Genomic DNA, 46,626 nt, shown 5'->3' with positions numbered 1-46,626 from the left:
TCGACAATCATCTGTCGCCCAAAACCAGAAACACCTGATGCCAACAAGCATGCACCGTTATGTGCCCAGCCTTGCCTCAGAAGCCATTGATAGAGCTACCGATCTTGACTTCGGGGCACATAAGAAAACGGGGCACAAAAGGTCCATTATGTGGCGCGCCACATAATGCACCAGGATCAGGGCAGACGCGTTCAGGTCCAGCGCGCGCCGGACCACTTCGCGCGGATAGACCGGCACATGGTCGACCGTGCCGATACCGAGCCGCTCGTCAGAGATCAGGCGGTTCTTGCGGTCGAGGTACAGTACGTGGAACCGTTCAACCTCTCCGCGAACCGCGAGCGCGCAATAGTCAATGAGCGCAGCCCAGGAGGACAGCACCGGATTGCGGTTGATGTAGCGAGCAAGGATCTCGCGGGCAGCAAGAACGGTGGCCTGCTCCTGTGCGGTCAGTTCGACGTGACCAGTGCGGCGAGAGGTGAATGCGGCTGGGTGTTCTGCAGATCGGATCATGTTCAAGCTCATTGGCTGATACCAGCCGAAATCGTCCGAACAGCATCTTGCTGCCCGGGCGAGGCGGCCGGAAATGAAATAGGGAACGAAGCGGGGATACGGGGCAGAGAGCTTCAGAGCCCCCTACCCCGGCGCGAAGGTCAGCCGACCCGATCGAGGAGTTTCTTGGCGCGCCCCTCCATGTCGAGACGGGCATCCTGCTGGGTCTTGTCGCGCGCAAGCCGAGTGATCCCTTGCACGAAATCGAAGATGCTTTCGGGCGGGCGGCCCTCTTCCATCAGCACCTTCTCGATGATCTTGCCGGATTCGGCCCTCGAGAAGCCGCGCTTCCGCAGGAAGTCATCCCGGTCCTCATCCGTCCGCGCCACGATCTGTTGCCGCGCGGCCTTGATGCCATTCACGAAACCCTGCGGCGAGGAATTGGCAAACCGCGTCAGCGCCGGAGCCGCTTCATGCGCAAAGCGCGAGGCCGCGTACTTCGAATGCCGGATCTTGATCTCTTGAAAATCCTCGACGCCCCAGAGGTTGCGGTTCTGGCACACAGCCCGCAGGTAAAAGCTGGCCATCCCGAGCGGCTTCGCCCCCACCTCGGAGTTCCAGCAATAGAATCCCCGGAAATAAAGGTCCGGCGATCCATCGGCCAGCCGCCCGGCCTCTATCGGATTGTGATCATCAACCAGGAACAGGAAGACATCGCGGTCCGAGGCATAAAGCGTGGTCGTGTCGCGGCTGATCTCGACATCGGGGTTGTAAACCCCGGTCGACCAGTCGAGCACACCCGGCACCTTCCAGCGCGTGTCACCCGTGCCATTGCCCGCGATGCGCTGTACCGCCTCGACCAGCTCGAAGTCATGGATACGGCCATAGTCGGGGCCGGTCACGGCGCGCAGTTCAGTGTGGCCGTCTTCCGTCTCGAAGGTTTTCACCTGCTCGGCGCGGTGGTTGGCGAGGCCATACTGAAGGTTGATCCCTGCCAGCGGCGCGGGCAGCTGCCGCAGGTAGGATGCCGGCGCGCCGACGATGCTTGCAAGCTGGCCGAACGCCCAATGCGTCGGCGCGACCGACTCCTGAGCCTTCGGCAGGACCAGATGCAGCCGTTCGGCGCTGTCGCGCGCGGCCTCAACCCGGATATCCGCCGTCTGCACCACACGGCTGCGACTGCGCTCCGACCTGCCCTTCACATTGGCCCAAAGATCGTCGAGCGACAGATACCGCTCATCATCGGGTCGGTTAAACCACTCGGACGACACCCGCCCGTTCCGCTCGCCTCGACTGACATCCACCTTCCAGCTGGGCGCCCGAACCGGCCGAACGGGGTCCAGAATATCTACATTGTTCATAGCAGTGTCTCCGTGACGGCCGCCGGGAGCCACTCTCTCGGCCTTGGCACGCCACCAGAAACCGACCACGCCTCTCACTCTCAGCAACACGAAGGGCGGCAAGACTAAGCCGCTCACGCGGCAACGGCGCGTGTTGCTGACGTTTGGCCTATGATCGAACGTTGGACTTTGTGTGAAGCCTTTTCGGGCTGACGATTGTGGTCTTCCCACCCGTCAGACAGGAGGCTTCGATGCAGAAGGAGAAAACTACCCCGCTGGCGGTCAGTGGGATGTCAGATGACAACATGCACGAAATCGAAACTCAGCATTCTTGACAGATCACTGTCTATCCCAGTATTTGAGCCCATGGGGTCTGCGACCGCCCCACGAGGCGACAGCCGAAGTTCGCGTTCCAGCACATCCCTATTTGGAGGAACGCACATGCCTGCGCCCAATGCCATTTCATCTGACAAACTTGCCCGTCTCGTCGGGACTCCCCGCACACCGATCCTGCTCGATGTCAGGTCAGAGGAGGACTATGCCGCCGATCCACGGCTTCTGCCTGGTGCGATCCGAGCAGATGATCGCGCGCTTCCCGCCCTTGCGGGGCGGCTCTCCGGCCAGACTTCAATTGCCATTTGCCAAGCCGGTCACCGTCGCAGTCAAGGTGCTGCCGCGTGGCTCAGGGCTGAAGGGTGCCAGTCGGAATATCTTGACGGTGGTTTAGAGGCTTGGCGCGAAGCAGGTCTGCCGCTCATTGATCCCGCCAAGCTGCCAGCCCGTGATGCACAAGGACGCACGGTCTGGGTCACCCGGTCCCGTCCCAAGATTGACCGCATCGCCTGTCCGTGGCTCATACGCCGCTTCCTTGATCCGCGCGCGGTGATCCTGTTCGTGGCTCCTGCCGAGGTGATGGGCGTGGCCGAGCGCTACAGTGCTGCCCCCTTCGACATTGAAGGCGTGTTCTGGAGCCACCGGGACGAACTTTGCACCTTCGATGTCATGCTCACCGAATTTGGTTTGACCATCCCGGCGCTTGATCGGCTGGCGACCATCGTCCGAGGGGCAGACACGGCGCGGCTCGACCTTGCACCCGAAGCCGCCGGGTTGCTGGCCGCATCCCTTGGTCTGTCGCGGATGTATTCCGACGATCTTGAACAACTCGATGCCGCGATGCCGCTCTACGACGCGTTCTACCGCTGGGCGCGCGATGCCACTGACGAAACGCACAACTGGCCCACCAATAAGCCGAAGGCAGTCTGATGCAGAATGCTCCCTTTCCCACACTGGCCCAAGCCACCCGGATCTGGGTCCGGATCGGACTGCTCAGTTTCGGCGGGCCTGCCGGTCAGATCGCATTGATGCACCGCATTCTAGTCGAGGAACAGAAATGGCTGGGCGAGAAGCGGTTTCTGCACGCCCTGAACTACTGCATGCTACTACCCGGACCTGAGGCCATGCAGCTGGCAGTCTACATCGGCTGGCTGATGCACCGCACCATCGGAGGCATCATTGCCGGGTTGCTGTTCGTGCTGCCCGGTGTGGTCGCCATCATGGCCCTCAGCTGGGTCTACGCACTTTACGGCAATGTCGGCGCTGTTGAGGCGCTGTTCTTCGGGCTGAAAGCCGCTGTGCTGGCCATCGTGGTGCAGGCTGTCCTTCGCATCGGGTCGCGCGCCTTGAAAAACGGCGCAATGGTTGCGATTGCCGCCGCCTCTTTCGTGGCGATCTTTGGTTTTGCGGTGCCATTTCCATTGATCATTCTGATCGCTGGTTTGATCGGGTTCTTTGGTGCCCGCGCCGGCCTGCCCGCGTTTCAGGGTGGTGGCGGCCATGGCAAGTTGGGCAAGGTGCAGGTCGATGACGCCGACACCCTGTTGGGCGAGGAGTCGCCCGAACATACCCAGGTCAACCGGGCTTGGGCATTTCGCGTGTCTGCGATCTTCCTTGCGCTCTGGCTGGTCCCGGTCGCTGCTTTGTTCGGCGTTCTAGGGCCCGCCAATGTCTTCGCACAGATCGCAGGGTTCTTCAGTGTCATGGCGGTGGTGACCTTCGGGGGTGCCTATGCTGTGTTGGCCTATGTCGCGCAAGAGGCGGTGCAGAACTTCGGCTGGCTTGCACCCGGGGAAATGCTGGACGGGCTTGGCATGGCGGAAACCACGCCGGGGCCCCTGATCATGGTCACCCAATTCGTGGGTTTCATGGGTGCTTTTCGCGATGCGGGCGGGTTGTCACCACTTATGGCTGGAACGCTGGGTGGACTTCTGACGACATGGGTCACCTTCACACCCTGCTTTTTGTGGATTTTCCTCGGCGCCCCCTTCATCGAGCGGCTGCGCGACAATCAGGTGCTGACGGCGGCACTGACGGCGATCACGGCTGCAGTGGTTGGGGTGATCCTAAACCTCGCGGTCTGGTTCGGACTGCATGTCATTTTCGAGGAGATCCAAACAATTACATCCTTCGGCCTCGATCTGGATATGCCCGTCTGGTCTACACTGAACTTATCCGCAGCAGGGTTGGTGGTTGCAGCCGTGATTGCAGTGTTCCACTTCCGGCTCGGAACGGTGACGGTTCTGGCCGCCAGCGCCGTGGCTGGCGTCGCGCTTGGGTTTGCCGGACTCGCCTGACATGACACCAACGTGCTGTCTTTGTCAGAATGTAGGAAAACAGCCATCCGCGGGCATCACCCGCGGATGGCTGTTCTGATCTCAGTAGGTCTCGACGATTGCGCTGTATTTGCCGCGCAGCTGGATTATCATCGTGATTGCCGTGCTGTCCCGGTTGCGCCAGAACCAGCCGTGATCACCGGAAAAGGGGGCTTCGATGCTGCCCTCTCCCGACGTCTGACCGCTGCCGCGTTCATAATTGACCGATTCACCGCCGCTATGGGCATGCAGATCAAAGTTGACCCGGCCGCCTGTGGCGGTCCATGCGAATTCGGCGATATTTCCCGCTTCCATCGTCATCTTGATTTCTGCCGTGCCCCCGGGTTCCAGGATGAAGGTCACTTCGTCCTGCCAAGTTTCCTGCGCGTCTTGCGCGTGCGCAGTGCCGACAAACACGTCGAAGACTGCGTCGAGAACGCTTGAGGACTGATCCCGCGCACGCTGCTCGTCCAGCAGGCGATCCGCCTCGGCCTCTGCGGCCAACTGAACCTTGATCTCGCCCATCTCGGTCAGCCCGATGACACGGCCGATCCCGGTCGGGTCGATGGCGTATTCGGCGGGCAGATAGACGGTGACCATGATCACCGCCGCACCGATACCTGCGATGACGCTGGAGCGGAACAGTTGTGCCCTGGTCGGCAGATCTTCGAGTTTGGGTTTGGGCGCGTTGTTCATTCTTCTCTCCAATTTCCAGTTCTTCAGGCTGAGGCGAAGTAGCCAGCGATTTGTTGCGCGGTCAGCCAGACGCCAAGAACCATCATGATCAGGTTCGCGGTGGTCGCCTGCCGCATGAAATTCGGACTGCGCCGCCAGTAACCCATCACGATCAGGATCACGGCGAGAGCAAGGATCTGCCCGACCTCGACACCCACGTTGAATGCCAGCAGATTGGCCAGAAGTCCGTCTTCGGCGATCTGATATTCGAGGATCTTGGTGGCCAGACCCGTGCCATGGAACAGGCCAAAGATCAGCGTGGCTGCCTTTGTATTGGGCTGGAACCCGAACCACTTCTGATAAGCCCCGAGGTTGTCGAGTGCTTTGTAGACCACGGACAGGCCGATGATCGCGTCGATCACGTAGGCGTTGATACCCCAGCCATACCAGACACCGAGAAGCATGGTGACCGAATGGCCGATGGCAAACAGGCTGACATAGATGGCGACATCCTTCATTTTGTAGAGAAAGAAAACGACGCCGAGCAGGAACAGAATGTGATCGTATCCGGTCACCATGTGTTTGGCACCGAGGTAGATGAAGGGGATGATCTTTATCCCCCAGATTTCCTGAATATAGCCCGCGTCACCTGCGGTGACATTGTGCGCTAGGGCTTGGGCTGCGCTGAACAGCAAGATTGCCAGCAGAAGAAGGGCCAACGTGACGCATTGGCGGAGTGCCAATGCTTGCCGGACCCGAAAAGTCGAGGTCATGGACAGATCTCCAGAGTGCAGTTGAGTGATGGGAAATACCGCAGAACGCGGTTCCGATCAGCCGCGAGGAGGTTTTTCGATCCGGAACACGCGGTGCGGGCCAGTCAGAGACAATTGCAGATGCCACACATCGCGGGGGTCTTTCATCATGCTGGCCCGGTCTGAATGCACTACAAGTGCCGGGCTGTGATCATGAGCATCGGCATCATGGCTGTGCCCGTGTAACGCCCAGAGCAGATCTTCCGGCAACCCGTGCGAATGCCCGTGTTCTGCAACACTCTGCGCGTGCTCTGCCAGCAGATCAGCAATCTTCGGAACATGCGAAACAGTGGGTAAAAACGACCAGACCATCACGGACAGGCACAGAAGTGCTGCCATGATCTGCCGTCTGTTGCTCCAAAGTCTTTGCATCAGGGTTGCCTGTCTGCCTGTTACTGCCGCCGCACGCCGGAAGTGCCGCCTTGTCCTATCCCCCCAGGGAGGATATCATCCTTTTATGATAAAGCCCCATGCCCATGCAACCCACCCTGCTTTGATCGCCCGGCTGAAACGCGCCGATGGCCATTTGCGGGCCGTGATCGAAATGATCGAGGCGGGAAAGCCCTGCCTTGAGATCGCACAACAGCTTCATGCAGTCGAAAAGGCTGTGGTCAACGCCAAGCGCGCGCTGATCCATGACCATATAGATCATTGCCTTGATGTCGATCATTCGCCGGAGGATCGCGCCGATCTGAAGTCCATCGCCCGTTATCTCTGAGGTCACCTCATGCTGGAAATTCTCTCTGACCGCACCTATCGGAACCTGTTCGCGGCTCAGGTTGTCGCCCTGCTTGGCACCGGGCTTGCGACGGTCGCCCTAGGGCTTCTGGCCTATGATCTGGCCGAAGAGAATGCGTCGATGGTTCTTGGCACGGTGTTTGCCATCAAGATGGTGGCCTATGTCGGGATCGCGCCGGTTGCGGCGGCGCTGGCGGACCGGGTCAACCGCAGGGCGTTGCTGGTGACCCTCGATCTGGTGCGCGCTGCTGTGGCCCTGTGCCTGCCCTTTGTCAGCGAGGTCTGGCAGGTCTATGTCTTGATCTTTCTGCTGCAATCAGCATCCGCCGCGTTTACACCGATGTTTCAGGCCACGATCCCTGATGTCTTGCCAGAGGAGGCTCGATATACCCGTGCGCTGTCCTTGTCGCGGTTGGCCTATGATCTGGAGAACATCGCCAGTCCGACGCTCGCGGCGCTTTTGCTGACCGTCGTAAGCTATAACTCGCTGTTTCTGGGCACGGTTGTCGGCTTTGCCGCCTCGGCAGCACTGCTTGTCTCGGTTTCTCTGCCCAGCCCGAAACCCGCAGCAGCGCGCGGTATCTATGATCGCACCACGCGGGGCATCCGCATCTATCTTGCGACGCCGCGTCTGCGCGGGCTGCTGGCCCTGAACGTCGCGGCGGCCTCTGCCGGGGCGATGGTGCTGGTCAACTCCGTGCTATTGGTCCGCGGCACACTGGGGTTGGATGAGGCTGCCCTTGCGTGGACGATCTTTGCTTTCGGTGCGGGATCCATGATCGCAGCACTTGCCCTGCCGCGCCTTTTGGACCGCGTGGCGGATCGCCCGGTCATGGTTGGCGGCACCGTGCTGATGGTGACCACGCTGGTGAGTCTGGCGGCGATGATCACCTTTGCCGGCCTCTCCTGGCCGACCCTGCTTGTTGCCTGGTTGCTGATCGGATTGGGCTTTTCTGCAGTTCTCACACCATCTGGCCGGTTGCTGCGCAGGTCGGCACATGCCGAAGACCGGCCCGCCCTGTTCGCCGCACAGTTCGCCCTGAGCCATGCCTGCTGGCTGGTGACCTATCCGCTGTCCGGCTGGCTGATGACACAGTTCGGTGCTGTCATCACCCTTGCCGTGCTGGCGACGATTGCCAGTACCGGCATCGCGTTTGCACTTCGGGTCTGGCCACAACACGACCCGGAGATCATCGAGCATAGCCACGAGACCCTCTCCCTCGACCACCCGCATATCCACGGCAAAAGGCGGCACGCTCATGCATATGTCATCGACGAGAACCATGCCCGATGGGCGTCGTGAGGTTCGGCACGGCGGCGGCCTGCCTGAAAGCTACGGCTATTGGGAGACAATGCATCGGCGTTTCAGCCGCTGGTACCATGCCGGTGTTTGAAAGCGTGTGTTCGAGGCGCACTTGGCGGATCGGGACAGCCAGTATCTCCTGATTGACAGCACCATCGTTCGCGCGCACCAGCGGGCTGCGGCCGGAAAAGAGGGGCAGGGATCAGACGCTGGGGCGTTCCCGAGGCGGACTGACGACCAAGATCCACTTGCTCGCCGACACCTTGGGGCGGCCCTTGCGGTTCCGCATCACGCCCGGTCAGGCCAGCGATATCGCCTGCGCCCATGAGCTGTTAGGCGGTCAGAATGCCGCTATGGCGCTGCCCCCTCTCATGGTTTGAAAACAAACCATTGCCGGGGAACGGACAAGGCCTATGACAGCAACGCCTTGCGCGCGCAGACTGCGGCCATGAGCGCCCAAGGGGTGATTTCCGCTAAGCACAATCACAAGGTCCCAATCCCGCACGCTGCCACCACCTACAGGCATCGCAACCGGATCGAGCAACGCTTCGGGCGCTTCAAGCACTTCCGCCGCTTCGCCACCCGCTAAGATCATAATGCCATTTACACAAATTTTTATCCATCAAGAGTATTGGAGATGGGCCTTCCGGCTGGTGGAAGGTCAAGGGATCTGCTTGCGTGATCGATGTCAGATTGCTCCATCTTCCGTGTACCGGTGGCAAGACGCAGAGCCCGGCCATTCCGGGCCGATCAATACGCGTCCTGCTTTAATCCATCCAAAGAACAAAACCTTCCTCACGCCAAGAGACGATATGGCGACACCCCTGCAGGCAGGGGCATCGCCAAGTCCGTGTTCAACCAACCGGAACATCCGTTGCTGCGGTCTGTCCACGGATCAGGAGCAACGATGCAAGTGCCGCTATAGTCGCGACAACTGCCGCACCGAGGAACGCCGCCTGGTATCCGGCGAGAAGCGGCGCAGCTTCAGTGCCCCCGCTCTGCCCCGCCGAGGCGGCCAGCGACACCATCACGGCAAGACCCAGTGCCGATCCGACCTGATAGGTCGTGTTGATCAGGCCCGAGGCAAGACCGGTATCTGCAGGCTCGGCTCCGCCCATACCCGTCATTGTCACTGGAATGTAGGCCAGCGACATCCCGACGGCCGCCAACAGCGAGACCGGCAGCACATTGCCAAGGAATGTGCCATCCGCCGGAAGCCCTGCCAACAGCGCCAGTGACACCGAAAGCGCGATCAGGCCGGTGACCAGAACCGGCTTCACACCAAACCGCCCGATCAGCGGGCCGGTAAAGCGCACCATCATCAGCATGATCATGAGCGTCATTGGCAGCAGCGCGAGGCCGGAACCAAGCGCCGACAGGTTCAACACGCTTTGCAGGTACAGGTTGAGGAAGAACCACAGCGGAATCCATGCCGCCCCCAGCAAGGCCATTATCATATTGCCCGCTGCAAGGCCCGGTGCGCGGAAGATGCGCAGCGGTAGAAGTGGGGTTCTGGAAGTGGCTTGCAGGATCAGAAATGCGGCCATAAGACCGGCCGCCAGGCCAAGAAGCCCAAGTGTCTGTGGCACGAACCACCCGACGTGTTCACCCGTCACGATGGCATAGACCGCTGCAACCACGGAACCCGTGATCAGCGCCGAGTCGATCAGGCCGATCTTGCCCCGGTTGCCGGGGATTGCGCGCAGCACTGCGGGGCCTGCGAACAACACCGCAAGGCCAAGTGGCAGGTTGATCAGGAAGGTCCAGGACCAGCTCATCCATTCGGTGATGACCCCGCCAAGGAACACGCCAGCCGTGCCTCCCGCAGCTGCGGACGCGCCCCAGAAGCCGAAGGCCTTGCCCAGCTCTGCAGGCTGGCCGCCGAACAGCCGCATCAGGATGGTCAGGGCTGCAGGTGCGATAAGCGCCGCGCCCACCCCTTGCAAAGTACGCCCGGCCAGCAGCACGGTCTGGCTTTCTGCCAGACCGGCAACAACCGAAGCCGCTGTCAGGATCGCAAAGCCGGACAGAAAGATACGCCGGGCGCCAAAGACGTCGGCGAGCTTGCCGCCCAGCAGCAAAAGCCCGCCAAAGGCGATAACATAGGCGTTGAAGATCCAGCTCAGCCCCTCGTCCGAAAAGCCGAGGTCAGACTGGATGGCGGGCAGGGCCACGCCGATAATGGAGGTATCAAGGATCACGATGAACTGCGCTGCGCACAACAGTGCCAGCGCCTTCCACCGCTTTGGATCAATGGTTGAGAGTGCCATAGGGATTTCCTTCAGACAGGGTTGTGCCGCGGCGAATCGCCCGGCCCTTCTCGTCGTCGGGCCTCCAAGGCTGTCAGGGTCAAGCCGCAATTCTGCGAATTTCTGATACGACCCCTCTTGACCCTGTCACGCTGGGAAGCCCCAGATCAGGCAAACGGCACTTCCGCCGACCCTTCTGAAAGGATCCGATTATGATCGAACTGACCCTTCCCGGCATGACCTGTGGCGGCTGCGCGCGGGGCGTGACAGCCGCCATCAAGGCAATCGACCCAACCGCCGAAGTCGTCACCGACGTGGCCAATCGTAATGTGCAGGTCACAACTACGGTCGACAGCGAGGCGGTGAAGGATGCCGTCAAGATTGCAGGCTATTTGCCTGCATGACCTGAAGGCACCATGTGCTGCCGAGACCGGGCCGGGGAAAATCCCCGGCCTTTGGCATTTCACCCGCGCAATTTCGTTCCCGCGGCACCCATTCAGAAAGCCCTTGACCCTAACATCGTTGGAACCCGGACAACGTGATTCGAAGCACATCACACCTGAAGGGAAACGCATCATGAAGGACTTCACCTCCACGCCACCGAACGGCGCCATAGACAGCATTTCTATCCTTGGCATGACCTGCGCGTCCTGCGTCGGCCGCGTCGAGCGGGCCATTGCAAAAGTTCCGGGGGTCTTCTCGGCCTCCGTCAATCTGGCCACCGAACGCGCCGAGGTCCGCTATGCCGCCAAACCTGTCCGCACGGCTGTTATCGCGGCCATTCGCGATACCGGCTACGACGTCGAAGCCGCAACGATGGAAGTCGGCATCGAAGGCATGACCTGCGCCTCTTGCGTCGGCCGGGTTGAAAAGGCCATCGCGGCTGTTTCGGGGGTGCTGTCTGCATCGGTGAACCTTGCTACCGAACGCGCGACGATCAAGGTTCTTGATGCTGGCCCCAAGATGGCTGCAGCCGTTGAAGCGGCGATCCGTGGCGCAGGCTATGCGCCCCATGCGGCGCAGGTTGATGCCACCGACAAGGCCGCCGCACGAGAAGAGGAGCAGGGGCGTCTGAAGCGTGATCTGCTGATTGCAGGCGGCCTGACCCTGCCGATCTTCGTTCTGGAAATGGGCGGCCACCTTATCCCGGCCTTGCATCACTGGCTGGCAATGACGATCGGGCAGACGCCGCTTTACATCTTTTACTTCGTGCTGGCGACGATCGTGCAGTTCGGGCCCGGCCTTCGGTTCTACAAGAAGGGCTTGCCCGCACTGGCGCGACTTACGCCCGACATGAATTCGCTTGTCGTTCTGGGATCGACTGCGGCCTGGGCCTATTCCGTCGTCGCGACATTTGCCCCCAGATTGCTGCCGCAGGGCACGGCGAATGTGTATTTCGAGGCATCCGCTGTGATCGTGACGCTGATCCTGCTGGGCCGGTTCCTTGAGGCCAAGGCCAAGGGCCGCACGTCCGAGGCGATCAGCCGTCTGATGGGCCTGCAGGCCAAGACCGCCCGTGTCCTGCGCGGCGCGGACTTTGTGGAAGTGGCGCTGGACACTGTAGAGCCTGGCGACGTGGTGCAGGTCCGCCCCGGCGACCGCATTCCGGTCGATGGCCGCGTGTTGACCGGCTCATCCTTTGTGGACGAGGCGATGATCACGGGCGAGCCTGTGCCGGTGACAAAGTCGGAAGGCTCTGGTGTGACCGGCGGCACGATCAACAAGACCGGCTCCTTCACCTATCGGGCTGAAAAGGTTGGCGCGGACATGATGCTGTCCCAGATCATCCGCATGGTCGAAAGTGCGCAGGGGGCAAAGCTACCGATCCAGGCGCTGGTGGACCGGGTGACAGCCTGGTTCGTGCCCGCCGTCATGGCAGCAGCTGCGTTGACCTTCGGCGTCTGGTGGATCTGGGGGCCGGATCCGGCGATGACCTTCGCATTGGTCAATGCCGTCGCGGTCCTCATCATCGCCTGCCCCTGCGCCATGGGACTGGCCACGCCCACATCGATCATGGTCGGCACTGGGCGGGCGGCAGAGCTTGGTGTGCTGTTCCGCAACGGGGAAGCCCTGCAAAGCCTGACGTCGGTCGGCGTGGTTGCGCTCGACAAGACCGGCACCCTGACCGAAGGACGCCCGTTGCTCACCGATCTGGTTGTGTCGGCTGGCTTCACACGGTCTGACATTCTGACGCTGGTTGCGGCCGCCGAAGCCTCGTCCGAGCACCCCGTCGCGACCGCGATTGTTGAAGCGGCGCGGGCTGAAGGCCTTGTCGTTCCAGAGGCCGACACGTTCGAGGCAATCCCCGGCTACGGCATCCGGGCCATGGTCAACGACTGGCGCATCGAAGTAGGGGCCGACCGCTTCATGGCGAGCCTTGGTCTGGACATAGCGCAGTTTGCCGATATGGCCGCTGATCTCGGCACCAAAGCGCGCACCCCGCTTTATGTTGCGGTCGAAGGTCGGCTGGTAGCCCTGATCGCCGTGGCTGACCCGATCAAGGCGTCAACGCCAGCGGCGATTGCCGCCCTGCACCAACTCGGCCTGAGGGTCGCCATGATCACCGGCGACAACCGCCGCACGGCCGAAGCCATTGCAGCCGAGTTGGGCATTGATGAGGTCGTGGCCGAGGTGTTACCCGAGGGCAAGGTTGCCGCCATCAAGGCGCTGCGTGCGGGGGGCCGTTCCGTCGCCTTCGTTGGCGATGGCATCAACGACGCGCCCGCACTCGCCGAGGCAGATGTCGGGCTGGCCGTTGGTACGGGAACGGACGTTGCCATCGAAAGCGCCGATGTGGTGCTGATGGGTGGCGATCTAACCGGGGTTTCCAAAGCCATCGGGCTGTCGCGGGCCACCATGCGCAACATCCGGCAGAACCTGTTCTGGGCTTTTGCCTACAACGCGGCCCTGATCCCGGTGGCGGCGGGGGTTCTGTATCCGGTCAGCGGGACGCTGCTGTCGCCGATGCTGGCCGCGGGAGCAATGGCCCTGTCGTCTGTGTTTGTCCTGGGAAATGCGTTGCGATTGAAGCGCTTTTCCCCTGCCGTCGGCTCCCACACGCGCACCGCAGTGAGGCACACCGCCGCGCAGCGCACGTCAGCAACAGTCTGAGGAAGGGACTTGCATCATGTCGCACAACCAGATTGAGCTGTTCACGACGCCGACATGCCCTGACTGCGCCATCCTCAAGCGATGGCTCGATGCGCAAGGGCTCATCTACATCGAGCGAGATCTTCGCAACCCACGGATCGCCGAAGAGGCCCGCCGCCGGACCGGCCTTCGCATCGCGCCGATCACGATCATTGACGGAAAGGCGCTGTGGGGCCCGGCGGCAGATCAGATCACGCGTCTGCGCAGCCTGATCGGCCTTGCCCAAGCCCATTGAGTCCGACCGGAAAAAGACGCTTGACCTTCCAACGATGGAAAGGTTCAGGATGTCCCAATCCGGTCACCCCATGCACCACAGGGAGAACCACCATGAACATCGGTGACGTTGCCAAGGCCACAGGCATCTCTGCCAAGATGATCCGCTATTACGAAGACACCGGCCTGATCCGCGCCGCCTTGCGCACCTATTCGGGCTATCGTGTCTATACTGAGAATGACATCCAGACGCTGCGCTTTGTCCGTCGCGCCCGCGATCTGGGCTTCACCGTCAAGCAGATCAACGATCTGTTGACCCTGTGGCGGGATCGCGACCGCGCCAGCGCCGATGTAAAGCAGATCGCGATGGGACATGTCACAGAACTTGAAAAAAAGATGCGGGAACTGCAGGAGATGACGGAAACCCTGCGTCACCTGGCCTCGAACTGTCAGGGCGACGGCAGGCCGGATTGCCCGATCCTGATGTCGCTGGGCAATGCAGCACCGGATACGCCCGTTCCCCCACAGCGTGACCGCAAGAAGACCCGCGGTTTCGAGCGGGTGTGACAGGCCACTTGGTTCACTTGCAGCGAAGATGCCCCCTCGGGGTGGCAACCACCCAAAATTTCACAGGAGCTTTTCACATGACTCATGTGACACGTCGCCACTTTCTGACCGCAGCCGCCGTCCTCGCCACATCCCCTGGCCTGAGCCGGACTGCGTTCGCGCAGGACGCCCAAGGAATGACTTTGCGCGCCACCACAAGAACGCTCGATATCAATGGGCGCCCGGCCAGCGTTTACGGGCTCGAGAACGCCGCAGGCGGACAAGGGCTGATCCTTGATCCCGGCCAACGGTTCACCGTGGATCTGACCAATGATCTCGACGTCGAAACCATCATCCACTGGCACGGCCAGATCCCGCCAAATGCGCAGGACGGCGTGCCCGGCCTGCCGATGCCGTTACTAGCTCCCGGCGAACGGCGGCCTTACGACTTCGCGCCATTGCCAGGCACGCACTGGATGCACAGCCACGTGCCGGTGCAGGAAATGCAACTGCTGGCCGCCCCGCTGATCGTGCGCAGCCCCGCCGATCTGGCCGCCGACCGGCAGGAGGTGGTGATGCTCCTGCATGACTTCTCGTTCAAACCCGCCGAGGACGTGCTGGCCGAAATCACCGGCGGCACCGGGCACGACATGGCAGGGATGGATCATGGTACCCATGCACCCGCCGGAGCCATGGACGGTATGGCAGGCATGGACCATGGCAGCATGGGCGGTATGGCAATGGATCTGAACGACTACAATTTCGACGCCTATCTCGCCAATGACCGCACCCTGAACGACCCCGACGTGATCCGCGTTGAGTCAGGCGGGCGGGTCCGTCTGCGCATCATCAATGCGGCGGCAGCGACAGTGTTCTGGATCGATACCGGTGCAGTTCAGGGGCGGCTGGTGGCGGTTGATGGCCATGACGTGTCGCCCGTCACCGGCACCCGGTTTGGCATCGCGATGGCGCAGCGGCTGGATATCGAGCTTGACCTTCCTGCCGGAACTGGTGCCTTCCCGATCCTCGGGCTGCGCGAAGGCGCCCGCGAGCAGACCGGGATCGTGCTGGCCACTTTGGGCGCAAAGGTGCCGCGCATCGACGGTCTCGCCGAAACCGCGGCCCCGGCCTTTGACACCGGGCTTGCGCAGGAATTGTTGCTGCGGGCGGCCAATCCGCTGGCGGCGCGCGCGGCATCGAAAACCCACATGATGATGCTGGGCGGATCGATGCAGCCCTATCTCTGGACCATCGACGGCAACACCTGGGGCGAGCATGTCCCCGTGACGGCAACCAGCGGAGAGCGGGTCGAGATCATGTTCCACAACATGTCGATGATGGGACACCCGATGCACCTGCACGGCCACGCGTTTCAGGTGGTGGGCATCGGCAATCAACGCTTTGCGGGCGCGGTGCGCGATACGGTCTATGTGCCGCCAATGGCTATGCTCACAATCGCCATTGATGCAGGCGAAGCCGCCCGCTGGATGCTGCATTGCCACCACATGCCACACCTTGCCACCGGCATGATGACCGAATTCGCCGTTAGAGCCTGAGAGTGACAGTCCGGGGCCTCCAAAAGTGACGCCCCGGCCCCTCAACCAAGAAAGGACATCTAAGAAAATGATCCCGTGCAAGACCTTGCCTGCGGCCCTGCTGATAGCGGTCCTGCCCTTTTCAGCCTCCGCGTTCTTTCATTCCGGCACCGCAGACGTGGAGACGGGACGCGTGCTCTATATCGAGCACTGCGCGGTCTGCCACGGCGCGAACCTTGAAGGTCAGCCAGACTGGCGCAGCTCAGATGAAAACGGCCTCTATCCGGCGCCACCGCATGACGGGACCGGCCACACCTGGCACCATGATGATGCGATGCTGACCGACTACATCACCCGCGGCGGGCAGGCAGTTCTGGACGACATGGGGGTTGCGTTCACGTCGGGCATGCCGGGATTCGGGGCGGTGCTGGAGGAAGGTGAGATCGAGGCGATCCTCGACTACATCAAATCGACATGGCCTGAACCCGTTCGCAGGGCTCAGGCCGACCGGTCACGCGCGGTGTCGGGCGATTGAAGGTCGATCCCGCTCAGTTGCCCAATGCGGTAAAGACCCGGATCAGTTGCAGGATCTTGTAGCTTTCGGGGTCGATCACCACGATCTGGTCGTCAACGACCGCGTAGCGTTGCCCATAAGGCAGCGCCGGCAGATCATAGAGTGCAAAGTCATCCAGATAGACCAGATCACTGCTCTGAACCACATCCCCGGTCCGGTCGCGGTTCAACCATTGATCGGTGGTGACACCCTTCTTGGCCTGCCCCGGTGGCACGCAAGGCGGGTTCTTCTTGGCCAGTCCCGGCGGGCAACCTTTTGCCTCTGCAAAAGAAGCGCCTGCGGTCATCGCTGGCGCAAATGCCATAAGGGCAACGGCGAGCAGTCTGGGGGCAAGTTTCATGGTCATGGTCCTGTTTGAGGCAGCAGAAACATAACGCCCGGACCGCAACTTGGTTCCCGCACATGATTGGAGAAAAGCCTTTGGACAGGCCGCCCCTGGCCGAGGATCATACTTTGCGGAACAATCCGAAGTGGAACCTTTGCACACTGCCCCAAGGTGTTGTGTGGTCGTGAGTCAGCGACCGGACCAGATGGTAGCCCTTGCCCAACCGCTCAGACAACCGCGCGGCATCATATCGGGCAACTGGCAGGCCGCTGCACTTGTCTGGCCCGTCCAGCGCGAAGGTGCCGATGATCGCGTGGCCACCGGGCAGCAAAGCGCGGTCCATCACCCGCAGATAAGCATCCTGATCGGCGGTTTCGGTTAGGAAATGGAACGCGGCCCGGTCATGCCAGAGGTCAAAGCGCCGCAAGGGGTGCCAGTCCAGAATATTCCCCGCCAACCACTCGACCGGTGCCGCTTCAGGCAGACGCGCACGGGCCTGTGCAAGCGCCGTTTCCGACAGGTCAAGCAGCGTGATCCGGTGGAACCCCTGTTCCAGCAGGCAATCCACCAGACGCGAGGCCCCTGCCCCGACATCGACGATCGCCGCATCCGTGCCGATGCCGGTCGCGGCGATCAGGTCGAGCGAGACTTGCGGGCGATCCTCAAACCAACTCGTCTCGGCCTCTTCTTTGGTCTGATAGACGCCTTCCCAGCGGTTTGGGTCTTGGGTCATGCCCCCTCACAGATCCACCCGCCGCAACCGCAGCGCGTTGGTGATGACCGAGACGGATGACAGGCTCATCGCCGCCGCTGCGATCATTGGTGACAGCAACATCCCCGTGACCGGATAAAGCAAGCCTGCTGCAATGGGCACGCCAAGCGCGTTGTAAGCGAAGGCGAAGAACAGGTTCTGCTTGATGTTGCGCAGCGTGGCGCGGGCCAGTTTTCGCGCCCGCACGATGCCCATCAGATCGCCGCCCAGCAAGGTGATGCCCGCGCTTTCCATCGCGACATCCGCGCCGGTTCCCATGGCGATACCCACGTCTGCGGCGGCCAGTGCGGGCGCGTCATTCACCCCGTCGCCTGCCATTGCAATCTTGTGGCCATCGCGGCGCAACTGATCGATCAGATCCTTTTTTGCCTCGGGCAGAACTCCCGCGCGCACCTCGTCAATACCAAGCTTGCCCGCCACTGCCTGCGCCGTGCGTTCGTTGTCGCCCGTCGCCATGATCACCCGTAGGCCCTGTGCATGCAGTTCGCGAATGGCCTGCGCGGTCGAATCCTTGATCGGGTCGGCCACCGCCACGATGCCCGCAAGCGCGCCATCGACCGCAACGAACATCGCTGTCTTTCCCTCGGCGCGCAGGGTGTCGGCCTTTGCCTCGGCGGTGCCCGTGTCCAGCCCCATCTCCCGCATCATCGCCGCATTGCCGAGCGCCACCGCGCGTCCGCCAACCGTGCCGCGCACGCCCTTGCCGGTGACGGCTTCGAAGTCCGTGGCCTCCTGACGCGGCGCACCCTGCGCCTCGGCGCCCTCGACGATCGCTTCGGCCAGCGGGTGTTCCGAGCCGCGCTCCAGCGCCGCGGCCAGCGACAGCAGGTCCGCTTCCGGCAGGTCCCCGAGCGCCACCGTGTCGGTCAGCTTCGGCTTGCCCATGGTCAGCGTCCCGGTCTTGTCCACGATCAGCGTATCAACCCCCGCCATCCGCTCCAGCGCCTCGGCATCCTTGATCAGCACACCGGCCTGCGCGCCGCGCCCCGCAGCCGTGGTGATCGAAATCGGCGTGGCAAGGCCAAGCGCGCAGGGACAGGCGATGATCAGCACCGACACCGCCGAGGCGATCGCAAAGACCAGCGCGGGTTCCGGGCCAAAGATCAGCCAGACCACGAAGGCGAAGATGGCGATGGCCACCACTGCCGGCACAAACACCGCCGACACCCGATCTGCCATGCCCTGAATGGGCGCGCGGGACCGTCGCGCGTTCGACACCATCGCCACGATCTGCGCCAGAACGGTATCGGCACCGACCTTGCCCGCCTCGATCACAAGGCTGCCGTTCTTGTTGATCGTCGCCCCGGTCACATCATCGCCCGGACCCTTTTCCACCGGCATCGACTCGCCGGTCAGCATGCTTTCATCCAGAGACGAGCGGCCTTCGATCACCGTCCCATCCACCGGCACGGCGTCGCCGGGGCGCACGCGCAACCGGTCGCCCTCCATGACGTTCTCGAGCGGCGCGTCATACTCCGACCCATCGGGCAGGATGCGCCGCGCCGTCTTGGGCGCGAGGTCGAGAAGCGCCCGGATCGCGTCGCCGGTCCGCTCGCGTGCCCGCAGTTCAAGCACCTGACCCACGAACACCAGCGTCACGATCACCACGGCCGCCTCAAAATAGGTGCCGACGCCATGGCCCATCCGGTATTGTTCGGGAAAGACGCCCGGCAAGAAGGTGGCAACGATCGAATAAAGATAGGCCGCCGCCACGCCGAGGCTGATCAGCGTCCACATGTTGGGGCTGCGGTTCACCACCGACTCCCAGCCGCGCCGGAAGAACGGCAAGGCGGCCCAGAGGATGATCGGTGTCGCCAGCACAAATTCCAGATAACTCGCGGTCTGGTGCCCGATCCAGTCGCGCACTGGCAGCGCCACCAGCTCGCCCATCGTCAGGATGACAAGCGGCACCGCCGCCGCGGCGGAAATCCACATCCGGCGCGTGAAGTCGGTCAGCTCCTCGCTGGGCTCGTCAGACGGCACCATCGGCTCCAGCGCCATGCCGCAGATCGGACAGGCCCCCGGCGCATCACGGACGATTTCGGGATGCATCGGGCAAGTGTACTGAACGTTGGCCGGAGCGGCCTTCTTCCGGCCTGCGGCACGGCCCGAAGCGTAGAACCAAGGATCCGCCTTGAACTTGATCTGGCACTTTTCAGAGCAGAAATGGAAGGTCTCACTGCCAAAGCTCTCGGTCCGCGTATCGGGCTTCAGGCTCACGGTCATGCCGCAGACTGGGTCACGGGCGGTCGGCTCATCAGGCACTGCCGACCCCGCTTGGCCCGCAGGCATTTCGGGGTCTGCATGGGGATGGCCTACGTGTGGATCTGTCCTGGACATGGCGTTCTCCTTTTCGCGGTCAATGTCGCGTGAAGACCGATGCGTGGCCCTCCGGTTCGAAAGTGCTCCGTGCCAGTGTTGGAAGGTCAAGCGCGAAGTGTCGCCGCAGCCTGATCATATCTCTGCAACGGCTTTGGCCAGCATGTCCCGCACCTTCCCCGCTACGCTGTGCAACGAGGAATTGTCGATGGCCTGCATCGAGGCAACCGGGTCAACCGCGCTCACCTCCACTCCGCCCGCGACCTCGCGCAGGATTACGTTGCAGGGCAGCATCGCACCGACGCGTGGTTCCATGCCGATAGCTTCCAGCGCCATCTTCGGGTTACAGGCGCCCAGAATACGGTAGGGCGCCATCTCCGCATCCAGCTTCTTCTTCATCGTCGCCTTGACGTCGATCTCTGTCAGAATGCCAAAACCATGTGCGGCCAGCGCAGCACGGGTCCGCGCATCTACTGCGTCAAAATCCTCGCCTGTGATCAGGCGGTTGATCGTATAATCCATCGGGTTTCCCTCCGTCTATTTGCGCAGGTATTTGACCAGCGCCGCAATCGCGAGGCCGACCAGCACAAGGATGACAATCATCCAGAGCCAGCCAAATCCCATTCCCAAACCCATACCATAGCCGTTCATCTTCATAGCCTCCTGATCTGTGTTGGGCTTTCTCCCGCCAACCGGACCTTCGCCCGGTTGGCGGAAAGCCGCGTGTCAGTTGTTGCCCATCATACCATGACCCATGCCCGGCATGCCGCCCTGCTGCCCGCCCATATGGCTTTGCATCATCTCTGCCATGGCAGCCATTTCAGCATCGGTCACCTGCCCGTCACCATCGGCGTCGTGCATCTGGAAGGCGCGCACGGTCATCGGCCGGGTGTGGGCCGCATGCATCACCGCGAACTCCTCCAGCGACAGCGTGCCGTTGCCGTCGGTGTCATAGGTCTTGAGTTCCGCCTGAATGCCAGCCGACATTTCCTCGGGGCTGAGCGTGCCGTCCTTGTTGGTGTCGAACGTGGCCATGGCATAGCTTTGGCCGCCGCCCATCATGCCGCCACCCATCATACCCATTCCCCCCCCCATCATGCCACCATGCTGCATGTTGCCATGCTGCATCTGGCCCTGTTGGGCGACGACCGGCACAGCGACAGCGGCCACGCCAAGGGCGGCAACGGCTGCGAGGGCGAATTTTGTCGAGCGATTCATTTTGTCTCTCCTGGACTGGATTGCGATAATTCCAATCTGGGGGTCAGGTGTCCCACAGGTTTGTCAGGGGGACGCCTGTTTTGTATCAAACTGTCGCAGGCACGGGCGCTGAGAGAGGTTTGCGACAAACTTCTGTCCGCAGAACCAACAGGTTCGGCTAGGGTCGGCATCAGGAGACAAGAAAATGACCCAACCGCCGCATATCCTGATCGTTGATGACCACCGCGAGATCCGCGATGCGCTGGTGAAGTATCTGGAGAAGAACGGGATGCGCGCGACCTCTGCCGCCGATGCCGTCGCGATGGATGCGGCGATGAAGGTGGGGCAGTTCGATCTGATCGTGCTGGATGTGATGATGCCGGGTGAGGATGGCCTGTCGGTCTGCCGTCGCCTGCGCGCGCAAGGCGACATTCCGATCCTGATGCTGACCGCCCTGGGAGACGAGACCGACCGCATCGTCGGGCTGGAGGTCGGCGCGGATGACTATCTGCCCAAACCCTTCAACCCGCGCGAGCTGCTGGCCAGGATCAAGGCGATCCTGCGCCGGGCCGACCGGGCGGAAGTGGTCGGCGGCAGTCTTGCCGGGCATAGGCTGGCCTTTGATCGCTGGGTTCTGGACACTGATCGCCGGACCCTGACCGACACAGATGGCGCCAAGGTGGCGCTGACCACTGCCGAATTCCGCCTGCTGACAGTGTTTCTGGAACGGCCGCGCTTTGTGCTCAGCCGCGAACAATTGCTGGATCTGACATCGGGTCGCGCTGCACAGGTATTCGACCGCACCATCGACAACCAGATCAGCCGTCTGCGCCGCAAGATCGAGGCCGATCCCGCGAAACCCGCGCTGATCGCCACGGTCTGGGGCGGCGGATACAGCCTTGCCGCCGATGTGAGGGAAGTGCCGTGAGCCCGCGCTTACCTTTCCTGCAAAAGCTATTCCCACAATCCCTCGGCGGGCAGTTGCTGGTTATGCTCCTCTTGGCGCTGGCCGTCACGCAAGGTCTTGGCCTTGTGCTTTTAACCGACGAGAGGAACCGCGCGATCCGCGCGGCTTTGGGGCTGGAGGCAGCCGGGCGCGCGGCGAACGTGGTTTTGCTGCTGGACAGCGCACCCAGTGATCTGCGCCCCTCGATCCTGCGGGCGGCGGACTCGCCGCTGGTCAGGTTTGAAGTCGACCCCGAGCCAGACGCACTGCATGACAGCGCCGAAGCCGACATGGTCCTGCGCCAGATCCGCCAGATCCTCGGTGAACCAGCGCGCGAGGTCCGCGCCGATGTTCACACCCTGCCGGTCGTGTCCTTGCCGATGCCGGATGGCGTGCCCGCCGCCATGCGGCCCATGCACGAGGCGATGATGGCCGGACGGACCGACCCCATCGAGCTGACTCTGTCGATCCGGCTTGCGGGGGGCGACTGGCTGAATGTGCGCACGATGTTTCACCGCCCCAGCCTGCAACTGACGCCGCAGGCCCTGTTGCCGCTGCTATTGATGGCGCTGGCGGTCGCACTGGTGGCATGGTGGACCGCGCGGCGTGTGGTTGGTCCGATGCGCGCCCTCGCCATTGGTGCCGACCGATTGGGTCGCGGTCTTGAGGCAGACCCTCTACCATTGGCTGGCCCATTCGAGGTGCAGGAAACCACGCAGGCCTTCAACCGGATGAAAGACCGGCTGACCCGGTTCGTGAACGAGCGCACGCATATGCTCGCCGCCCTCAGCCACGACCTGCGCTCGCCGCTGACCGCGATGCGCTTGCGGATCGAAATGCTCGATGAAACCGAAGACAGCCTCCGGCTGAAAGCGCTGGTCGAGGAAATGCAGGCCATGGTCGAAGCCACGCTGGAATTCGCGCGTGGTGTGGCAAAGGCGGAACCCGCAACCGTGGTCGATCTTGCCGCGCTGCTGGGCGATCTGGTGGGCGACGTTGGTGGGAACAAGGCGACCCTTGCGCCGTCGCCGCCCCTGCCGGTTGCCATCCACGCCCACGCGCTGAACCGCGCGCTGCGCAACTTGATCGACAATGCGGTTCGATATGGCGGCGTGGCCTCGGTGACGTTGACGCAAGCACCGGGAATTGTCGTCATCACCATCGCAGACAACGGGCCGGGGTTGCCCGCCGATCAGCTTGAGGCCGTGTTTGAACCCTTCGTCCGCCTCGAAGGATCCCGCAGCCGCGATACCGGCGGCGTCGGTCTGGGCCTCGCCATCGCCCGAACCATCATCCAGGCACATGGCGGGACCGTTATACTGCACAACCGCCTCCAAGGGGGACTCGAAGCTGTTGTGACCCTGCCAACGGAAGCTGCTTGACCTTCGGCAAACCCGGTAAAACTCACTCGGCGAGGCGCTGCACTGCACGCGGCATCGTCACCTCGGAAGAGCCTTGTCTGCACTGCCTACATTGCGGTTGCCCCCAATCGCAGCACCTCGGTCACCAGCAAGTCCAGATCGGTACGCCTGGTCCGGTGGTTGCAGATGGCCACACGCAGACAGTGTCGTCCCTTCACAGTAGTATCCGACACGGCGGCAATTCCAGCCTCCTGCAGCTGCAGCATGATCTCGATGTTGAGGTCGCGCAGCGCGACTTCCTCCATTCCACCTGGATTGAAGCGAAAGCACACCAAATCCGTCACCGTCGGCGCCATCAACTCCAAGGAAGAGTTACGAGCAATCAGCCCGGTCAGATATTGCGCCTGCATGATACCCTGATCGATCAGCCGTCCAAACTTGGCGACCCCGTGTTCCTTGAGCATCATCCAGATCTTGAGCGCCCGGAACCCACGCGTCGTGTCCAGATTGTAGTCATGCAGGAATTCGGCAGCAGCGATACCGCGTGACATCTTCTGCAGGTATTCGGCATCTTCCGCAAAGGTCTGCCGATGCAGCCTGCGGTCGCGCACCAATGCGCAGCCGACATCGAACGGGGCCTGAAGCCCTTTGTGCAAATCGAGAGCAAGGCTGTCCGCCCGCTCGATTCCGGCCACCAGTTGGCGGTGGGTCGGGGCGATCGCGATCAACGCGCCGATGCAGCCGTCGACATGCAGCCACAACCCTTCTTCGGCACACAGATCGGCAATGGCGGGCAGATCGTCGATTGACCCGGTATTGGTGGTGCCCGCCGTCGCGATCACGCAGGCTGGGCGTTCCCCATAATCGCGGTCGGCGCGGATTTGATCCTTCAGCGCCCGCAGGTCCATGCAGAAGTCGTCATCCGACCGCACCTTGCACAGCGACCGCTTGCCCAGCCCCAACAGGTTCATCGCCTTTTGGTGACAGTTGTGAACTTGATCGGAGGCGTAGAACCGCAGCGGTTGCGGCATGGCATCCACACCCTGCTGTCGCAAATCGACCCCGGCCATAGCGTTGCGGGCCGCCATCAACCCGATGATGTTGGCCATCGATCCGCCGTTGACCAACGTGCCGCTGGAACCTTCCGGAAAGCCCATCATGTCGCGGATCCAGTCCGTTACCTGACGATCCAGCTGCGCCGCGGCCATATTGCCGCCTCCAAGGTTCGACCCGTCGATTGCGGCCAGAAAATCGGCCAACGCGCCGGTAAAATTACCCGCCCCCATATACCACATCCAGAACCGCGGATGGACATTGCCCATAGGGTAAGGCATCAGACTGGCCCTGATTTCGGCATAAACCGCATTGAGCGGTTGCGGTTCCTGCGGCAGCGGACCCGCAAAAGTGTAACGTACCGCTGCAGGCATTTCTTGCCAGACCGGGCGGGCACGCACCCCGGAAAGATGGTCGATGGCATCATCGACCATCTGGTGCGCCACCGCCCGCGCTTCGGACCAGTCGGCCGGGTCGAGGGTTTCTTCCACGACAATCTTATCCTGCGCTGTCATTGTGTGTTCCCTCTCTCCGTGCCAGTTGGTTCAGCCCATCTGAAATCCGGGCGTTGACGCCGACAGCGCCGCCTCGTCCGCGTCCATGTCTTCGGGAATGTCGGCAAAGAGCGGCGTCGTGAGGTAACGTTCGCCAGTATCGGGCAGCATCGCGAGGATCACCGAGCCCGGCTCTGCCCGCTCTGCGATGCCCATCGCCACGGCAAAGCTCGCGCCCCCCGAAATGCCGGTCAGAATCCCTTCGCGCTGCGCCAGTTTCTTCGCCCAGGCGACTCCTTCGGCCCCTGCGACCGGGATCAGGCCGTCATAGCCGCCACTGTCCAGACATTCCTGCAAGACGTTGGGAATGAAATCCGGCGTCCAGCCCTGAATGGGATGCGGCTCAAAGCTGGGGTGGCTGGCGGCGGGTGCACCGCCAGTTCCGCGCTGCTGTGCCACGCCGCTGCCGACCAGTTGCGCGTTTGCAGGTTCGGTCAGGATGATCCGCGTCTCGGGGCGTTCGCGGCGCAGCACCCTTGCAAGGCCCGTAACCGTGCCACCGGTGCCGTAGCCGGTCACCACATAATCCAGCCGGTCCCCGGCAAAATCGCCGATGATCTCGCGCGCCGTCGTGGCTTCGTGAATGTCGGCATTGGCGGAGGTCTCGAACTGGCGGGCGAGGAACCAGCCATGTTTTTCTGCCAGTTCGACCGCCTTCATATACATGCCGGTGCCTTTTTGCGCACGTGGGGTCAGCACCACCTTTGCGCCCATCAGCCGCATCAGCCGTCGCCGCTCGACCGAAAAGCTGTCGGCCATCGTCACCACCAGCGGATAGCCCTTCTGGGCGCAGACCATGGCCAGCCCGATGCCCGTGTTGCCGCTGGTTGCCTCTACCACGGTCTGTCCCGGCTTCAGGGTGCCAGCGCGTTCGGCCGCTTCGATGATGTTCAACGCCAGCCGGTCCTTGACCGAGGCTGCCGGATTGAACGCCTCGACCTTGACGTACATCCGCACCCCCTTAGGGGCGAGGTTGTTGATCCGCACAACGGGCGTATCACCCACGGTATCCAGAATGCTGTCGTAGAGCATTCCGCGCCCTTTGGTTGTCCGTATCGCCATCGCGTCCATTGGTTTCCTCCATCGGATGTTCAGGGTTTTCAATCGTGCGCATCGGTCCGAGATGACCGGCCCGTCAGTGCTGATGTTCAGGCGGTGCGAACAGGATGAGTTCAACCCGCGCGTCACCGTCGACATACGCATCATGCCCCGGCGGGATTTCAAAGAAGTCGCCGCGGCCAAGACGCGTCTCGACACCGCTGGCGATCATCCGGACAACCAGCTTCCCCGAAATGCAGTAGCCGGTGTGACGCATCGGGCAGGCATCAGGCGAACCCAGCAGCGGCTTTTCATCCGCCTCCCAGGTCCAGCCGGGCTCGAAGATCGCGTGCATTCCCACGCTGCCGTCGGCCATTTTGACGATGGAAATGCCGCCGCGTTCCTTCATGTCCAGCCGTTGGTCTGGAGTCTCGAACCGACGTGTTTCTATGGCATTCGCTTGCATGGCGTCCTCCGTTGCAAGGGTACGGTTTTCAGTCGCAGAGTAAGTGTGCACGTCAAGCTTACGTCCTTTGCATCTGGCGGGCTTGACGGAGGTCTGAAGATTTCCTGAAGAAGATCTCGATTCTGCGGTATTCTGCCGCATGGCATGGATTTTTGGTGACTTTCACCTAGACCCGGAACGGTTTGAACTGCGCCACGGCACTGATCCGGTGGGGTTGGAACCGCAGGTGCTTGCGCTTCTTGTGCATCTGGTCCGCCATCGCGACCGCATGGTGACAAAGGACGAGATCTCCGAAAAGGTCTGGCAGGGGCGCATCGCCTCGGATGCCAGCATTTCCAGCCGCATCCGGTCGGCACGGCAGGCGTTGGGCGACGATGGCCAGCAGCAGACTATGATCCGCACCGTGCATGGCAAAGGCTTTCGGTTCGTGGCGGATGTCGTGGAAACCGCGCCCGCGCAGGTCGCGGCAGCAATTACAGGCGCGGCGCCGGACGGTGTGCTGACCGGCAGGCCCTCCATCGCCATTCTGCCGTTTCGCCCGCTAGTCATGGCACCAGACCTTGCGATCCTTGCAGATGCCATCCCCTGCGAAATCATTCAGGCCCTGTCGCGGCTGCGCTGGCTGGCGGTGATCGCGCGCGGGTCGTCCTTTCGGTTCCGCAAGCCTGACCCGGATCTTGATCTTGTCGCAACCGCGCTCGGTGCGCGCTATGTGCTGTCCGGGATCGTCGAAGCCAATTCGCGCGGGATTGCAGTCACGCTCGAACTTGCGGACAGCAGCCGCAATGAGGTGATCTGGGGGGATCGGATTGCCGCACCGCTCGATGCCATTGATGATCTTCGCAACCGCATCGTGGCGCATCTTGTCACAGCGTTGGAAGTCTATATTCCGCTGAACGAGGCGAGGGTTGCCCAGATGGCCCCGATCGAAACGCTGGATGCCTGGGCCCACTACCATCTGGGTTTGCAGCACCTGTATCGCTTTACCGCCCCAGACAATCTGCGCGCAAAGGGCTGCTTTGAGCGGGCGGTCACGCTGGACCCGCGCTTTGCCCGCGCCCATGCGGGGCTGTCCTTCACAAGCTTTCTGGAGGCTTTTCTTCATCTGGGTCCTGACGTTGCAGACGCCAGACGCGCGGCGCGCCACCATGCCGAACGCGGGCTGGAGCTGGACCCACTGGACCCGTTCGCGAATTTCACCATGGGCCGCGCGCATTGGCTGACGAATGATCTTGATGTGGCGGCAGACTGGCTTGACCGGGCGACGCGGCTCAATCCGAACTATGCGCAGGGCTACTATTCCTCTGCCCTGACCTCGATGCTGACAGGCAACCTCGGCGCCACTAAGACCGGGCTGGACATGGCGTTGCAGCTCAGCCCGCTTGACCCGCTGCTCTACGGCATCCACGGCGTCCGGTCGCAGATGTTCATGCAGACCGGCGACTACGCCGCTGCCGCCCGCTGGGGCGACCGAGCGGCCACCACGCCCGGCGCTCACTACCTGATCGCCATGATTGCGATGGCGGCGAACGGTCTGGCCGGGGGGCACGAACAGGCTACGCGCTGGCGGCAAACCGTCCGGCGACTGAAGCCGGACGCAAGGGCCGCGCATTACTTCACCGCCTTTCCCACCCGTGACACCGCGTCCAGATCGCGGATCGCCGAAGAACTGGGCCGCCAAGGCTTCTGAGCTGGCATTTGATGGATAAGCAAAGGTCATCGACCAGTAAACGCTCCGCCCTTCGCCCTGCCCAGGCCGGACATCGCATGTGTTTCAGACCACGCCCCCGGCTTACCAGACGCAACGGCGAACGGCTCAATGGGCAAAGGTGGTGCCAACCGTGATCATTGCGGGGATCTATCTATCCCAAAGGTGCTTTCCAGGCTTTCGCCGAACCGGCCAAGCCAGGCGCCTTGCACCCGGTATGCCAGCACCACGCGAACGCGCGGACAGACCAGCGCCTCTGCTTCTCAGAGCTCTTTTTTCGGGGCCTACTTGTTTCTTGCGTTATCCCCCCATGGGGGATAGGCCTTTCACATGTCAGAGCCTCATCGCCACGCAACCCACCCTGCCATCGCCACCCGCTTGAGGCGCGCCGAGGGGCATTTGCGGCGGGTTATCGGAATGATCGAGGAGGGTCGGTCCTGCGTTGATCTGGCCACGCAACTTCATGCTGTTGAGCGCGCAGTGGCCGAGGCGAAGCGGGCGCTGATCCACGATCACATTGACCACTGTGTGACCGCCGGGGGCGATCACGATCTGGCCGAAATCAAATCCCTGACGAAGCCCTTCTAGATGCTGAAGACCCTGCGCAACCCGACCTTCCGCCATCTCTTTGCAGCGCAGATCGTTGCGCTGCTGGGCACTGGCCTGGCGACCGTGGCACTTGGGCTGCTCGCCTGGCAATTAGCGGGCGACAATGCGGGGGCCGTTCTGGGCACGGCGCTGGCGATCAAGATGATAGCCTATGTCACGCTGGCACCTGTGGCGGCGGCCGTGGCCGAACGCCTGCCGCGCCGGGCCTTTCTTGTGGCGCTGGACCTGATCCGCGCGGGCGTGATCGCCTGCCTGCCCTTTGTCGATCAGGTCTGGCAGATCTATGTGCTGATCTTCTTTCTTCAGGCGGCATCGGCCGGGTTTACCCCTGCGTTTCAAGCGGTCATCCCGGATGTGCTGAAGGACGAGGATGACTACACCAACGCCCTCTCGCTGCTGCGGCTGGCCGAGGATCTGGAGCAACTCGCCTCGCCCATGATCGCGGCGCTGCTTCTGACGGTGGTCAGCTTTCCGGTGCTGTTTGCGGGCACAGTCGTGGGCTTCGTCGCCTCGGCCCTTCTCGTGATGACCGCGCGTCTGCCGGGTCGGATGCGGGGCGAGAACAGCCATTTCTGGGCCGACGTCACCAAAGGCATCCGTATCTACACCCGAACGCCTCGCCTGCGCGGGCTGATGGTGATGGAGGCTGCGGTCGCCGCAGCCGGTGCGATGGTCTATGTCAACACGGTGGTTCTGGTGCAGGCCCGGTTGGGACTGGGCGCGGAATCTGTCGCGCTGGCCTTCGCGGGCTTTGGCGCGGGGTCGATGTTGGCGGCCTTCCTGCTACCGCGCATCCTTCAGCAGATGGCGGACCGACCTGTGATGATCGGCGGGGCTGGCCTGATGGTGGCGGGCGTGGCACTGGTGCCGCTGGTGGGCAACCTTGCCAGCCTGATCACCCTCTGGGCGCTGATCGGCTTTGGCTTTTCGCTGACCCAGACCCCCATCGGCCGCATCATAAACCGCTCTTCCCGCGAGGCGGACCGGGGCGCGGTCTTTGCTGCGCAATTCGCGCTGAGCCATGCCTTTTGGCTTGTGACCTATCCGCTTGCCGGGTGGGTTGGTGCTGCTGCGGGGCTTTCCGTTGCCGCGCTGATCCTGGCCGGGATCGGGGCGCTGGGGTTGATGGCGGTATTGCGGATCTGGCCCGCGCAAGATGCCAGCGATCTGGCGCATGACCACCCCGACCTTCCCCCCGATCACCCGCATCTGACCAACCACGGCCCCCGGCACAGCCATGCCTTTGTGATTGATGAAATCCACCCCCGCTGGCCAAGGGCGGCCTGATCCATGCTGGAGCTTGCAGGCCTGTTTGTGGCAGCCCTTGTCGCAGCCACATTGATCCCTGCACAATCCGAGGCGGTGCTGGTTGCGCTGATCGTGCAAGGGGTTCACACCGTCTGGTTGCTACTGGTCGTGGCCACGGTGGGCAATGTGTTGGGCTCTGTCGTGAATTGGGTGATGGGACGGTTTCTCATCCGTTACTCTGATCGACGCTGGTTTCCTTTTTCGCAAAACCAGATGGACAAGGCCTCCCGCTGGTATGCGCGCTGGGGCTATTGGAGCCTGCTTGGCGCATGGCTTCCGGTTGTGGGCGATCCGCTGACGCTGGTTGCTGGCGTGCTGCGTGAACCGTTGTGGCGGTTCTTGCTGATCGTCACCCTTGCCAAGGGCGGCCGCTATCTGGTGCTGGCATGGATAACCGTGGGCCTTGCGACCTGACCCGGATCAGACCAACCCATCCAGATGCGGGAACCGTAACCATGCCCAATCCGGCACGGTCTGAGCCTTGCCCGAACCTGTTCACGGGCGGCAGTCCTTCAGTGGATAAGGTCGCCCACACGCGAAGATGTGATTGTGCTGACGGGCGTTCGAAGGCCCCCAGGTGAACATTACGTTGACACATGGTGCCATACGGCAGAAGGCTCATGCGATCTGACAATCAGGTTTTCGCGGCCGCGAAGCTGTTTTGTCGGTTCTTCATGAAATGTGAAGAAGTCCCGCAAACCAGTGGTTCGTGCCCTGCAAGCCCGACCGGTATCAGAGCACAGTTGACATGGCTGAAACTCCGCCCCCCGTGACCCGTCCGCCTCTGCGTCCCGGGCGTCGTCGTAGCCGACAGATTCTCAAAGCTGTTTTGGCGCTGGTCATGGTCATTGCTCTCATTGGCGGCGGCACTTTGGCCTGGCTGGTCTATGCCGTCCCGCTTGATCTTTCCACAGAGCGTTCAGAGCCAACACCGGCGGTTATTGTCGAAGCCGCCGATGGCACGCTGATCGGCCTGCGCGGTGAGTTGCGCGGCACCCCGGCTGCGCGGGCAGATCTTCCGGATCACCTCGTCAAAGCCATCGTGGCCATCGAGGACCGGCGCTTCTTTGACCATGGCGGCATTGATTTTCGCGGTGTGGCGCGCGCGGCCTGGCGGAACTTTCGCGCCAATGGCGTGGTCGAGGGTGGCAGTACGATCACCCAGCAGCTGGCCAAGATCGAGTTTCTGACCAGTGAACGAACGATGAAGCGTAAGGCAGACGAGGCGTTGATTGCCCTGCGGCTGGAGGCGCGGCTGTCCAAGGACGACATTCTGACGCGCTACCTGAACAACGTGTATTTCGGCGGCGGCGCTGTCGGCATCGGGGCGGCTGCACTCGCCTATTTCGACAAACCGGTCAGCGATCTGACCCTAGCCGAGTCCGCGATGCTGGCTGGGATCATCCGCGCGCCGTCCAAGGCCAATGCCCTGCACAACCTTGAAGACGCGCAGACCCGCGCAAGTGTGGTGCTGGGCGCCATGGTGGAGTCCGGCGTGCTGACCGAAGCCGAGGCGCTTGCCGCGCGAACTGCGCCAGCAACGCCCAACACAAGTGCGCCAAGCCGGGATGGTGGCAGCTGGTTTGCCGACTTTGTTCTGAGCGAAGCCGCAGCGATGGTCGGGCCCGGTCTGGGCTCGGTCCGTGCCAAAACAACATTCCGCCCGGAGTCGCAGGCACTGGCAGAACGCGTGATTGCAGAAAAGCTGGCCGATACGGCGAACGGCAGCCCGACAGAGGTCGCACTGGTCGCGATGACCCTTGACGGCGCGGTGGTGGCCATGGTCGGAGGCCGGGATTACGCAACCAGCCAATACAATCGGGCGGTGCAGGCGCGGCGCCAACCGGGATCGACGTTCAAACTGTTCGTCTATCTGGCGGCACTCCGAAACGGCTGGACGCTCGACACCCCCCTGCAAGACACACCGATCGAGATTGGCGACTGGCGCCCCGAGAACTACGGCGGAAACTATGCCGGTCGCGTGCGCATGGATCAGGCGTTTGCGCAGTCACTCAACGCGGCAACCGTGCGTCTGGCGCAAGAGGTTGGCATTGACGACATCATCGCTGCTGCAAACGATCTTGGCATTGATGCCGAACTAGACCGCAACCTCAGCCTGTCGCTTGGCACATCAGGCGTCGGACTTCTCGACCTGACCGGCGCGTTCGCGTCGGTCGCCGCGGGCCGGATGCCGATTCAACCATGGTCAATCTCCAGCCTGGCACCGACGACCGGCAATGGCGGCCTGCTGGCGGCACTTCCCCAACAAGCCACGCGGCCGTTGGATCACCATGCGGACCTCGTCACGCTGCTTGAAGGGGTGGTGCGCAATGGCACCGGACGCAACGCCGCACTTGATGGCTTTGCGGCGGGGAAGACGGGCACCAGCCAGGGCAACCGCGACGCGTGGTTCGTCGGATTTTCGGATCAGCTTGTGGTCGGGGTATGGGTGGGCAACGACGACGATACTCCCATGCCGGGCGTCACCGGCGGCGACCTTCCCGCACGGATCTGGCAAGCCTTCATGGCAGAGGAAACCGGCCTTGCACCTTTGCAGCTCGGAGCTGCTCGACAGCCGGAGGCAGTGGCTGCGCCAGTTCTGGCACCGGCACCACCGCCGGTTGTTAATCAGGCTCCCGTCCGTATCGACAATGGCAATCGGGGCGGCAGCAAGGATCGCGGCAAGAAAAGCCGTGGCGGCGGCAAGGCCAAAGGCAAGAAACGCTGAGCGTCTGTCACCCTTATCGTTTAAGCGCGCCCAAGACCGGCCGGAACGCAGTCAGACAATCGGTCTGACCGCACATCTGCGTGGCTGCGACCTTGAAGCGCCTTGTGGAGCAAACCGATGCAGTCAAGGATGCGTCCAAAAGCCATGCTCCGGATCGGTACGCAGATATGAATCATCTCGCTCTCACTCGTCGCGCTTCCTTGTTTGCAATTGCTGCTGTCGTTGCCGTTGGCCTTCGGCCCGCAGCAGCCGACGCCGCACCTACGGCGATCCACGTGGCCAAGGATCCCAACTGCGGGTGTTGCACAGCTTGGATTGAGATCATAGAAGCCGACGGCTTCGCCGCCACCGTCGAGCTGCTCGATTACGACGCCCTTCAGGCTCACAAGGTCACCAGCGGCGTTCCGGAAAACATGGCGTCCTGTCATACGGCCCACGTCGAAGGCTATGTGATCGAGGGTCATGTGCCACCCGCCGACATCCGTCGTCTGTTGGCAGACCGCCCTGAAGCCGTTGGACTGGCGGTGCCGGACATGCCTTACGGCTCGCCCGGCATGGGCCCAGAGGCAGAACGCGAGGCCTACGTCGTATACCTGATCCGGCAGGATGGTAGCGCCGAGGTTTTCCAAAGCTACCCCCCAGTCTGAGCCGGAACACTGCCAGAAGCGCCAAGACCGACAGAAGGGCCGCGATCCAGTCGTCGACCTCCTGACCAGCGGTTCTATCCACAGCGGACCGGCATCGACGCGAATCAGGCGGCCAGTTCCGCGCGCCCTGCCCTTTCGCCGTGCTCAGTGCCGACGATTTCGAGACGGACGTTGCGATAGCCTTCGCGCACGATCCAGAGCTCAGCCGCGGTGATGGACTCCGCCAGATGCAGCAGTTCGGCTTTGGGTTCCTCGGCCACCTCGAAGATCAGCCTGCTGTCGGCCGAATGGCTCCGCATGATGGTGACGAGGATCACCCCGTCGGAGGAGAAGTTGCCCTTATGCAGCCTGAAGGAGGCGGGTGCTGTCCAGGTCGGATAGAGCCGCGGCGTTTCCTTCTTCACAAGACGACCGACGCCGTTCGATCGTTCCTAGGCCGCGAGCTTCTTGGTGAAGCGTGCCGGCGCTTTGGGACTGCCGTCAGTGTAGCGAATAAGCGCGCCCACGGGTACTGTGTCGATGATGTGGTTGCAGACATGATTTCTCATCCTGAATGCGAGAGTTCGCACTCATCATATTGATATTGTTGTATTTTGTTGTGAATGGGGGCGGGTTTCGAGGCCCCAACATGGCTCAGATCACTCTGCCGCCATCATCGACGCGCCGCTGCTCGGCAGATCGGCGGTCAGGAAGGCCGGCAGATCGACCTCTTCGGGCTGGACCACGTCATCCCCCTGCCCTTCTGCGATTTCCTCGCCGTCCAGTGCGACCAGATCGGCGCGGCGCAGGACCTCGGGCAACCAGCCGCTGCCCTTGAGGAGCCGCTCGGCTTCGGTGGCCATTTCGCCCTTCTTCAGATGGTCGAGAAGCTGAGCGGTGCCCTCGCCCTTCGCCTCGCGCACGGCCTCCAAGATCCGGGCCTTGGGCACGCGGCTGAGATAGCCGTCGACCGTCGGTTCCCAGCCCGCCTCGACCATGTCGAGATCCACCGGCTGCGCCACGAGATCGGCATGCGCCATGCGGCGGGTCAGGCCGCTGGTCGTGATGCCTACGCCGTAGGGATTCGCCTTTTCATGGAGCGCGTTGATCCCGAAGCTGAGGCAATGCACCAGCAGCGCCAGACGACTGCCCTGATCGAGCACCGTTAGATAATCCCAGAGCGCAGCATCATCGCCGAGAGGCAGGTCGGCCTCCCAGGCCGCGTGGTGTTCATCGACCAGCTTGGCCACCACGCTGTCCTTCAGATCAGGCGCTTGCGCCGACATGTAGACGTGACGCACCGCGGCCTCGAGGCAGCTGCCCGAGGCACTGGAAGTGCGGAAGGTGTCCGTCACGAGCTTCAGGAGCAGCAGCGTCAGTGCCACGTCAGGTGAGCGCCCGATGGCCTCGCGCAGCGACAGCGTCCGGTGGGCAATCAGTTCCATGACCAACCGCTCGGGGAGAGGTTTCAACGCGCCGTCATCCTCGTCCTCTGACATATCCGCGCCGATCGGCTGGCCACCAGTAGTGATCACGGTGCCGTCTCCGGAGGTCGCCGAAGGCTGCCAGCCGGAAACCCCGGTATCGGGCCCCTGCCCCACAGCATCGACGTCTCCGACATCTTGGACCGCAGCGTCCTCACGCGGCTCATCCTCGGGCCGGACATAACCACGATAAACCGCAAGACCGCCATCCCGATCCAGCGTGACGAAGGCGCCCGCGCGGGCAACTTCGACCGGCTCAAAGATCAATGGCCGCGCCTCAAAGGCCTCGATCGACATCTCAAGCTCACCGAGCATTGCGTCGACCTCCTCGGGGTACTCGTCCTCCAGCGCACGATACTCCGCGAGAAGCGCCGCATGGGTCGAGCTTTCCGCGTCGGTCATAGGCGCCTGATCACCGGCCAGACGCCGCAAGCCGTGGCTGTAGCCATAGGGCAGGTCGGTCGCCACCTCGATCCATTTCCAACCCTCACCGGCAAGCGTTTCAGCCTCGGTGTGAAGCTTCTCTGCCACCAGAGGGTCGAGCAAGGCAGGGTCCTCGAGCCAGCCGCCGTCATCGCCAACGAATACCGCGCGACGATCCGAGGCGCGGACGGATGTTTCGGTCAGCATCCGCCGGATGGCATGGGGTTCCTTGTTCCAAGAGTTTTTCACCGCATCCCAAACCTGAACCTGACGCACGTGATCGGGGTTTACCGTGAAGGCCATGAGTTGTTCGAGAGTCATGCCATCCTCGGCATAGACCTCGAGCAGGGCAGGGGCCACGGAGGCATGTTTCAGACGCTGCTTGACGATCTGCGACGTCACGAAGAAGGCCGCCGCGATCGCGTCCTCGCACTGACCCTTCTCGCGCAAGAGCTGGAAGGCACGGAACTGGTCAAGCGGGTGCAGAGTGACGCGCTGGATGTTCTCAGCCAGAGAGTCATCTTCGGCAAGGATGCCCGAAGCTACGTCCCGCACAATGCAGGGGATAGGCGCGGTTTTCGCGAGCCGTTTCTGCTTCACCAGCAACGACAGCGCCTGCAAACGCTGACCGCCAGCTGGGATCTCGAACGCGCCGGTCTCGACGCCATCGGCATTCAGCACGGGCCGCACGCTCAGGCTTTGCAACAAGCCGCGGCGAGCAATGTCCTTGGCCAACTCTTCAACCGACACACGGGCCTTGATACGCCGGATATTGGACTGGCTCAGCACCAGCTTGTCAAAGGGGATGTCCTGTGAGGACGAAAGGGTGATCTTCTGGGCAGCTTGGGCCATCAGGTTTTCTCTAGGACGGGCGCCAGGAGCCACTCTCCCGATCTCACTTCCCGTCACCCTCAAATCAACTATTCTCAAACTCTCTGCTGCGTAGAGCGACAGCCTCATGTTTACCCCGGTATACATCACGTGCATCGGCCCCTGCAAAGCACCAACAAATGTTTACCGGGGTAAACATTCCTGGACTAAGCGAGGGCAGCTACTGGCTTACCGGGCCGAACGAGGGAACGAAACATTCGGACGAGATCGAGGCCTTGCTTGAGACGACGCTGCACAAGAGCGGTTAGATAGGCTTCTGGGTTGCGAACTCTGCCAAACGCTTCGACAAGACCAAGAACGGCTAAAGCGCAGCCGTGCTTTCCCAAGTGCTTCTCCGCTTCACGAATAACTGTTCCCTGAAGGCCGATGGCAGGGGCAAGTCTTGTTGAAAGATCAATCAGATCCTCCCAGCATTGAGGCTGTCTAGGAGACATTTCTCTAGCAGTTCGAGCAAGGTCCATGCATTCGTCCACTGTGATGTCGGCATGATCCGTGTTGGTGGGTATTTCATGCACAGGGTTGCTCAAGGTTTTGCTCTCAGCCTCTTCAGATTCTAAATTATCTTTATACGAACTCTGAATATGGCGGTCATTTTGACCGTCGCTGACGGACAGATGTGTTGTCGGCTGAGTCACGTTGTCCATGGATTGAGGGATCATTACGGGCGCAGCATCTTCAAGCTGTGTCAGGATTTTCTGCAATTGATTGCTATCGAGCACTCTTCTAAGCGCGCGTTGAGCTTCGTTTTGAACGTCAGTGATTTGATGTGGCGGAATTTTGAACAAAACATCTCTGATCAAGGAGCGAAGCACTTTGATTCTTACGGTTTCGTGGCGGCAGTCTTCTGCCATGGCTTCCAGATGGCTCTGGATGTGGAAAAGAGGTGCGAGATCGATGCCATAGGTCAGCAGCGCGGCCTGGTGATCGTCGCGTACTTGATATCGCTTGCCGTTGGGGCTTGTCCGGCGTTCAACCATCCCGCAGTCCTGCAAGTGAGCAATCCGACGACGAAGAGTGCGTTCGTCGATGCCATCGCAACGATCAATCAGAACCCGGTTGGATGCAAAGACCACCATTTGGTCAGGTCGCGCTTGCGAGGGCAGGAGGGACAACAGTCCCCGCAAGACGGCGATGTCGCGATCTCGAAGCTTCAGACGGCGGCGGCAGGTCTTTGCCAGATCAAGGATATGCCAACGATTGTCCTTGTCGGCTGCAGGGGTCGGCGCCTGAGGTTTCTGAGACGACAAATTGGGGCGCCGGACATGCCGAAGCATGGGCGTGGTTGCGATCTGTTCCATGATATATTCACGCGGAACGTGTAGGACTGTCCGAATAAGGACTGCTTTGCGCAAATTTCCGCGGGTATTCTGGCTCTTTTGTTCAGATAAAGGATAAAAGATATCAGATCACCGCGATGCGATGTTGCTTGCGATTCGGGCCTGCGCTAACTTGCTCTGGCTAGTGATGAGCATTCTCAGGGTTGGCGCCCTGTGTTTTGCGCGGGCCTTCCGGGTGGTTTCCATTCGGGAGGCCTATTCTTTTCCGACATTGCTCCTCTGTTGTTTTCGTCGCATCGCTTGCTCACTCCGGTTTTTCAGAGCGGGCAAGGAATTTTTCATGCAGGCGCGGGAACACCGTTTCGGCGTTCTCATGCAGCCATGCCGCAAACGGATCGCCTTTGGATGCTGCCCGAAAGCTTAGCGTGTCATTCTGCAGCGCAATGGTGCCAATGACCGAACCATCCTGCGCCTTCACCAACATGGATTGTGGTTGCTGGGGTTTCGGCGCTTTGCTGTTTTTTCCAGACTTTGTCGCCAATTTCGACCAGAGGTCGAATCTCTGGTCAGATGTGAGGCCAGTCGGGAACGGGGCAGGGTGCACTGTAGCGACATCGACATTTTCATCGAGAAGGCGGGCCGCTAGTTCATACCAGCGTTTCCACCCTACGGAGGGCGCCGCACCTATGCGCTCGATAATGTCGCGTGGGATGGCCTCGCGCACCTTACGCATGTGCGAGGTGTGGCTCCGATTGACGTTCAGCGCGTCCTGCACAACCTTTGCATCATAGCCCGCCTCTTCGAGGTCGCCCGCAAAGAGTGCCTTTTCGATGAAAGAGGGATCTTTGCGAACGTTGTTTTCCTGCCCTTGCGCAAGGACAGCTTCTTCATCAGACAAGGTTCGGATGAGCGCTTTGACAGGTGTTCGCAATGAACGGATGGCCGCAAGCCGCCGCCGCCCATAAACCACCTGATAACGGCCGCTGAGCTTAGGATGGGGACGCAAGAGGATAGGAACCTGCTGTCCGTGCCTCGCAATGCTGTCGCGCAGCTCCGCGATATCGTCGTCGATGCCGCCTAAACGATCCTTGAGGCCAGTGTCCTCGATCATCTCGGGGTCAATGTCTTGTACGGAACGGCTGCTCAGGCTGCGCAAATCGTTGCGAATTGCGGCAATCGGGCCGCCACTTTGAAATACCTCTGGCATTTTCTCAGCACTGGGGGGAATGGCAGCCATCTCGGGGTCTTCGGACCGCTGAGCCGCGGTAATGCCTTCGAACATGTTTTTCCGGGCCATATCAGTGTCTTCCCCAAGCTTTGTGGATATCTTGCTCCAGCTCGCGCGCGACGGCGTTCACCGATTCCATCGCGCGGTCATAGGTGTTCCGGTTCATGCTTCCTCGCCCGACTTCAAACAGGGTTTGATGTGTCAGGCCCGCATCCGAAATGGCGGTCGATTTCAGGAATGTCTCGGTCATCACGCGTTTGCCGAAGTTTGCACGCAAAAGCCCGGCAACCTGTGCCTGAGGGCCATCGGAAGGCTCGAACCGTGAGACTAGGTAACGCAGGAAATCGTAGTCCAGTGTCATCCCCGCATCTCGGATGGTGTCGAGCAAGGATGATGTCATGGTCAGGAACTGCGCCAACGAGGCCACGTCGATGAAGTTTGGCACCACCGGGATGATGATCGAAGATGACGCGACCAAAGAAGACAACGTCAGAAAGCCAAGCTGGGGCGGACAATCAATGAAAACAAGGTCATAGTTTGCTTCCACCGACTGGATTGCCTCGCGCAGACGCAAGTAGAAGGGCGGCTCAGCGCCGCGGCGCAGCGCGTAAGGCGTTTCCGTTTCATACTCTGACAGGATCAGACCGCCTGCAGCGATATCTAGGCCGTGAAAGTAGGTCTTTCGGATGACCTCGCTCATCGGCAGCGGATCGTCATAGCGGATCGCGTCGTAGATGGTCCCTTTGTGCGTGAAATCGATCTCAGGACGCAGGCCTGTCATCGATGACAGCGACGCCTGCGGGTCCATATCGACCACCAGAACGCGATAGCCATGAAGAGCATACCATTGGCTGAGATATGCCGCTGATGTGGTCTTTGCCGAGCCGCCCTTGAACGAGACGCAGGAAATGATTTGGAGCGGTTCTTGCCCAACCCGTCCTCGCAGGTAAAGCGAAGGATCCCTTGTGTTGCGTGCGAGCGCCAGGCGGATCTGCCCCAAGTCTTCGGCGGAGTAGAACTTGCGGCCTCTCTCGTCCAAAGGGACGTCTGGGATCTTGTTTTCGGCATGCAGCTTTCGAAGGTGCCCGGGCGCAAGCCCCAAGAAGTCAGCGGCCTCGGTGGACGAAAAAGTTCTTAGGTGTTTCCTCGCGTCAGGCGCAAAATTGCGCTCGAGGTGCAGGCGAATAGACGCGTGCAGCGTAGATGCGTCGGTTTGAAGCTCGGCAAATACTCGCTCTGCTGACATACTGCCCTCATGTTTTGTGCTGTCGCAACCGAGGTCCACGCAGCGCGCTCTTTTCGAGCTTTTCTTTTGTAGCGCAAAAATCTGAAATTCTCACCTTTTCGCGCTACGGGTAGAAATGCGCCAACTTTTTCGTTCGCGCAAGAAATTTCTACTGATAGACACGAACCAACTGCCGGGCTGGAAGCGTAGTCGCGAAGATCGCAACCTTAACCTACTGAAATAAATAAATTAAACTCGATGATGTGAATTTGTGGGCCATCAACATCTTGTTGCTAGGTCTGAGGCTTCAAGGGTCCGGTGACGGGATTGGCGAAGTCCGTTCTCGGCTTGTTTTCGATTCGAAGTGCGTCGACTGGAGGTCAGAAACTTGATTATGCCTCCGCTCCATGGGCTGGGCTCAAGTTTGCTGGCGCAAGTGCTCGACTGCTACATCAAGCGGCATGGCGCGCAAGCCATCTCCGAGGGGAACCTCACGGTCCCCAGCAAAGACCAAGATGCGCTGATCAGCCTTAATGTCTGCAATGGCAAGGTGAAAGCCGCGCGATACCTTTGGGGCAGTGGTGCGCTTGATCTCGATTGCCCAAGTTTCCCCGCCGCGAAGGCGAAGGACAAGGTCAAGTTCTGCACCAGCCGATGTCCTGTAGAAGAAGGTTTCTGTGTCGGCGGGTGCGGCGGCGATCAAGGTTTCTAGGCAAAACCCCTCCCAGCTGCCACCGACCACCGGATGGCCCAGCAAGCTTTCCAGTGTGCCGAGGCCAAGCAACGCATGTAGCAGGCCAGAGTCTCGGACATAGACCTTCGGTGACTTGACGAGGCGTTTGCCGACATTTTCATGCCAAGGCTGCAAGCGCCGCACCAGCATGAGATCGACAAGCAGATCAAGGTATCGTCCCACCGTTTGACCCGAGACGCCCAGCCCCTCGGCCAGCGCAGCTGCATTCAGCAGTCCACCCTGCGCATGCGCCAGCATCGTCCAGAAGCGGCGAAGTGTGGTCGCCGGGATGCGCGGCCCGAGGGCGGGGATATCGCGCTCCAGGTAGGTGCGCAGAAAATCCTCACGCCAGTTCATGCTGGATCGGTCGCTGTCTGCTTGGAAGCTGTCAGGAAAACCGCCTCTCAGCCAGAGGTCGTTCAACCTGTCTTCGCCTACGTCGTCCAGCAGAAGAGGCGGCATCTCGATATAGCGAACTCGCCCGGCAAGGGACTCGGCCGATTGATGCAGCAGCACATTCGATGCAGACCCGAGCAGCAGGAACTGCCCTGTGCGGGCCCCCTTGCGCCGTCGCATGTCGATCTGCCCACGGAGGTTCTTGAACAGGTCCGGCATCTGCTGAACCTCATCCAGGATGACGAGCTTACCGACTTGCTCATCCAGATAAAGATCGGGCTCTGTCAGGACCTGTCGATCCGCGTCGCGTTCCAGATCGAGGTACACAGATGGGCGTTGCTCGGCTATTTCAAGTGCAAGTGTGGTCTTGCCGACCTGCCGGGGCCCCAAAAGGACAACAGCCGCTTGGACCTCGAGGGCGGATTGCACGGTCTGAGTGGTCTGACGTTGGTACATACCTTGCAATTACTCCATAGTGTGGAAGATTTGCAAGGTTATCATGCTCAATCGACCAAGCCAAGCCTCTGGGCCCGCTACAGCCGCATCTTCATGGACGAGGGCTGCCAGCTTGTCCGCCCGCAAGGTGTACGCTGATCCCCGACGTCAGATTCTTTTGACCAAAATCGCGCGTTGGCATATATTGCCAATGAAGGAGACCTGACCCATGGTGACGCGCAACGTTGTCCTCACTGAAGCTCAAGACAATCTGGTTCAAGCCTTGGTGGCGTCCGGACGCTACCAGAATGTGAGCGAAGCGATGCGCGCTGGCTTGAGACTGCTCGAACAGGAGGAAGCCCAGCTGGCTGGAATCCGGAAGGACCTTTTTGAAGGCTTGGCGCAGGCCAAGGCGGGCGATCTTGCGGGGGGTAGTGGGGAAGATGCGATCCGTCGCGCCTTTGCGAATGCACGCGCTTCCTCATGAGCCGATCCTTCCGGTTGACGCGTCGTGCGGAAGCCAGCCTTACCGAGATAGCCAGATAGACGATCAAGAATTTCGGACTGCGCCAAGCAGAGCGCTACGAGGCGGAACTGCTCAGCCGGTGTAAAGGAATTCTGAACGGCACGGTACACAGCCGGCGTTGCGCAGTCCTTGTGGATGACGCAGACGATCTTCGGCTCGCCAGGGCAGGGGAGCATTTTCTGGTCTTTCTGGACCAGCCCGATGAGGTCATCATCGTCGATATCTTGCATTCTCACAGCGATCTGCACCGTCATGTCGAGGTGCTGTTGGCTTTAAAGACCGAAGGCTTCTGATCCGCCTCACAACCCCGCCGCTTTGGTCAGGTTGACCCTGAACCGGTCGCGCCTGCGCTGGTAGCGGCGGGTCATTTCCGCCGAGGCATGGCCGAGGTGCTTTTGCACATGACGCTCATCGACTTCGGCGCTGGAGGCGAGGCCGGCGCGCAGGGAATGGCCCGAATAGAGCCGCAGGCGGTCGGCTTTCGACAGTTCGGGGCGCAGGCCAGCATCTTCGACGGTCTGCTTGATCAGCCGGGCGACATGCTTGTCAGAGAGCCGGTCCGGAGTGGCGCGGCGGCCATCGCGGCTGACGGCGACAAAGATCGGCCCGAAGTCGATCCTGGCAAAGTGCAGCCATTGGCTGAGCGCATGCACCGGGCAGGTCTGATCGCTGGAGCCGCGGCCGATCTCGACCTCGCGCCAACCGGTCTTGCCGCGCAGGGTGATCAGCGCGCCGCCGTCGAGGATCTGCACCCAGCCACCAGAGTCCGGCGTGTCATCCTTGCCGTGATCAAGGCTGACAATCTCGGAGCGCCGGAGGCCGCCGGTAAAGCCGATCAGCAGCAGCGCCCGGTCACGCAAGCCGCGCAGATCATGGGGCAGGGTGGCCAGCATGTCGCGGATATCCTCGGGCAGGATCGCCTCTTTCTGCACCGGGGGCCGCGCGTGTTTGCGGCGGATGCCGGCGAGGACGGTGGCGATATGGCGGTCCTTGCGGTCGAGCCGCGCCCCACGCTGTGCACAGCCCCAGCTGAGGCCGGAAAGGCGGCGCTCGATGGAGGCGACAGAGAGGGCAGGGGGCTTGCCTTGTGGCGCGGCCAGATCGGCGATGTAGAGGCCGATAAGTTCAGGCGCGGGCGGCAGAGGATCGGCGCCGCGCATCCTGCACCAGCGGGTGAAATGCGTCCAGTCGCGGGCATAGGACCTGAGCGTGTTCTCCGACGCCGCCTGCCGCGCATAGTCCCGCGCCGTCTCGGCCAGCCGACCAGCGCACCGGAGCCTGGGATGGGGGAGGGCAGGGGGATGGCCGTCCGATCCGGATCAGCGCTCTCGTCTCCTGAAGGAAGATCAGGCTGTTCCGGCGGGTTGGAGGTGGCTTTGAGGGGTGTTTTGTCCATGTCGTTCTTGTTCCAATGTCGGAATCTAACGCTTTGATTTTACTTTGTTCATGTTCATGTTCTTGTTTCATTCCCGGATTATAGTCTCATTGGTGGACTTGATGGGCTCCCTGCGCCTTACTTGGTAGGGTTGCCCGCACCAAGGCGTTTGGTCCCATGCAGATCAAAATCGTGCTGATCTTACTTGCTAATTTGTCCGCTGCGTTGCGAGTCCAGAGATTGAACAAGAGTCCGGTCCACCGATTGAGTCGGAATTTAGAGCTCGCGAGGGCCGATTTCGGTCGAATCCACCCATGAAACTAAAACGACATCTATGTCGGAGCGCATGGTGTATTAATGTCCGATAATGCAACATTATTGGACATATAAACTATAGCGCCTTGGCGGCGCTATTTTTGATAATTACCCCCATAAAGCGCCGCAAGGATTTATCCTTGCAGCTGCATATCGCCCACCACTGCACGGTTTTAACGCGCCGATCACATTAGCCATTCGACGGGCAGCCAGCCGACAACCGTCACGACGAGACGCCTCAGGGCAGTGGAGCCTGGTTCTTTTGTAACCACAATCTGCCGTGCTGCGTCTGTCCAGATCATTTGGCCATCTTGCACGCCGACTTGCCAAGCAAGTCCTGCAAGTCTCAGATCAAAGGCTCTGTGCAGGGCCTCCGCAAGGTGCGAGCTTTCAATCAGAATGCCCATCTCCGTGTTCAGTGTGGTCGATCGCGGATCAAAATTGAACGAGCCAACAAAAATCCGGGCCTCGTCTACGGCAAATATCTTGGCGTGCAGACTGGCCTTGGACAGACCCATACGGCGGCGTGTCCGGCTTGGGCGGTCCGAGCCCGCGCCGGCGTGCAACTCAAAGAGCGTAAGCCCCGCGCGGAGCATCGCACTACGGCGCTTTGCATAGCCTGCATGTACGGCGACCACGTCAGTCGCCTCGATTCCATTTGTCAGTGCGCGCACTTTCACCCCGCGTGAGGTGAGGGTGGCGAAGGCCTTTACCCCTTCTTTGCCCGGCACCAGATAGGGCGACACAAGATCGATCCTACTTTTGACCTGGCCTACTGCGTGCATCAGGCGCGTGGCCAGAAGATCTTCACGAGGGACGGCCCCCTGGCCCTTCACAGGGTCATCGCTGACCAGAACGGCACGGGTCCATTCCAAATCAAGATCGCCGTTGGCCATCGCAGCGCGGAAGTCTGCGCCATCCAGACCGGCGCAGTAGTCACCGAAGTGGGCATCGTCGCGGAACCGTGCCAGACCACGGCCAATCGGTTCGGACCCATTTGTCTTTCCCACGAATGGCGCGGCCGGCTGTGCCGAGAGGCAGGCCCAGTAGCGGTCAAAATCCTCTGACACCAACGGAACGATTGCGCCCGCTGCCAGCACATCAAGGTCAATGAACAGCGCATCGGGGCCAGTATCAAAATACCGGTCGCCGACATTGCGCCCGCCCAGGATTGTCACCACTCCGTCGACCGTGAAGGACTTGTTGTGCATGCGGCGGTTCAGGCGAAAAAAATCGAAGGCATAGCACAGAGCCTTGAACCTGCGCAGAGGGAATGGGTTGTAAAGGCGCACCTGAACGTTCGAATGCGCTTCAAGCTCCGCCAGTTCCGGATCGAGCCCTCCATTGCCAAGGTCATCCAGAAGCAAGCGCACACGTACACCGCGATCGGCTGCGCGCCGAAGCGCGTCCAAAAGCATGTATCCCGTGAGATCCTTGTACCAGATGTAATACTGTGCATCGATTGACGATACCGCCGCATCGGCAAGCGTGATCCGTGCGGCAAAGGCCTCCACTCCGTTGGGCAAGGGCCGGACGCCGGTCAGCCCATCTTCGCCATCCGCACTCCTCCCGCCGGCAGTCGCGATGGTGCCCGTTCGGATCGGGGGCAGCGCGGTGCTGTTTACACGCCCTGACACGGGAGGCATGCTGAACATCCTGCGTGCCACGAGAACGGCAATCGCGGCGACCGCCAGAGCCACCAGCAGAATTTCGAGCATAGCGCTCACTTTGTGCCTATCCTTCGCGCTATGTCGGCCGATTTCAGGTGCCGGAAGCGCCCGATGATCGGCCGGTGATCCGAAGCCATTATGGCCTCTGGCCCGGCGATGACGCTGCTGCTCAACAAGTCCAGATCGCGGCTGTAGGCCATCCGGTCGAGGTTGAGGAAGGGCCGACCCGATGGAAAGGTCGGGCCAGGGCTGTGTAGGCGCAGCCAGTCAGGCAGTGTTTCAAAGCCGCGCTGGTCGCGCCACTCGTTATAGTCGCCCGCGATGACGGTTGGCCTGTGATCCAGCGCCGCCAGCTGCGTGGCGATAAAATCAAGCTGCTTACGGCGATTGCCGCGCAAAAGGCCCAGATGCACCCCGACAATGCGCACCGCGAGGTCACGGACCGTCAGGTCAGCGATAACCACACCCCGCGGCTCAAGCGCCGGCAGATCGTGCAGACGGATCTCGTCGACCTCGATGCCGGGACGTTTCAACATTGCAATGCCGTGCCAGCCGATCCCAACCGTGGCAGGTGTCAAATCAATCACCTCGAACGGACCAATCCTGCCATGAATCCGCGGCAGTGCAGCAGGACGCGGATGCATGCGGAAGTCGGCTTCCTGCAACAGGACGATATCGGCATCAAAGCCGACAATAGCATCAATCGTTCGCGCTGGACGTCGGCGAAAATCCCGGCCAAGCCCGGCGCGAATGTTCCAGCTGGCCACCGTAAGGTGGGTCATTCATGCAAATCCAATTCAGTCAGGAGGATGGTCCCGCCACCATTTCATTCTTGAAACTTACTCATAGTTGGCTTGCCTTCCAAGCGTCAGGACCGCACTCATGCCAAGGTCAGGTCCATGCTGCATTTCTTATGATCGCGGTGAGAGGCGGTGCATAGCGTGAAGCGTGCTGCTATTGTTTGGGCACTCCGCGACGGCCGCAACAGACAAAACGTATCCGTTTCTGCTCCTGACGGATGCGACCCTCTATAGATGCTGTCTCGATGCAGGACAGTCGATGCTTGCGCCCGAAAATCAAATTGATTGTCGGGCTTCTTGTAGAGATCTGCCCGCTGTGAACTTATCGCCCGACTTGTACACGGCGTCCCGGACGCTAACGTCCCCGACATTCAAGGCTGCTGACATGACAACCATCCCCCGTTCCGGAACCTACGTCACCGTGCTGGCAGTGCTGGGTCTGACGCATCTTCTGAACGATCTGATGCAGTCGCTGATCCCGGCAGCCTATCCGATTCTGAAGGAGGCTTACGGTCTGGATTTCGTCCAGATCGGGATGATCACCCTGACCTTCCAGGTTGCGGGCG

At 61.4% G+C, this 46,626-nt stretch carries 42 protein-coding genes and 2 pseudogenes; 21 read left to right on the top strand and 23 right to left on the bottom strand.

Going from position 1 to position 46,626, the window contains the following annotated elements; all coding sequences use genetic code 11:
* Positions 1-57: 57 nt before the first annotated feature.
* Positions 58-510, bottom strand: a complete 453-nt coding sequence (locus tag Q7J44_RS23385) for a JAB domain-containing protein (protein WP_370693066.1) — start codon at positions 508-510, stop codon at positions 58-60.
* 140 nt (positions 511-650) lie between these two features.
* Positions 651-1,850 (bottom strand): DUF932 domain-containing protein, encoded by a 1,200-nt coding sequence (locus Q7J44_RS22440; RefSeq protein WP_304883302.1) that lies wholly within the window; start codon positions 1,848-1,850, stop codon positions 651-653.
* A gap of 420 nt (positions 1,851-2,270) precedes the next feature.
* Here Q7J44_RS22440 and Q7J44_RS22435 point away from each other — a divergent pair, with 420 nt between their 5' ends.
* Together Q7J44_RS22435 and chrA are read left to right on the top strand one after the other, a co-directional pair.
* Positions 2,271-3,092: a sulfurtransferase/chromate resistance protein gene (locus Q7J44_RS22435; protein WP_304883301.1), complete on the top strand. Its 822-nt coding sequence runs from the start codon at positions 2,271-2,273 to the stop codon at positions 3,090-3,092.
* Positions 3,092-4,459 (top strand): chromate efflux transporter, encoded by a 1,368-nt coding sequence (gene chrA, locus Q7J44_RS22430; RefSeq protein WP_304883300.1) that lies wholly within the window; start codon positions 3,092-3,094, stop codon positions 4,457-4,459. Before Q7J44_RS22435 ends, chrA begins: the two co-directional genes overlap by 1 nt.
* A gap of 81 nt (positions 4,460-4,540) precedes the next feature.
* Here the strand turns inward: chrA and Q7J44_RS22425 are convergent, their stop codons facing one another.
* Genes Q7J44_RS22425 through Q7J44_RS22415 form a run of 3 tightly spaced genes read right to left on the bottom strand, consistent with a single transcriptional unit; the run spans position 4,541 to position 6,303 of the window.
* A complete protein-coding gene (locus Q7J44_RS22425; protein ID WP_304883299.1) occupies positions 4,541-5,173 on the bottom strand; it encodes a transmembrane anchor protein in 633 nt (210 codons plus the stop codon).
* A gap of 23 nt (positions 5,174-5,196) precedes the next feature.
* Positions 5,197-5,925: a HupE/UreJ family protein gene (locus Q7J44_RS22420; RefSeq protein WP_304883298.1), complete on the bottom strand. Its 729-nt coding sequence runs from the start codon at positions 5,923-5,925 to the stop codon at positions 5,197-5,199.
* A 57-nt stretch (positions 5,926-5,982) separates the two neighbouring features.
* Complete coding sequence (locus tag Q7J44_RS22415; RefSeq protein WP_304883297.1) at positions 5,983-6,303, bottom strand: hypothetical protein; 321 nt, start codon at positions 6,301-6,303, stop codon at positions 5,983-5,985.
* A 118-nt stretch (positions 6,304-6,421) separates the two neighbouring features.
* On the opposite strand from Q7J44_RS22415, the gene Q7J44_RS22410 reads away from it, so the two are divergent.
* A complete protein-coding gene (locus tag Q7J44_RS22410) occupies positions 6,422-6,682 on the top strand; it encodes a metal-sensing transcriptional repressor (protein WP_304883306.1) in 261 nt (86 codons plus the stop codon).
* 9 nt (positions 6,683-6,691) lie between these two features.
* Positions 6,692-8,005 (top strand): MFS transporter, encoded by a 1,314-nt coding sequence (locus Q7J44_RS22405; RefSeq protein ID WP_304883296.1) that lies wholly within the window; start codon positions 6,692-6,694, stop codon positions 8,003-8,005.
* 854 nt (positions 8,006-8,859) lie between these two features.
* Here Q7J44_RS22405 and Q7J44_RS22400 read toward each other — a convergent pair.
* Positions 8,860-10,275 carry an MFS transporter gene (locus Q7J44_RS22400; RefSeq protein WP_304883295.1) on the bottom strand — a complete coding sequence of 472 codons (1,416 nt, stop codon included), beginning with the start codon at positions 10,273-10,275 and terminating at the stop codon, positions 8,860-8,862.
* 191 nt (positions 10,276-10,466) lie between these two features.
* Between Q7J44_RS22400 and Q7J44_RS22395 the strand changes: the two genes are divergently transcribed.
* The 6 genes from Q7J44_RS22395 to Q7J44_RS22370 all read left to right on the top strand — a co-directional run bounded on the left by Q7J44_RS22395 (position 10,467) and on the right by Q7J44_RS22370 (position 16,233).
* A complete protein-coding gene (locus tag Q7J44_RS22395) occupies positions 10,467-10,658 on the top strand; it encodes a heavy-metal-associated domain-containing protein (RefSeq protein WP_304883294.1) in 192 nt (63 codons plus the stop codon).
* Between the two features lie 172 nt (positions 10,659-10,830).
* On the top strand, positions 10,831-13,365 hold the full coding sequence (locus tag Q7J44_RS22390) for a heavy metal translocating P-type ATPase (protein WP_304883293.1): 2,535 nt from the start codon (positions 10,831-10,833) through the stop codon (positions 13,363-13,365).
* Positions 13,366-13,381: 16 nt separating this feature from the next.
* Positions 13,382-13,639, top strand: coding sequence for a glutaredoxin family protein (locus Q7J44_RS22385; protein ID WP_304883292.1), 258 nt, complete (start codon positions 13,382-13,384; stop codon positions 13,637-13,639).
* Positions 13,640-13,731: 92 nt separating this feature from the next.
* Positions 13,732-14,184, top strand: coding sequence for a Cu(I)-responsive transcriptional regulator (cueR, locus tag Q7J44_RS22380; RefSeq protein ID WP_304883291.1), 453 nt, complete (start codon positions 13,732-13,734; stop codon positions 14,182-14,184).
* Between the two features lie 77 nt (positions 14,185-14,261).
* Positions 14,262-15,719 (top strand): multicopper oxidase family protein, encoded by a 1,458-nt coding sequence (locus Q7J44_RS22375; RefSeq protein WP_304883290.1) that lies wholly within the window; start codon positions 14,262-14,264, stop codon positions 15,717-15,719.
* A 67-nt stretch (positions 15,720-15,786) separates the two neighbouring features.
* Complete coding sequence (locus Q7J44_RS22370) at positions 15,787-16,233, top strand: cytochrome c (RefSeq protein WP_304883289.1); 447 nt, start codon at positions 15,787-15,789, stop codon at positions 16,231-16,233.
* A 13-nt stretch (positions 16,234-16,246) separates the two neighbouring features.
* Here the strand turns inward: Q7J44_RS22370 and Q7J44_RS22365 are convergent, their stop codons facing one another.
* The 5 genes from Q7J44_RS22365 to Q7J44_RS22345 form a co-directional block, all read right to left on the bottom strand.
* Positions 16,247-16,612, bottom strand: a complete 366-nt coding sequence (locus tag Q7J44_RS22365) for a hypothetical protein (protein WP_304883288.1) — start codon at positions 16,610-16,612, stop codon at positions 16,247-16,249.
* Positions 16,613-16,718: 106 nt separating this feature from the next.
* Positions 16,719-17,330: a trans-aconitate 2-methyltransferase gene (locus Q7J44_RS22360; protein ID WP_304883287.1), complete on the bottom strand. Its 612-nt coding sequence runs from the start codon at positions 17,328-17,330 to the stop codon at positions 16,719-16,721.
* A 6-nt stretch (positions 17,331-17,336) separates the two neighbouring features.
* Entirely contained in the window at positions 17,337-19,661 is a 2,325-nt protein-coding gene (locus Q7J44_RS22355; protein ID WP_304883305.1) for a heavy metal translocating P-type ATPase, read from the bottom strand.
* A gap of 162 nt (positions 19,662-19,823) precedes the next feature.
* Positions 19,824-20,210 (bottom strand): DUF302 domain-containing protein, encoded by a 387-nt coding sequence (locus Q7J44_RS22350; protein WP_304883286.1) that lies wholly within the window; start codon positions 20,208-20,210, stop codon positions 19,824-19,826.
* Between the two features lie 204 nt (positions 20,211-20,414).
* Positions 20,415-20,906, bottom strand: a complete 492-nt coding sequence (locus Q7J44_RS22345; protein WP_304883285.1) for an EF-hand domain-containing protein — start codon at positions 20,904-20,906, stop codon at positions 20,415-20,417.
* A gap of 184 nt (positions 20,907-21,090) precedes the next feature.
* On the opposite strand from Q7J44_RS22345, the gene Q7J44_RS22340 reads away from it, so the two are divergent.
* Both Q7J44_RS22340 and Q7J44_RS22335 read left to right on the top strand, forming a co-directional pair.
* A complete protein-coding gene (locus Q7J44_RS22340) occupies positions 21,091-21,813 on the top strand; it encodes a response regulator (protein WP_304883284.1) in 723 nt (240 codons plus the stop codon).
* Positions 21,810-23,213, top strand: coding sequence for an ATP-binding protein (locus Q7J44_RS22335; protein WP_304883283.1), 1,404 nt, complete (start codon positions 21,810-21,812; stop codon positions 23,211-23,213). Before Q7J44_RS22340 ends, Q7J44_RS22335 begins: the two co-directional genes overlap by 4 nt.
* Positions 23,214-23,299: 86 nt before the next feature.
* On the opposite strand, the gene Q7J44_RS22330 is transcribed toward Q7J44_RS22335, so the two are convergent.
* From Q7J44_RS22330 to Q7J44_RS22320, 3 genes are all read right to left on the bottom strand, one after another.
* Positions 23,300-24,760, bottom strand: a complete 1,461-nt coding sequence (locus Q7J44_RS22330) for a pyridoxal-dependent decarboxylase (protein WP_304883282.1) — start codon at positions 24,758-24,760, stop codon at positions 23,300-23,302.
* 30 nt (positions 24,761-24,790) lie between these two features.
* Complete coding sequence (locus tag Q7J44_RS22325) at positions 24,791-25,870, bottom strand: PLP-dependent cysteine synthase family protein (RefSeq protein WP_304883281.1); 1,080 nt, start codon at positions 25,868-25,870, stop codon at positions 24,791-24,793.
* Positions 25,871-25,934: 64 nt separating this feature from the next.
* Entirely contained in the window at positions 25,935-26,303 is a 369-nt protein-coding gene (locus tag Q7J44_RS22320) for a cupin domain-containing protein (RefSeq protein ID WP_304883280.1), read from the bottom strand.
* Positions 26,304-26,442: 139 nt separating this feature from the next.
* Here Q7J44_RS22320 and Q7J44_RS22315 point away from each other — a divergent pair, with 139 nt between their 5' ends.
* From Q7J44_RS22315 to Q7J44_RS22290, 6 genes are all read left to right on the top strand, one after another.
* A complete protein-coding gene (locus Q7J44_RS22315) occupies positions 26,443-27,993 on the top strand; it encodes a winged helix-turn-helix domain-containing tetratricopeptide repeat protein (RefSeq protein WP_304883279.1) in 1,551 nt (516 codons plus the stop codon).
* Positions 27,994-28,341: 348 nt separating this feature from the next.
* Positions 28,342-28,599 (top strand): metal-sensing transcriptional repressor, encoded by a 258-nt coding sequence (locus tag Q7J44_RS22310; RefSeq protein ID WP_304883278.1) that lies wholly within the window; start codon positions 28,342-28,344, stop codon positions 28,597-28,599.
* The gene (locus Q7J44_RS22305; protein ID WP_304883277.1) at positions 28,600-29,907 is read left to right on the top strand and encodes an MFS transporter; all 1,308 of its coding nucleotides are present in this window, start codon (positions 28,600-28,602) and stop codon (positions 29,905-29,907) included.
* Between the two features lie 3 nt (positions 29,908-29,910).
* A complete protein-coding gene (locus Q7J44_RS22300) occupies positions 29,911-30,342 on the top strand; it encodes a YqaA family protein (RefSeq protein WP_304883276.1) in 432 nt (143 codons plus the stop codon).
* Positions 30,343-30,769: 427 nt separating this feature from the next.
* On the top strand, positions 30,770-32,656 hold the full coding sequence (locus Q7J44_RS22295) for a transglycosylase domain-containing protein (protein WP_304883275.1): 1,887 nt from the start codon (positions 30,770-30,772) through the stop codon (positions 32,654-32,656).
* 167 nt (positions 32,657-32,823) lie between these two features.
* A complete protein-coding gene (locus Q7J44_RS22290) occupies positions 32,824-33,303 on the top strand; it encodes a DUF411 domain-containing protein (protein WP_304883304.1) in 480 nt (159 codons plus the stop codon).
* Positions 33,304-33,407: 104 nt separating this feature from the next.
* On the opposite strand, the gene Q7J44_RS22285 is transcribed toward Q7J44_RS22290, so the two are convergent.
* The 6 genes from Q7J44_RS22285 to Q7J44_RS22260 all read right to left on the bottom strand — a co-directional run bounded on the left by Q7J44_RS22285 (position 33,408) and on the right by Q7J44_RS22260 (position 41,395).
* On the bottom strand, positions 33,408-33,707 hold the full coding sequence (locus Q7J44_RS22285; protein WP_304883274.1) for a hypothetical protein: 300 nt from the start codon (positions 33,705-33,707) through the stop codon (positions 33,408-33,410).
* Positions 33,708-33,941: 234 nt separating this feature from the next.
* Entirely contained in the window at positions 33,942-36,041 is a 2,100-nt protein-coding gene (locus Q7J44_RS22280; RefSeq protein ID WP_304883273.1) for a ParB/RepB/Spo0J family partition protein, read from the bottom strand.
* A 185-nt stretch (positions 36,042-36,226) separates the two neighbouring features.
* Complete coding sequence (repC, locus tag Q7J44_RS22275; RefSeq protein ID WP_304883272.1) at positions 36,227-37,378, bottom strand: plasmid replication protein RepC; 1,152 nt, start codon at positions 37,376-37,378, stop codon at positions 36,227-36,229.
* A gap of 283 nt (positions 37,379-37,661) precedes the next feature.
* Positions 37,662-38,654, bottom strand: a complete 993-nt coding sequence (gene repB / locus Q7J44_RS22270) for a plasmid partitioning protein RepB (protein ID WP_304883271.1) — start codon at positions 38,652-38,654, stop codon at positions 37,662-37,664.
* Position 38,655: 1 nt separating this feature from the next.
* Positions 38,656-39,831, bottom strand: a complete 1,176-nt coding sequence (gene repA, locus Q7J44_RS22265) for a plasmid partitioning protein RepA (RefSeq protein ID WP_304883270.1) — start codon at positions 39,829-39,831, stop codon at positions 38,656-38,658.
* A 397-nt stretch (positions 39,832-40,228) separates the two neighbouring features.
* Positions 40,229-41,395, bottom strand: coding sequence for an ATP-binding protein (locus Q7J44_RS22260; protein ID WP_304883269.1), 1,167 nt, complete (start codon positions 41,393-41,395; stop codon positions 40,229-40,231).
* A 208-nt stretch (positions 41,396-41,603) separates the two neighbouring features.
* Between Q7J44_RS22260 and Q7J44_RS22255 the strand changes: the two genes are divergently transcribed.
* Both Q7J44_RS22255 and Q7J44_RS22250 read left to right on the top strand, forming a co-directional pair.
* Positions 41,604-41,861 carry a type II toxin-antitoxin system ParD family antitoxin gene (locus tag Q7J44_RS22255; protein ID WP_304883268.1) on the top strand — a complete coding sequence of 86 codons (258 nt, stop codon included), beginning with the start codon at positions 41,604-41,606 and terminating at the stop codon, positions 41,859-41,861.
* Between the two features lie 62 nt (positions 41,862-41,923).
* Positions 41,924-42,193 (top strand): type II toxin-antitoxin system RelE/ParE family toxin, encoded by a 270-nt coding sequence (locus Q7J44_RS22250; RefSeq protein WP_304883303.1) that lies wholly within the window; start codon positions 41,924-41,926, stop codon positions 42,191-42,193.
* 6 nt (positions 42,194-42,199) lie between these two features.
* Here Q7J44_RS22250 and Q7J44_RS22245 read toward each other — a convergent pair.
* The 3 genes and pseudogenes from Q7J44_RS22245 to Q7J44_RS22235 all read right to left on the bottom strand — a co-directional run bounded on the left by Q7J44_RS22245 (position 42,200) and on the right by Q7J44_RS22235 (position 46,027).
* Positions 42,200-43,312 (bottom strand): annotated as a pseudogene (locus Q7J44_RS22245) (tyrosine-type recombinase/integrase).
* 463 nt (positions 43,313-43,775) lie between these two features.
* Positions 43,776-45,308 carry a phospholipase D family protein gene (locus Q7J44_RS22240; RefSeq protein WP_304883267.1) on the bottom strand — a complete coding sequence of 511 codons (1,533 nt, stop codon included), beginning with the start codon at positions 45,306-45,308 and terminating at the stop codon, positions 43,776-43,778.
* 5 nt (positions 45,309-45,313) lie between these two features.
* On the bottom strand, positions 45,314-46,027 hold the full coding sequence (locus tag Q7J44_RS22235; protein ID WP_304883266.1) for an endonuclease/exonuclease/phosphatase family protein: 714 nt from the start codon (positions 46,025-46,027) through the stop codon (positions 45,314-45,316).
* Between the two features lie 418 nt (positions 46,028-46,445).
* Here Q7J44_RS22235 and Q7J44_RS22230 point away from each other — a divergent pair.
* A pseudogene (locus tag Q7J44_RS22230) lies at positions 46,446-46,626 on the top strand (MFS transporter); the annotation flags it as partial.

The organism is Pseudotabrizicola sp. (assembly GCF_030656345.1).
In the GTDB taxonomy this organism is placed as follows: domain Bacteria; phylum Pseudomonadota; class Alphaproteobacteria; order Rhodobacterales; family Rhodobacteraceae; genus Pseudotabrizicola.
Note: the sequence above shows the minus strand (reverse complement) of the source record. Positions and strands in the feature narration are given on the sequence as shown.

Bases quoted from the DNA above. Each gene is read 5' to 3' on its own strand.
- Q7J44_RS23385 (WP_370693066.1), bottom strand. From the start codon at position 510: ATGATCCGATCTGCAGAACACCCAGCCGCATTCACCTCTCGCCGCACT.
- Q7J44_RS22440 (WP_304883302.1), bottom strand. From the start codon at position 1,850: ATGAACAATGTAGATATTCTGGACCCCGTTCGGCCGGTTCGGGCGCCC.
- Q7J44_RS22435 (WP_304883301.1), top strand. From the start codon at position 2,271: ATGCCTGCGCCCAATGCCATTTCATCTGACAAACTTGCCCGTCTCGTC.
- chrA (WP_304883300.1), top strand. From the start codon at position 3,092: ATGCAGAATGCTCCCTTTCCCACACTGGCCCAAGCCACCCGGATCTGG.
- Q7J44_RS22425 (WP_304883299.1), bottom strand. From the start codon at position 5,173: ATGAACAACGCGCCCAAACCCAAACTCGAAGATCTGCCGACCAGGGCA.
- Q7J44_RS22420 (WP_304883298.1), bottom strand. From the start codon at position 5,925: ATGACCTCGACTTTTCGGGTCCGGCAAGCATTGGCACTCCGCCAATGC.
- Q7J44_RS22415 (WP_304883297.1), bottom strand. From the start codon at position 6,303: ATGGCAGCACTTCTGTGCCTGTCCGTGATGGTCTGGTCGTTTTTACCC.
- Q7J44_RS22410 (WP_304883306.1), top strand. From the start codon at position 6,422: ATGATAAAGCCCCATGCCCATGCAACCCACCCTGCTTTGATCGCCCGG.
- Q7J44_RS22405 (WP_304883296.1), top strand. From the start codon at position 6,692: ATGCTGGAAATTCTCTCTGACCGCACCTATCGGAACCTGTTCGCGGCT.
- Q7J44_RS22400 (WP_304883295.1), bottom strand. From the start codon at position 10,275: ATGGCACTCTCAACCATTGATCCAAAGCGGTGGAAGGCGCTGGCACTG.
- Q7J44_RS22395 (WP_304883294.1), top strand. From the start codon at position 10,467: ATGATCGAACTGACCCTTCCCGGCATGACCTGTGGCGGCTGCGCGCGG.
- Q7J44_RS22390 (WP_304883293.1), top strand. From the start codon at position 10,831: ATGAAGGACTTCACCTCCACGCCACCGAACGGCGCCATAGACAGCATT.
- Q7J44_RS22385 (WP_304883292.1), top strand. From the start codon at position 13,382: ATGTCGCACAACCAGATTGAGCTGTTCACGACGCCGACATGCCCTGAC.
- cueR (WP_304883291.1), top strand. From the start codon at position 13,732: ATGAACATCGGTGACGTTGCCAAGGCCACAGGCATCTCTGCCAAGATG.
- Q7J44_RS22375 (WP_304883290.1), top strand. From the start codon at position 14,262: ATGACTCATGTGACACGTCGCCACTTTCTGACCGCAGCCGCCGTCCTC.
- Q7J44_RS22370 (WP_304883289.1), top strand. From the start codon at position 15,787: ATGATCCCGTGCAAGACCTTGCCTGCGGCCCTGCTGATAGCGGTCCTG.
- Q7J44_RS22365 (WP_304883288.1), bottom strand. From the start codon at position 16,612: ATGAAACTTGCCCCCAGACTGCTCGCCGTTGCCCTTATGGCATTTGCG.
- Q7J44_RS22360 (WP_304883287.1), bottom strand. From the start codon at position 17,330: ATGACCCAAGACCCAAACCGCTGGGAAGGCGTCTATCAGACCAAAGAA.
- Q7J44_RS22355 (WP_304883305.1), bottom strand. From the start codon at position 19,661: ATGCCTGCGGGCCAAGCGGGGTCGGCAGTGCCTGATGAGCCGACCGCC.
- Q7J44_RS22350 (WP_304883286.1), bottom strand. From the start codon at position 20,210: ATGGATTATACGATCAACCGCCTGATCACAGGCGAGGATTTTGACGCA.
- Q7J44_RS22345 (WP_304883285.1), bottom strand. From the start codon at position 20,906: ATGAATCGCTCGACAAAATTCGCCCTCGCAGCCGTTGCCGCCCTTGGC.
- Q7J44_RS22340 (WP_304883284.1), top strand. From the start codon at position 21,091: ATGACCCAACCGCCGCATATCCTGATCGTTGATGACCACCGCGAGATC.
- Q7J44_RS22330 (WP_304883282.1), bottom strand. From the start codon at position 24,760: ATGACAGCGCAGGATAAGATTGTCGTGGAAGAAACCCTCGACCCGGCC.
- Q7J44_RS22325 (WP_304883281.1), bottom strand. From the start codon at position 25,870: ATGGACGCGATGGCGATACGGACAACCAAAGGGCGCGGAATGCTCTAC.
- Q7J44_RS22320 (WP_304883280.1), bottom strand. From the start codon at position 26,303: ATGCAAGCGAATGCCATAGAAACACGTCGGTTCGAGACTCCAGACCAA.
- Q7J44_RS22315 (WP_304883279.1), top strand. From the start codon at position 26,443: ATGGCATGGATTTTTGGTGACTTTCACCTAGACCCGGAACGGTTTGAA.
- Q7J44_RS22310 (WP_304883278.1), top strand. From the start codon at position 28,342: ATGTCAGAGCCTCATCGCCACGCAACCCACCCTGCCATCGCCACCCGC.
- Q7J44_RS22305 (WP_304883277.1), top strand. From the start codon at position 28,600: ATGCTGAAGACCCTGCGCAACCCGACCTTCCGCCATCTCTTTGCAGCG.
- Q7J44_RS22300 (WP_304883276.1), top strand. From the start codon at position 29,911: ATGCTGGAGCTTGCAGGCCTGTTTGTGGCAGCCCTTGTCGCAGCCACA.
- Q7J44_RS22295 (WP_304883275.1), top strand. From the start codon at position 30,770: ATGGTCATTGCTCTCATTGGCGGCGGCACTTTGGCCTGGCTGGTCTAT.
- Q7J44_RS22290 (WP_304883304.1), top strand. From the start codon at position 32,824: ATGAATCATCTCGCTCTCACTCGTCGCGCTTCCTTGTTTGCAATTGCT.
- Q7J44_RS22280 (WP_304883273.1), bottom strand. From the start codon at position 36,041: ATGGCCCAAGCTGCCCAGAAGATCACCCTTTCGTCCTCACAGGACATC.
- repC (WP_304883272.1), bottom strand. From the start codon at position 37,378: ATGGAACAGATCGCAACCACGCCCATGCTTCGGCATGTCCGGCGCCCC.
- repB (WP_304883271.1), bottom strand. From the start codon at position 38,654: ATGGCCCGGAAAAACATGTTCGAAGGCATTACCGCGGCTCAGCGGTCC.
- repA (WP_304883270.1), bottom strand. From the start codon at position 39,831: ATGTCAGCAGAGCGAGTATTTGCCGAGCTTCAAACCGACGCATCTACG.
- Q7J44_RS22260 (WP_304883269.1), bottom strand. From the start codon at position 41,395: ATGTACCAACGTCAGACCACTCAGACCGTGCAATCCGCCCTCGAGGTC.
- Q7J44_RS22255 (WP_304883268.1), top strand. From the start codon at position 41,604: ATGGTGACGCGCAACGTTGTCCTCACTGAAGCTCAAGACAATCTGGTT.
- Q7J44_RS22240 (WP_304883267.1), bottom strand. From the start codon at position 45,308: ATGCTCGAAATTCTGCTGGTGGCTCTGGCGGTCGCCGCGATTGCCGTT.